At 73.9% G+C, this 54,447-nt stretch carries 60 protein-coding genes and 1 tRNA gene (2 of these 61 running past the window's edge); 36 read left to right on the top strand and 25 right to left on the bottom strand.

The annotated features are described in order from the left end of the window. On the top strand, positions 1-231 hold the 3' portion of the coding sequence (locus tag NL142_RS12150; RefSeq protein ID WP_435079830.1) for a DUF3592 domain-containing protein. Its footprint begins 333 nt before the window's first position; the window shows 231 of its 564 coding nt (coding positions 334-564); the start codon falls outside the window, past its left edge; its stop codon occupies positions 229-231. 12 nt (positions 232-243) lie between these two features. Here the strand turns inward: NL142_RS12150 and NL142_RS12145 are convergent, their stop codons facing one another. Next, positions 244-1,695, bottom strand: coding sequence for a glycosyltransferase family 87 protein (locus tag NL142_RS12145; RefSeq protein WP_435079828.1), 1,452 nt, complete (start codon positions 1,693-1,695; stop codon positions 244-246). A gap of 78 nt (positions 1,696-1,773) precedes the next feature. On the opposite strand from NL142_RS12145, the gene NL142_RS12140 reads away from it, so the two are divergent. Further along, a complete protein-coding gene (locus NL142_RS12140) occupies positions 1,774-3,015 on the top strand; it encodes a molybdopterin-dependent oxidoreductase (protein WP_435079826.1) in 1,242 nt (413 codons plus the stop codon). Beyond that, positions 3,015-3,494, top strand: a complete 480-nt coding sequence (locus tag NL142_RS12135; RefSeq protein ID WP_435079824.1) for a hypothetical protein — start codon at positions 3,015-3,017, stop codon at positions 3,492-3,494. The genes NL142_RS12140 and NL142_RS12135 overlap by 1 nt, the downstream gene beginning before the upstream one ends. Here NL142_RS12135 and NL142_RS12130 read toward each other — a convergent pair. From NL142_RS12130 to NL142_RS12120, 3 genes are read right to left on the bottom strand one after another with little or no spacing between them, the layout of a single operon-like run. Further along, on the bottom strand, positions 3,443-4,144 hold the full coding sequence (locus tag NL142_RS12130; protein ID WP_079534717.1) for a class I SAM-dependent methyltransferase: 702 nt from the start codon (positions 4,142-4,144) through the stop codon (positions 3,443-3,445). The genes NL142_RS12135 and NL142_RS12130 overlap by 52 nt on opposite strands. Further along, complete coding sequence (locus NL142_RS12125; RefSeq protein ID WP_435079821.1) at positions 4,141-4,824, bottom strand: TIGR04282 family arsenosugar biosynthesis glycosyltransferase; 684 nt, start codon at positions 4,822-4,824, stop codon at positions 4,141-4,143. Before NL142_RS12125 ends, NL142_RS12130 begins: the two co-directional genes overlap by 4 nt. Beyond that, a complete protein-coding gene (locus tag NL142_RS12120; RefSeq protein ID WP_435079819.1) occupies positions 4,821-5,528 on the bottom strand; it encodes a glycosyltransferase family 2 protein in 708 nt (235 codons plus the stop codon). The genes NL142_RS12125 and NL142_RS12120 overlap by 4 nt, the downstream gene beginning before the upstream one ends. A gap of 156 nt (positions 5,529-5,684) precedes the next feature. Here NL142_RS12120 and NL142_RS12115 point away from each other — a divergent pair, with 156 nt between their 5' ends. The 4 genes from NL142_RS12115 (at position 5,685) to NL142_RS12100 (ending at position 9,791) form a co-directional block, all read left to right on the top strand. Continuing rightward, a complete protein-coding gene (locus NL142_RS12115; RefSeq protein WP_435079817.1) occupies positions 5,685-6,539 on the top strand; it encodes a response regulator transcription factor in 855 nt (284 codons plus the stop codon). Beyond that, positions 6,536-7,798 carry a sensor histidine kinase gene (locus tag NL142_RS12110; protein WP_435079815.1) on the top strand — a complete coding sequence of 421 codons (1,263 nt, stop codon included), beginning with the start codon at positions 6,536-6,538 and terminating at the stop codon, positions 7,796-7,798. Before NL142_RS12115 ends, NL142_RS12110 begins: the two co-directional genes overlap by 4 nt. Then, a complete protein-coding gene (locus NL142_RS12105) occupies positions 7,795-9,414 on the top strand; it encodes a molybdopterin-dependent oxidoreductase (RefSeq protein WP_435079813.1) in 1,620 nt (539 codons plus the stop codon). The genes NL142_RS12110 and NL142_RS12105 overlap by 4 nt, the downstream gene beginning before the upstream one ends. Positions 9,415-9,530: 116 nt before the next feature. Further along, positions 9,531-9,791: a hypothetical protein gene (locus tag NL142_RS12100; protein WP_194684844.1), complete on the top strand. Its 261-nt coding sequence runs from the start codon at positions 9,531-9,533 to the stop codon at positions 9,789-9,791. A gap of 76 nt (positions 9,792-9,867) precedes the next feature. Here NL142_RS12100 and NL142_RS12095 read toward each other — a convergent pair whose 3' ends face one another. After that, entirely contained in the window at positions 9,868-10,551 is a 684-nt protein-coding gene (locus NL142_RS12095) for a PadR family transcriptional regulator (protein WP_435079811.1), read from the bottom strand. A 265-nt stretch (positions 10,552-10,816) separates the two neighbouring features. Here NL142_RS12095 and NL142_RS12090 point away from each other — a divergent pair, with 265 nt between their 5' ends. Then, positions 10,817-11,509, top strand: a complete 693-nt coding sequence (locus tag NL142_RS12090) for a hypothetical protein (RefSeq protein WP_435079809.1) — start codon at positions 10,817-10,819, stop codon at positions 11,507-11,509. 128 nt (positions 11,510-11,637) lie between these two features. On the opposite strand, the gene NL142_RS12085 is transcribed toward NL142_RS12090, so the two are convergent. From NL142_RS12085 to NL142_RS12065, 5 genes are all read right to left on the bottom strand, one after another. Beyond that, positions 11,638-13,029 (bottom strand): hypothetical protein, encoded by a 1,392-nt coding sequence (locus NL142_RS12085; RefSeq protein ID WP_435079807.1) that lies wholly within the window; start codon positions 13,027-13,029, stop codon positions 11,638-11,640. 7 nt (positions 13,030-13,036) lie between these two features. Next, on the bottom strand, positions 13,037-13,945 hold the full coding sequence (locus NL142_RS12080; RefSeq protein WP_435079805.1) for a TIGR03943 family putative permease subunit: 909 nt from the start codon (positions 13,943-13,945) through the stop codon (positions 13,037-13,039). Beyond that, on the bottom strand, positions 13,932-14,990 hold the full coding sequence (locus NL142_RS12075) for a permease (protein WP_435081597.1): 1,059 nt from the start codon (positions 14,988-14,990) through the stop codon (positions 13,932-13,934). The genes NL142_RS12080 and NL142_RS12075 overlap by 14 nt, the downstream gene beginning before the upstream one ends. Positions 14,991-15,275: 285 nt before the next feature. Then, a complete protein-coding gene (locus NL142_RS12070; protein ID WP_435079803.1) occupies positions 15,276-16,337 on the bottom strand; it encodes a serine/threonine-protein kinase in 1,062 nt (353 codons plus the stop codon). After that, complete coding sequence (locus NL142_RS12065; RefSeq protein ID WP_435079801.1) at positions 16,334-17,410, bottom strand: hypothetical protein; 1,077 nt, start codon at positions 17,408-17,410, stop codon at positions 16,334-16,336. The genes NL142_RS12070 and NL142_RS12065 overlap by 4 nt, the downstream gene beginning before the upstream one ends. Positions 17,411-17,538: 128 nt before the next feature. Here NL142_RS12065 and NL142_RS12060 point away from each other — a divergent pair, with 128 nt between their 5' ends. From NL142_RS12060 to NL142_RS12045, 4 genes are all read left to right on the top strand, one after another. Then, complete coding sequence (locus tag NL142_RS12060) at positions 17,539-17,721, top strand: hypothetical protein (protein ID WP_435079799.1); 183 nt, start codon at positions 17,539-17,541, stop codon at positions 17,719-17,721. A 74-nt stretch (positions 17,722-17,795) separates the two neighbouring features. Next, the gene (locus NL142_RS12055) at positions 17,796-18,260 is read left to right on the top strand and encodes a Dabb family protein (protein ID WP_435079797.1); all 465 of its coding nucleotides are present in this window, start codon (positions 17,796-17,798) and stop codon (positions 18,258-18,260) included. Positions 18,261-18,360: 100 nt separating this feature from the next. After that, positions 18,361-19,374, top strand: a complete 1,014-nt coding sequence (locus NL142_RS12050; RefSeq protein ID WP_435079795.1) for a CPBP family glutamic-type intramembrane protease — start codon at positions 18,361-18,363, stop codon at positions 19,372-19,374. A 77-nt stretch (positions 19,375-19,451) separates the two neighbouring features. Continuing rightward, the gene (locus NL142_RS12045) at positions 19,452-20,240 is read left to right on the top strand and encodes a glucose 1-dehydrogenase (RefSeq protein WP_194684836.1); all 789 of its coding nucleotides are present in this window, start codon (positions 19,452-19,454) and stop codon (positions 20,238-20,240) included. Between the two features lie 72 nt (positions 20,241-20,312). Here the strand turns inward: NL142_RS12045 and NL142_RS12040 are convergent, their stop codons facing one another. From NL142_RS12040 to NL142_RS12020, 5 genes are all read right to left on the bottom strand, one after another. After that, positions 20,313-20,762: a hypothetical protein gene (locus NL142_RS12040; RefSeq protein WP_435079792.1), complete on the bottom strand. Its 450-nt coding sequence runs from the start codon at positions 20,760-20,762 to the stop codon at positions 20,313-20,315. Between the two features lie 121 nt (positions 20,763-20,883). Then, a complete protein-coding gene (locus NL142_RS12035) occupies positions 20,884-21,948 on the bottom strand; it encodes an NAD-dependent epimerase/dehydratase family protein (RefSeq protein WP_435079790.1) in 1,065 nt (354 codons plus the stop codon). Beyond that, positions 21,945-22,883: an MTAP family purine nucleoside phosphorylase gene (locus NL142_RS12030; RefSeq protein ID WP_435079788.1), complete on the bottom strand. Its 939-nt coding sequence runs from the start codon at positions 22,881-22,883 to the stop codon at positions 21,945-21,947. Before NL142_RS12030 ends, NL142_RS12035 begins: the two co-directional genes overlap by 4 nt. A 109-nt stretch (positions 22,884-22,992) precedes the next feature. Next, positions 22,993-23,766 carry an isocitrate lyase/PEP mutase family protein gene (locus NL142_RS12025; protein ID WP_435079786.1) on the bottom strand — a complete coding sequence of 258 codons (774 nt, stop codon included), beginning with the start codon at positions 23,764-23,766 and terminating at the stop codon, positions 22,993-22,995. 97 nt (positions 23,767-23,863) lie between these two features. After that, a complete protein-coding gene (locus tag NL142_RS12020; RefSeq protein WP_435079784.1) occupies positions 23,864-24,088 on the bottom strand; it encodes a hypothetical protein in 225 nt (74 codons plus the stop codon). 132 nt (positions 24,089-24,220) lie between these two features. On the opposite strand from NL142_RS12020, the gene NL142_RS12015 reads away from it, so the two are divergent. The 9 genes from NL142_RS12015 (at position 24,221) to NL142_RS11975 (ending at position 29,642) form a co-directional block, all read left to right on the top strand. Next, positions 24,221-25,516 (top strand): molybdopterin molybdotransferase MoeA, encoded by a 1,296-nt coding sequence (locus NL142_RS12015; protein WP_435079782.1) that lies wholly within the window; start codon positions 24,221-24,223, stop codon positions 25,514-25,516. Continuing rightward, positions 25,509-26,006: a cyclic pyranopterin monophosphate synthase MoaC gene (gene moaC, locus NL142_RS12010; protein WP_435079780.1), complete on the top strand. Its 498-nt coding sequence runs from the start codon at positions 25,509-25,511 to the stop codon at positions 26,004-26,006. The genes NL142_RS12015 and moaC overlap by 8 nt, the downstream gene beginning before the upstream one ends. After that, positions 26,003-26,557 carry a MogA/MoaB family molybdenum cofactor biosynthesis protein gene (locus NL142_RS12005; protein WP_435079778.1) on the top strand — a complete coding sequence of 185 codons (555 nt, stop codon included), beginning with the start codon at positions 26,003-26,005 and terminating at the stop codon, positions 26,555-26,557. The genes moaC and NL142_RS12005 overlap by 4 nt, the downstream gene beginning before the upstream one ends. Further along, positions 26,554-26,985, top strand: a complete 432-nt coding sequence (locus NL142_RS12000; RefSeq protein ID WP_012039001.1) for a molybdenum cofactor biosynthesis protein MoaE — start codon at positions 26,554-26,556, stop codon at positions 26,983-26,985. Before NL142_RS12005 ends, NL142_RS12000 begins: the two co-directional genes overlap by 4 nt. A gap of 236 nt (positions 26,986-27,221) precedes the next feature. Beyond that, complete coding sequence (locus tag NL142_RS11995; RefSeq protein ID WP_435079775.1) at positions 27,222-27,803, top strand: hypothetical protein; 582 nt, start codon at positions 27,222-27,224, stop codon at positions 27,801-27,803. A gap of 67 nt (positions 27,804-27,870) precedes the next feature. Further along, positions 27,871-28,059, top strand: a complete 189-nt coding sequence (locus NL142_RS11990; RefSeq protein ID WP_435079773.1) for a hypothetical protein — start codon at positions 27,871-27,873, stop codon at positions 28,057-28,059. A 122-nt stretch (positions 28,060-28,181) separates the two neighbouring features. Continuing rightward, a complete protein-coding gene (locus tag NL142_RS11985) occupies positions 28,182-28,370 on the top strand; it encodes a molybdenum cofactor biosynthesis protein MoaE (RefSeq protein ID WP_370532065.1) in 189 nt (62 codons plus the stop codon). A 49-nt stretch (positions 28,371-28,419) separates the two neighbouring features. Next, positions 28,420-29,154 carry a glycosyltransferase family 2 protein gene (locus NL142_RS11980; protein ID WP_194684824.1) on the top strand — a complete coding sequence of 245 codons (735 nt, stop codon included), beginning with the start codon at positions 28,420-28,422 and terminating at the stop codon, positions 29,152-29,154. Continuing rightward, complete coding sequence (locus NL142_RS11975) at positions 29,151-29,642, top strand: DUF2304 domain-containing protein (RefSeq protein WP_435079770.1); 492 nt, start codon at positions 29,151-29,153, stop codon at positions 29,640-29,642. Before NL142_RS11980 ends, NL142_RS11975 begins: the two co-directional genes overlap by 4 nt. On the opposite strand, the gene NL142_RS11970 is transcribed toward NL142_RS11975, so the two are convergent. From NL142_RS11970 to NL142_RS11955, 4 genes are all read right to left on the bottom strand, one after another. Next, positions 29,549-30,028, bottom strand: coding sequence for a GtrA family protein (locus NL142_RS11970; RefSeq protein WP_435079768.1), 480 nt, complete (start codon positions 30,026-30,028; stop codon positions 29,549-29,551). The genes NL142_RS11975 and NL142_RS11970 overlap by 94 nt on opposite strands. Beyond that, entirely contained in the window at positions 30,025-31,743 is a 1,719-nt protein-coding gene (locus NL142_RS11965) for a DUF2142 domain-containing protein (protein WP_435079766.1), read from the bottom strand. The genes NL142_RS11970 and NL142_RS11965 overlap by 4 nt, the downstream gene beginning before the upstream one ends. A 146-nt stretch (positions 31,744-31,889) precedes the next feature. Beyond that, on the bottom strand, positions 31,890-32,060 hold the full coding sequence (locus NL142_RS11960) for a hypothetical protein (RefSeq protein ID WP_167435227.1): 171 nt from the start codon (positions 32,058-32,060) through the stop codon (positions 31,890-31,892). A gap of 143 nt (positions 32,061-32,203) precedes the next feature. Next, positions 32,204-33,496 carry an MFS transporter gene (locus tag NL142_RS11955; protein ID WP_435079764.1) on the bottom strand — a complete coding sequence of 431 codons (1,293 nt, stop codon included), beginning with the start codon at positions 33,494-33,496 and terminating at the stop codon, positions 32,204-32,206. 150 nt (positions 33,497-33,646) lie between these two features. On the opposite strand from NL142_RS11955, the gene NL142_RS11950 reads away from it, so the two are divergent. Continuing rightward, the gene (locus NL142_RS11950; RefSeq protein WP_086506198.1) at positions 33,647-35,464 is read left to right on the top strand and encodes an ABC-F family ATP-binding cassette domain-containing protein; all 1,818 of its coding nucleotides are present in this window, start codon (positions 33,647-33,649) and stop codon (positions 35,462-35,464) included. A gap of 12 nt (positions 35,465-35,476) precedes the next feature. Here NL142_RS11950 and NL142_RS11945 read toward each other — a convergent pair whose 3' ends face one another. Together NL142_RS11945 and NL142_RS11940 are read right to left on the bottom strand one after the other, a co-directional pair. Continuing rightward, positions 35,477-36,313, bottom strand: coding sequence for a flagellar basal body-associated FliL family protein (locus tag NL142_RS11945; protein ID WP_435079761.1), 837 nt, complete (start codon positions 36,311-36,313; stop codon positions 35,477-35,479). A gap of 61 nt (positions 36,314-36,374) precedes the next feature. Further along, positions 36,375-37,265 (bottom strand): hypothetical protein, encoded by an 891-nt coding sequence (locus tag NL142_RS11940; protein WP_435079759.1) that lies wholly within the window; start codon positions 37,263-37,265, stop codon positions 36,375-36,377. 342 nt (positions 37,266-37,607) lie between these two features. On the opposite strand from NL142_RS11940, the gene NL142_RS11935 reads away from it, so the two are divergent. From NL142_RS11935 to NL142_RS11925, 3 genes are read left to right on the top strand one after another with little or no spacing between them, the layout of a single operon-like run. Continuing rightward, on the top strand, positions 37,608-38,540 hold the full coding sequence (locus NL142_RS11935; RefSeq protein ID WP_435079757.1) for a MetQ/NlpA family ABC transporter substrate-binding protein: 933 nt from the start codon (positions 37,608-37,610) through the stop codon (positions 38,538-38,540). Then, positions 38,537-39,574 (top strand): methionine ABC transporter ATP-binding protein, encoded by a 1,038-nt coding sequence (locus NL142_RS11930; RefSeq protein ID WP_435079755.1) that lies wholly within the window; start codon positions 38,537-38,539, stop codon positions 39,572-39,574. Before NL142_RS11935 ends, NL142_RS11930 begins: the two co-directional genes overlap by 4 nt. Position 39,575: 1 nt before the next feature. Beyond that, complete coding sequence (locus NL142_RS11925; protein WP_194684816.1) at positions 39,576-40,235, top strand: methionine ABC transporter permease; 660 nt, start codon at positions 39,576-39,578, stop codon at positions 40,233-40,235. 37 nt (positions 40,236-40,272) lie between these two features. Here NL142_RS11925 and NL142_RS11920 read toward each other — a convergent pair whose 3' ends face one another. After that, on the bottom strand, positions 40,273-41,175 hold the full coding sequence (locus tag NL142_RS11920) for a LysR family transcriptional regulator ArgP (protein WP_435079752.1): 903 nt from the start codon (positions 41,173-41,175) through the stop codon (positions 40,273-40,275). Positions 41,176-41,244: 69 nt separating this feature from the next. Between NL142_RS11920 and NL142_RS11915 the strand changes: the two genes are divergently transcribed. Genes NL142_RS11915 through NL142_RS11905 form a run of 3 tightly spaced genes read left to right on the top strand, consistent with a single transcriptional unit; the run spans position 41,245 to position 43,434 of the window. Then, positions 41,245-42,054 carry a LysE/ArgO family amino acid transporter gene (locus NL142_RS11915; RefSeq protein ID WP_435079750.1) on the top strand — a complete coding sequence of 270 codons (810 nt, stop codon included), beginning with the start codon at positions 41,245-41,247 and terminating at the stop codon, positions 42,052-42,054. A 2-nt stretch (positions 42,055-42,056) separates the two neighbouring features. Then, positions 42,057-43,070 (top strand): LLM class flavin-dependent oxidoreductase, encoded by a 1,014-nt coding sequence (locus NL142_RS11910; RefSeq protein WP_435079748.1) that lies wholly within the window; start codon positions 42,057-42,059, stop codon positions 43,068-43,070. Positions 43,071-43,077: 7 nt separating this feature from the next. Then, a complete protein-coding gene (locus NL142_RS11905; protein ID WP_435079746.1) occupies positions 43,078-43,434 on the top strand; it encodes a TraR/DksA family transcriptional regulator in 357 nt (118 codons plus the stop codon). Between the two features lie 46 nt (positions 43,435-43,480). On the opposite strand, the gene NL142_RS11900 is transcribed toward NL142_RS11905, so the two are convergent. Then, positions 43,481-43,984 carry a MarR family winged helix-turn-helix transcriptional regulator gene (locus NL142_RS11900; RefSeq protein WP_012038966.1) on the bottom strand — a complete coding sequence of 168 codons (504 nt, stop codon included), beginning with the start codon at positions 43,982-43,984 and terminating at the stop codon, positions 43,481-43,483. Positions 43,985-44,035: 51 nt separating this feature from the next. Between NL142_RS11900 and NL142_RS11895 the strand changes: the two genes are divergently transcribed. The 4 genes from NL142_RS11895 (at position 44,036) to NL142_RS11880 (ending at position 47,164) form a co-directional block, all read left to right on the top strand. Further along, positions 44,036-44,428: a hypothetical protein gene (locus NL142_RS11895; protein WP_435079744.1), complete on the top strand. Its 393-nt coding sequence runs from the start codon at positions 44,036-44,038 to the stop codon at positions 44,426-44,428. Between the two features lie 76 nt (positions 44,429-44,504). Next, a tRNA-Gln gene (locus NL142_RS11890) sits at positions 44,505-44,579 on the top strand. A gap of 48 nt (positions 44,580-44,627) precedes the next feature. After that, complete coding sequence (gene glmU / locus NL142_RS11885) at positions 44,628-46,172, top strand: bifunctional UDP-N-acetylglucosamine diphosphorylase/glucosamine-1-phosphate N-acetyltransferase GlmU (RefSeq protein ID WP_435079742.1); 1,545 nt, start codon at positions 44,628-44,630, stop codon at positions 46,170-46,172. 14 nt (positions 46,173-46,186) lie between these two features. Next, positions 46,187-47,164: a ribose-phosphate diphosphokinase gene (locus NL142_RS11880; protein WP_012038964.1), complete on the top strand. Its 978-nt coding sequence runs from the start codon at positions 46,187-46,189 to the stop codon at positions 47,162-47,164. A 45-nt stretch (positions 47,165-47,209) separates the two neighbouring features. Here the strand turns inward: NL142_RS11880 and NL142_RS11875 are convergent, their stop codons facing one another. Together NL142_RS11875 and gndA are read right to left on the bottom strand one after the other, a co-directional pair. Continuing rightward, positions 47,210-47,584, bottom strand: coding sequence for a hypothetical protein (locus NL142_RS11875; protein WP_194684808.1), 375 nt, complete (start codon positions 47,582-47,584; stop codon positions 47,210-47,212). A 69-nt stretch (positions 47,585-47,653) separates the two neighbouring features. Then, a complete protein-coding gene (gndA, locus tag NL142_RS11870; protein ID WP_435079739.1) occupies positions 47,654-49,108 on the bottom strand; it encodes an NADP-dependent phosphogluconate dehydrogenase in 1,455 nt (484 codons plus the stop codon). A gap of 83 nt (positions 49,109-49,191) precedes the next feature. On the opposite strand from gndA, the gene NL142_RS11865 reads away from it, so the two are divergent. The 4 genes from NL142_RS11865 to mfd all read left to right on the top strand — a co-directional run. Further along, on the top strand, positions 49,192-51,183 hold the full coding sequence (locus NL142_RS11865; RefSeq protein WP_435079737.1) for a gluconokinase, GntK/IdnK-type: 1,992 nt from the start codon (positions 49,192-49,194) through the stop codon (positions 51,181-51,183). 169 nt (positions 51,184-51,352) lie between these two features. Continuing rightward, positions 51,353-51,997: a 50S ribosomal protein L25/general stress protein Ctc gene (locus NL142_RS11860; RefSeq protein WP_194684806.1), complete on the top strand. Its 645-nt coding sequence runs from the start codon at positions 51,353-51,355 to the stop codon at positions 51,995-51,997. A gap of 152 nt (positions 51,998-52,149) precedes the next feature. Then, positions 52,150-52,737 (top strand): aminoacyl-tRNA hydrolase, encoded by a 588-nt coding sequence (gene pth / locus NL142_RS11855; protein ID WP_043588674.1) that lies wholly within the window; start codon positions 52,150-52,152, stop codon positions 52,735-52,737. 88 nt (positions 52,738-52,825) lie between these two features. Continuing rightward, a protein-coding gene (gene mfd, locus NL142_RS11850; protein WP_194684805.1) for a transcription-repair coupling factor crosses the window boundary here: on the top strand, positions 52,826-54,447 show its 5' end (the start). It continues 2,011 nt past the right edge of the window; 1,622 of the gene's 3,633 nt are visible here — the first part of the coding sequence; the start codon lies at positions 52,826-52,828; the stop codon falls past the right edge of the window.

Here is a 54,447-nt window from a genome sequence, read left to right as displayed (position 1 = left end):
CAGCTGGCGGGCCGGACGGCGCGCATCCTCGTCGACGACGCGGATCCGGACACGGCGTTCATCGAGGGGCGCCCGGCCCGCGTCGGTCGCTCCTCGCTCGCGATCTTCGCGTGGTCCACCCTCGCGCTGGGCATCGGCCTCGTGCCCGTGTCGGTCGCCGTCGGCGTGCGGGCCCGTCGTCTCGCCCGGGACCGCGCGTCGCGTCGGCCGCGACACGCGCCCTCGAGCTGATCAGACGGCGCCCTAGGGGCTGGGCGGACCGCCGGCCCGGTCGCCGGCCCCCTGTCCCAGCCGCCGCCGCACCGCCACCGGCAGGAGCCGCGCGCGCCCCTCCGGCCCGAGCCGCACGAGCGAGCCGGCCACGACGATCACGAGCGCCGTCGCGAGCGCGATCTGCCAGGCCCACTCGTCCGGCGCGAACAGTCGCAGCGCGAGCGCGGCCACCACCGCGAACCACTCGCCGCGGCCGGTCATGGCGATGAACGGGATGAGCAGCAGCGCGTACCAGGGGTAGCGCGGGCTGACGGCGAGGAGCGTGACGCCGATCATCACGAGCTGGCCGAGCCACGGATCCGCCGGGTCGGTCTTCCACCAGACGAGGCCGGCGGTCACCGCGAGGATCAGCGCGACCGCGACGAGCCCGTACTGCCCGGGCACGACGAGCTCGATGAGGGGGAACCGCCCGCCGTCGTCGTAGCCCTCCTCCTGCAGGTAGCCGGGCAGGTAGCCGAGCACGGCGATCCCGGTGCTGAGCACGTACGGCACGTAGAGCAGGGCGAACGTGACGACGGCGGCGGTGATCACCTTCCACGGCTGCTTGCGGAGCAGCGCCGGCGCCGCGATCACCGGGATGAGCTTGGTCGCGATGGCCGCGCCGAGCGCGATGCCGCCGCGCCACCGCATCCCCCCGGCGACGAGCAGCGACGCCGCGAGCGCGAGCAGCGCCCCGAGCGCGTCGACGTGCGAGTTCGTGACCACCTCGCTCGCCACGAGCGGGCACCACGCCCAGAGCGCGGCCCACCACACGGGCCTGCCGCGCTTCCGCAGGGCGCGGATGAGGAGCAGCGTCACGGCCGTCATCATCAGGAGCCCGGCGGCCTGGAACGCCCAGTACTCCGCCGTCACCGGGACGACCGCGCGCACACCCGCGAAGAACAGCTCGGCCATCGGCGGGTAGATGGTGGGCACCTTCGGGCGGTTGAGGGCCGTGCACATCGGCTCGTGCGTCTGCTCCTCGCGGACGCCCATGATCCGCTTCCCCTCGCAGGTGGCGGCGCCGTCGGACCCGACGACGGTCTTCGGATAGAGCCAGTCGGGCCGGAGGTCCCGCAGCTCCGGGTCGGCCGGCGTGTACCGGTAGGGCGACTCGCCCGCGTTCTGCACGATCCCGTCCCACGCGTATCGCGCGGAGTCGGTGCTGGTGTTCGGCGGTCCGGCCATCGCGACCGCGCCGAGGCCCACCGAACCGAGGATGATGAGCGCAGCGGCGGATCGGGCCGGCAGCTTCCGCACCAGGAGGACCGCCGCTCCGAAGACCACCCAGATGACGACCACGAGCCAGAACAACGGCGCGGCACCCTCGCGACGGAAGAACGCCTCGTCGTCGGCATCGCCGAACAGATCGAACGCGACCACCGACCACCCGGTGAGCGCGGCCATGACGGCGAGGACGAGGGCGGTGAGGGCGGTGCGCACACTCCATCATGGCGGCGCGCGGCCGGGCGATCGCCGACCGGCCCCGACCCGCCGCTCCCCGGACGAAGGACGACCCCCATGCGGACGCTGATGCACGAGGCCAGGCGCCGCCTGGCCTCGCCCGCGCGCACGACCCGGCTGGCGGTCGTGGTCGGCCGCCTCCTCGGCATCGCCTTCCTCGTGTGCTTCACGACGGGCCTCTACAGCCACTTCCTCCAGGACCCGCTGCCGTGGATGCGCTTCCCGACCGCGCCCGTGTCGCTGTACCGGCTGACGCAGGGGATCCACATCACCGCCGGCATCGCGTGCGTGCCGCTGCTGCTCGCCAAGCTCTGGATCGTCTTCCCCGAGCTGCTCACGTACCCGCCCGTCACCGGGGTCGTGTCGTTCCTGGAGCGCGCGTCCATCGCCGTGTTCGTGGGGGCGTCGCTGCTCGAGGTGACGATGGGCCTCCTCAACACGTTCCAGTGGGTGCCGTTCCCCTTCTACTTCCGGCAGACGCACTTCGCGCTGGCGTTCGTCGTGATCGGGTCGCTCGCGATCCACATCGGCGTCAAGCTGCCCGCGATCGCCGGGCACTGGCGGCGCGGGCAGGCGGACGAGTCGCCCATCGTGGAGGCGGAGGACGCGCCCGCCGACGCGCCCGACGGCACTCCGGCCCGCGCGCCCCGCGGCATCACCGGCCGCGTGCTCGCCTGGATCGACGACACCCCCGTCACGCCCACCCCGGTCGCCCGCCGCGGCTTCCTCGTGGCGGTCGGCGCATCCGTCGCCGCGGTCGTGGGCCTCACCGCCGGGCAGTCGTTCCGGATCCTCGCCCCGTTCAACGCCTTCGGCCCGCGCGTCATGGGCACCGGCCCGCAGGCGCTCCCCGTCAACCGCACGGCCGAGGCCGCAGGGGTCACCGAGACCGCCATGGACGCCGGGTGGACGCTCACCGTCTCGAACGGCTCCTCCTCCCGCGCCTTCACAATGGACGACCTCCGCGGCATGGGGCTCGTCACCGCGACGCTCCCCATCTCCTGCGTCGAGGGCTGGAGCCAGTCGGCGACCTGGCGCGGCGTCCGCCTCATGGACCTCATGGACCAGGTCGGCGCCGACCCCGGCGCCCGGCTCCGCGTCACGAGCCTCGAGAAGAGCGGCGGCTTCCGGCGCACCGAGATGGGCCCGGAGTACGTGCGCGACCCGCTCACCCTCGTGGCGCTCGAGCTCGACGGCGCGCCCCTCGACATCCAGCACGGCTACCCGGCGCGCATGATCGCGCCCGGGCGTCCCGGCGTGCTGCAGACCAAGTGGCTCTCGACCCTGGAGGTCATGTGATGACCGGCACCCGCATCCCCGCGACGCGCGGCGTGCTCGCCGCCCGCATCGCGCTCATCGCCGTGGGGGTCGTCGGCCTCGCCGTCGGCGCGCTCGTGCTGCTCGACTCGCAGCGCACCGACCAGGTCGTGGGCGTCGCCGTGTTCCTGCTGATCGCGATCCTCGTCCACGACGCGATCCTGTCGCCCGTCGTCTTCGTCGCGGGCCTGCTGATCCGGAAGGCCGGGCGACGCCTCCCACCGGGATCGCTCGTGATCGTGCAGGCCGGCGTGATCGTGATGGCGGTGATGACCCTGGTGGTCGTCCCCGAGATCCGGGCACGCGCCATCGGCAACGACAACCCGACGATCCTCATCGCGGACTACGCGCCGCGCCTCGCGCTCATGTGGGTCGCCACCGCGGTGGCGACGGCCGTCGTCGCGACGCTCTACGCGCGCACGAGGCGGCAGAAGGACCGGCCCTCGGTCTCCCAGCACTGAACGAGGTCGAGGCCCGCGTCGCCCGCCATGCGCGCGACGGCGTCGCGGCCGACCTGCGCCCACGGGAACGGGTCGCTCGCGCGGCCCTGGCCGTCCTCGACCGTGCACTCGAAGGTGCGGTCGCGGGCGGGATCCGGGTGGGTCTCCACCACGAGCGCGCCCTGGTCGTCGAGGAGGTCGCCGCAGCGCGCGAGGAGCGCGGCCGCGTCGCCGCCGATGCCGATGTTGCCGTCGAGGAGGAGGAGCGTGCCCCAGCCGCCCTCGCGGGGCAGGCGCTCGAAGACCGAGCGGTGGAGGACGGGGAGGCCGAGGCCCGCGGCCATCTCGACCACGGTGGGGGAGACGTCGATGCCGAGCGCGCCGAGCCCGGCGTCCATGGCCGCGCGGACCATGCGGCCCGGCCCGCAGCCGATGTCGAGCACGGGGCCGGCGGCGTCGGCGAGGAGGCTCGCGTCCACGGCGTCGGCGTCGGCGCTCCAGCGGCCCAGGTCCATGACCTCTGCGCTGTCGTCGTCGGAGGACGCGAGGGACAGGAAGAGGACCTCGCCGGAATCGCGGAGGGCCCGGGCGTAGGGCTCGCCGCCACCGGATCCGAAGGTGCGGACGCGCGCGGAGGCGCGGTCCTCGGGGTGGTCGACGGCCAGGCTCATGCGGGGTCCCTCTGCGATGTCGCGGGTGCGGTGGTGGCGGCGCGGGTGCTCGCGCCGGTCTCCAGGGTTCGGAGCACGTGGGCGAAGCGATGGGCGGGCGCGGCCTCGGCCGCCTCCCGCGCGTCGTCCACCGTGTCCACGTCGGTGAGCTCGGGCAGCATCGCCACGTCGAGCCCGGCGTCGATCAGGCGCGACAGCTGCACGGCGCCCGTGTCGTCGCGGGACATGGGCACGCCGCGCACGAGCGCGCCGTCCGGATCCCGGAGGCCGAGCGCCCAGAAGCCGCCGTCGTTGGCGGGGCCGAACCAGGCGTCGGGGCCGCGCGCGCCGTCGGCCCAGGAGTCGAGCACGGGTCGGAGGAGGGACGCGGTGAGCTGCGGGGTGTCCATGCCCACGAGGAGGACGGGGCCGTCGAGCGCGTCGAACATCGCGGCGAGGCGCTCGTCGAGATCGCCGGTCACCTGCGGGATCACGTCGTAGCCCGCGGCCTCCGCGGGCGGGTTCTCGCCGTCGAAGAGGAGCACGCGGCGCGCGGGCGCGGCGTCGTCGACCGCGGCGAGCGTGTCGGCGAGGGCGGCGGACGCGAGCTCGGCCGCCTCCTCGAGCGTGAACGGCGGGTGCAGGCGCGTCTTCACGCGGCCGGGGATGCACTCCTTGGCGATGACGACGACGGCGGTCACGCGGCTCCTCCCAGGGTGCGGTTGGCGCCCGCTGCCGCCGCTCGCGCCTCGGCCAGCACCCGCGACATGTCGCGCACGGCCGTGACGGTCCCGCGCACGGTGCCGGTCACCTTGGACCGCCCCACGCGCGGCGCGTACGGCATGTCCACCTCAAGGATGCGCCACTCCGCCGCGGATGCCCGCAGCAGCATCTCCAGCGGATAGCCGCTGCGCCGGTCGAGGATGCCCAGGCCGAGCAGCTCGGTGCGCCGCCCGCAGCGCATGGGGCCGAGGTCGTGCAGCGGCACGCCCGTGATCCGCCGCAGCCGCCTGGCCAGCTCGAGGTTCGCGATCCGCGCGTGCAGCGGCCACGCGCCGCGCGCCGACGGGACCCGGCGGCCGAGCACCAGGTCGCGCTCGCCGTCGCGGACCGGGTCGACCACGCGGGGGAGGAGCGCGGGATCCATCGACGCGTCGGCGTCGCAGAACGCCACGAGCGGCGCGGTCGCGGCCTCGAGCCCCGCGTGCGCGGCAGCGCCGAACCCGCGGCGCGACTCCGCCACCACGAGGGCGCCGTGCGCGCGCGCCACCTCGGCGGAGCCGTCGGTGGATCCGTTGTCGACGACGATCGCGCGGTACCCCTCGGGCAGGCGGGAGAGGACCCAGGGCAGGGCCTCCTCCTCGTCGAGGCAGGGGAGGACCACGTCCACGAGCGCTGGCGTCATCCGTCGAGCCTAGGAGGCCGCGCCTGCGCCCGCCCGCCACGCGCCCGATCGCCGCGCCGCCGCGCCGCCGCGCCGCCGCGACCCGAGGGGTGACGGCTCGCTCGCAAGCCGGACACCCGCGGGGTCGGGCCCAGGGACCGCGCATAGTCTGACCGGGTGAGCCCCACCTACGATCCCGCGCGCGCCGACGCCGGGCGCCCCGACCCCGCGCGGCCCGATCCCTCGCGGCCGGACCCGCTGCGCGGCCGCCGCATCCTCGTGGTCGAGGACGACCCCACGGTCAACGAGGTCGTCTGCCGCTACCTCAAGGCCTCGGGCTTCCAGGTGGAGACCGTCGCCGACGGCCTCGAGGCCGTGCGCGTCGCCACCGAGCGCATGCCCGACCTCGTCGTGCTCGACCGCATGCTCCCCGGCCTCGACGGCCTCGAGGTGTGCCGCCGGATCCGCGCCCACCACCCCGAGTCGCCCGTCCCCGTCGTGATGCTCACCGCGCTCGGCCAGGGCGAGGACCGCGTGAACGGCCTCGACGCCGGCGCCGACGACTACCTCGCCAAGCCGTTCTCCCCGCGCGAGCTCGTGCTGCGCGTCCGCGCCGTGCTCCGCCGCACGGTGCCCGAGGCCGTGCCCGAGCCGCCGTTCGTCGCGGGGCCGTTCGTGCTCGACCTCGGCGCGCGCGAGATCCACCAGGCCGGCGTCATGCTGTCGCTCACCTCCCGCGAGTTCGACCTGCTCGCCTTCCTGCTCCGGAACCCGCGACGCGTGTTCGGGCGCGACGACCTGCTGCGCCAGGTGTGGGGATGGGAGATCGGCGACCTCTCGACCGTCACCGTGCACGTGCGGCGCCTGCGGGAGAAGATCGAGGCGGATCCCGCCCACCCCGTGCTCCTCGGCACCGTCTGGGGCGTGGGCTACCGCTTCGACCCGGACGCCGCGACGCCCGCTGCACCCGCGACGCCCGCCGCGCCTGCCGCGCCTGCCGCGCCCGCGACGCCCGCCGAGGCCGACGCGTGACCGCCGACTCCTTCCTCGTCGTCGTCCTGACCGCGCTCGTCTGCGCCGCGGTCGTCGGCCTCGGCGCCAGCGTCCTGCTGCGCGCCCTCCGCCGCCGCTCCCTCGTGCTCCAGATCTGCGTGGTCGCGCTCGCCGCGGTGCTCTCGGTCGTCGGCGGCATGGTCGCCGTCACCGCGAGCATGCTCGTCGACGACGCCGGCCTCACCGCGTTCCTCTCCGTCGCCGCCGTCTCCGCGCTCGTCTCGCTCGTCATGGCCGCGATGCTCGGCATGACCCTCGTGCGCGGCAGCCGCGAGCTCGGCCGCTACGCCGCGTCCATGGGCGAGGAGGCCGCCGTCGAGCCCGGCCGCCCCACCAGCACCGAGTTCGCGCAGCTCGCCCGCGAGCTCAGCGCAGCCAACCGCCGCCTCGCCGACGCGCGCGACAAGATGGAGGCCCAGGAGCGCAGCCGTCGCGAGCTCATCGCGTGGATGTCGCACGACCTGCGCACGCCGCTCGCCGGGATCCGCGCCATGGCCGAGTCCCTCGAGGACGGCATGGTCGACGACGAGCACCGCTACTTCCGCCAGATCCGCGTGCAGGCGAACCGCCTCAACGGCATGGTCGACGACCTGTTCGAGCTGTCCCGCATCAACTCGGGCAGCCTCGAGCTCGCCGTCGAGCGCGTCTCCCTCTACGACGTCGTCAGCGACACCGTCGCCGAGCTCGGTCCGGTCGCCCAGGCCCGCCAGGTCGATCTCCGCGGCGTGACCGCGCACGACGACCTCGTGGTGCAGGGCGACCCGCGCGAGCTCTCGCGCGTGGTCGGCAACCTCGTGATGAACGCCATCCAGCAGTCGCTCCCCGGCGGCCGGATCGTCATCTCCGCGCACCGCGACTCCGGCAACCTCGCCGTCCTGTCCGTCGAGGACACCGCGGGCGGCATCCCCGAGGCCGACCTCCCGCGCGTGTTCGACGCGGGCTGGCGGTCGACCGGATCCCGCACGCCGCGCGCCTACGGGAAGAGCGCCGCCGAGAAGACCGCGCTCGGTCCCGACTTCCCGGCTGCGCCCGTCGAGGCCACGCCGCCGGATCCCGCGGTGCAGGCCGAGGGCACGCACGACGGCGGCTACGCGTCGGGCGGCGGCGGCGCGGGCCTCGGCCTCGCGATCGTCCGCGGCATCGTGCGCGCGCACGACGGCGACGTCACCGTCCAGAACATCGAGGGCGGCTGCCGCTTCGACGTGATCCTCCCCTACAGCAAGCCGGTCGCCTCGTGACCCGCGCGGCCCTCCGCTGGTGGTCCGCGTTCCTCGGGGTGGTGGCGGCGCTCGCCGTGCTGGCCGTCGCCGAGATCGCCGCGGCCTTCGTCGCCCCGGCGGCGAGCCCGGTGCTCGCGGTCGGCGCGCTCGTCATCGACCTCGTGCCCGCGGGCGTCAAGGACACCGTGATCGCCTTGTTCGGCACGGGCGACAAGGTCGCGCTCATCGTCGTGCTCGGCCTGGTGGTGCTCGCCGCGGCCGCGCTGGCCGGGATCCTCCAGGTGCGCCGCCCGCCGCTCGGCGTGGTGGTGCTCGCGCTCTTCGCCGGCGTCGCCGTGCTCGCGGCGACCACGCGCGCCGGGGCGACGGGCGCCGCGGCGATCCCCACGATCGTCGGCATGATCGCAGGCGTCTTCATCCTCCACCGCGGCGCCGACCGCCTCCGCGACTGGCGGGACGCGGCGGACCGCGCGGCGTCCGCATCCGCGGCGGTGGCCGAGCCCGTGCGCGGCATCGCCCGCCCGGCCGCGCGCGCCCCGCTCACCCCCGGTGCCGGTGCGCGCGTCGAGCGCCGCACGTTCCTCCTCATGACGGCGGTCGCAGGTCTCACCTCCGTCGTCGCCGGATCCGTGGCCCGCGGACTCAACGCCGCCGCCGCCCGCGTGGACGACTTCCGCCGCACGCTCGTCCTCCCGAGCGCCGCGACGCCCGCCGCCACGATCCCCGCGACAGCCGAGCTCGGCGTCCCCGGCCTCGCGCCGTTCCTCACGCCGGCGAGCGACTTCTACCGCATCGACACCGCGCTGCAGGTGCCGTCGGTCGACGCGGCGTCGTGGAAGCTCCGCATCACCGGCATGGTCGAGCAGGAGGTCGAGATCACGTTCGCCGAGCTGCTCGCCCTCCCGCTCGAGGAGCACGTGACCACCCTCACGTGCGTGTCCAACGAGGTCGGCGGGAACCTGATCGGCAACGCGCTCTGGCTCGGCTACCCGATCCGCCTCCTGCTCGAGCGCGCGAAGCCGACCGCGGGCGCCGACATGGTGCTCTCGACGAGCCAGGACGGCTGGACCGCGAGCACGCCGCTCGAGGCGCTCACGGATCCGGATCGCGCGTCGATCCTCGCGGTCGGCATGAACGGCGAGCCCCTGCCGCAGCAGCACGGCTTCCCGGTGCGGATGGTCGTGCCCGGCCTCTACGGCTACGTCTCGGCGACCAAGTGGGTCACCGAGCTCAAGGTCACGACCTTCGCCGAGGACGTCGCCTACTGGTCGACCCGCGGCTGGACCGAGCGCGGCCCCATCAAGACGGGCTCCCGCATCGACACCCCGCGCTCCGGCGCGCGCGTGGACGCGGGACGCACCGCGATCGCCGGCATGGCCTGGGCCCAGCACACCGGCATCGAGAAGGTGGAGGTGCGCGTCGACGAGGGCGACTGGGTCGAGGCGACGCTGGGCGACGGCGTCGGCGCGGACACGTGGCGGCAGTGGTCGTACGCGTGGGACGCGGCGAGCGGATCCCACAGCGTCGAGGTGCGCGCCACCGACACCTCGGGCGCGACGCAGACCTCCGACGAGGCGCCGCCCGCCCCCGACGGCGCGACGGGCTGGCACCGGATCACCGTCGGCGTCTCCTGAGCGGAGCCGCCCTCCCGTCGTTCGCCGGACGCGTCGGGCCAGCGGGCGCGGAGCCGGGGCGCGTACCGTCGATGCACGGCGCGTCCGCGCCGCATCGACGAGCGAAGGAGAGCACCGTGAGCGACATCGAGAACCCGCGCGACCCCGCCGACCGCGACCTGGACGACACCGGCGTCGACGAGGAGGAGCTCGTCGGGGTCGACGCCCGCGAGGCGCAGGAGGCCGTCGACGCCGAGCGCATCGTGCCGCTCGGCGACGACGACGACGGGGTCGCGGACGACGACGCGGACGGCGGCCTCGGCATCGACATCACCGAGTCCGACGGCCCGGATCTCGAGGCCGGCGACGACCTCGACACGGGAGCGGCGATCCGCTGATCCGCCCCGCACGCACGACGACGGCCCCCGCACCAGCGGGGGCCGTCGTCGTGCCGGGCCGTGTGGCCCAGGTGGATCAGTCGGCGAGGATCGCGTACAGCGCGCGCCGCGTCTCGTCGAGCTTCGCCGCCGCGGCCTGGCGCTGGGCGTCGGTCGCGTCGTGCATCAGGGGCTTCACCACGCCCATGAGCTTCATGAGGCTGGTCTGGAACGCGTCCTCGCCCTCCGACTTGTCGGTGGTCGCGGCCCAGGCGGCGTCGATCTCCTCCTTGTGCTCCTCGACGTGGGCGCGGCCCTGGTCGGTGAGGGAGTAGACGCTCTTGGCGCCGGACTCGTCGGCGACGATGAGGTCCTCGTCGACGAGCTGCTGGAGCGTGGGGTAGACGGATCCGGGGCTCGGCCGCCAGGCGCCCTCGGTCTTCGTGGCGATGCCCGTGATCAGGCCGTAGCCGTTCGAGGGCGCGTCGGCGAGCAGGGAGAGGATCGCGAGGCGGACGTCGCCGCGGCGGGCGCGACCCCGCCCGCCGCGTCCCCGGCCCGGGCCGAAGCCGGGTCCGCCGAATCCGCCCATCCCGGGGAAGCCCGGGAACCCGGGGAAGCCGGGACCGTCGCCCGGGCGGAAGCCGCGGGCGAGGGGGTGACCCGGCATGATGCGCGGTCGCCCGCCGCGGTGGTGCTGCATGCGGGGCTCGTGGCGGTCGGCGGGGACCTCGGCGGATGAGGGGGACGAGAGGTGGTCGTCGTGGTCGTGGGTGCGCATGAGCGCTCCTTCCGGTCAGGTGATGTCGTGGATCGCGGCGTGCTGTCGCGATGTAGCGACGATATATCGGCGACAGTCGGAAGTCAAGCGTCGAGCTGGAGAGGCCCCGCCGCCGATCCCCGTGATCCCGGGGGAGCGGCGCGTGAACCTGGCCTTCACCTGGGAATGGCGGACCGACCCCAACCCGTTCTCCGGCCGCGCCGAAGTCCCTGTGTCGCCCGGGGGTACCGGGCGGATCCCCGTCCCACACAGCGAAGGAAATCCCATGCGCAACCTCACCAAGTCCGTCTTCGGCCTCGCCACCGCGGGCTTCCTCGTCGTCGGCCTCGCGGCCTGCTCGACCCCCGCCGAGACCCCGTCGTCCTCCAGCGCCTCCAAGCCCGCCGCGACCGCGACGACCGAGGCCAACCCCACGCCGCTCGCGACGATCCCGACCCTGACCGGCGTCGACACCAAGGTCACCCTCGACTCCGGCTTCACCGGCGCCCTCACGACCCTGGGCCTGACCCCCGGCGTCATCGGCACCGCGACCCTCGACGGATCCACCGGCACCCTCGCGTTCCCCATCACCGGCGGCAACGTGAAGTACTTCGACCCCGAGCAGTCCTACCGCCCCTACGTCCAGGGCGAGATCGACCACTCCGGCTCCGGCATCAGCCTCACCGCCGGCTCCACCGTCGTGAAGCTCACCGACTTCGTCATCGACCCCGGCACCAGCCGCCTCACGGGCTCGGTCCAGGTCGGCGACGGCGAGGTCATGAAGGACGTCTACATCTTCAACCTCGACGGCACGACCCTGAAGCCCCTCCAGATGGAGGGCGACAACGCCGTCCTCGAGGGCACCACGGTCAAGGTCAGCCCCGACGCCGCGTCGCTCCTGAACAGCACGTTCGGCACGACCGCGGTCACCGACCAGCTCGTCGTCGGCATCGCCAAGATCACCGTCAACACCAAGTAGCACCCACCCGGGCTCGACCCCGGGACGGCACCACCTGCGATCACAGCAGAACGCATCGACGGCCTCGTCTCCCTCCGGGGAGCCGGGGCCGTCGGCGCGTGCGGGGTCGTGCTGCGACGCCCGTCGGGTCAGCCGATCGTGACCTCGAAGCCCGCGACGCTGCGGGTCACGGTGCCGGTCGCGAGCTCGACGAGGAGCGTGGTCACGGACGTGTCGCGCGGGTTCCGCGGGTAGTCGTCGCTGGCGCCGCGCGCGGGATCCGGGACGGTCTCGAGCAGGGCGAAGCGGCCGTTCGGGGTGACGGAGAGGCCCGTGATGCGGGTGGCCGGGTCCGCGGGCACGTAGACGTCGCTCGCCGTCCCGTCGCGGACGACGACGAGGCGCTGCGTGGCGGTGCCCGTCGCGGGATCGAGCGTCGTGCGCACGCGCAGCACCGCGCCGTCGTCGCCGGGCACGAACGAGATCGCGCCGTCGTACTGGAGGTCGGCGCCGCCGGTCTCGGTGGGAAGTGTCGTCTGCTGGGCGGTGCGCAGGTCGATCTCGGTCGTCGAGCCGGGATCCGTGACCGCGAGCCGCGTGCCGTCCGCGGAGAACGGCCCGAGCGTGCCGTGGCGGCCGAGCGGGACGATGGGCGACGACCCGTCGACCGTGACCAGGTAGAGGTCGCCGTCCTGCCCGTGCGCGACGAGCTGCGGGCGCCCGGGCACGAAGCCCCACGCCTGCGCGCTGATCGCCTGGCCGTCGAGCCCGAGCACGGGCGTCGGCGTCGCCCCGGCGCCGACGTCGTCGACCATGAGGGTGTCGTCGTACGGCCCGCCGTCCGTGCTCGTGAAGCGGAAGCCGATCGTGGTCCCGGTGTCCTCGGCATGGAGGTCCTGGAGCGTGCCGCGGCCGGGCAGCGGCAGGTCGACCTGGCCGGATCCGTCCAGCCCCGCGATCACGAGGCCGTTCGTGCCGTCGTCCTGGAGCGTCGCGACCACGAGCGACTGCCCGACGACCGCATACTCCTGGATCTTCGTGGCCTCGAACACCTCGTCGCTCGCGCCCTGGCCGCCGCCGGCGACGCTCTGCCGGAGGATCCGGTCGGCCTGCTGCTCGCCGCCGCGGACGAGGACGTACATGCCGGGATCGCCCGTGCGGAACGACGTCGCGAGGTCGGACGCGGGGCCGCCGCCGACGCCCTGCACGCCGTCGATCGACACCGTGTACGCGGCGTCGTAGGCGAGCGGCCGGGTGAAGTCGATGATGATGCGGTCGGCCTGCGTGTCGACGGTGAAGTCGGCGCCGGGCTCCATCCTGATGCGCGAGACGTCGACCGGCTGGATCGGCCGGTTCGCCGCGAGCACGAGCCGCTGCCGGGACTGCTGCACGACGGCGAGCGGATCCACGTCGGTGCGCACGAGCCGCGGCCCCTGGCTGCCGGCGACCGCGAGCAGGCCGCCGCAGGCGAGGACCAGCACGAGGATCACGGCGGTGAACGCCCGGCGGAAGGCGCGCGGGGAGGCGGGGGCGTCGGTCACGGGCGGCTCAGTAGACGTAGGGGTCGGCGGGCTGGTCGACCTGCTGGACGCCCTGCGGCATGACCGCGAGCGGCTGCCGGCTCTTCGCGCTCGGGTTCGACGCGAACGGGCCGGTGACGCGCACCCACTCGTCGGTCTGCAGCGTCGACTTCCACCCCGGCTGGTAGACGGGGACGCCCACGGGCTGCGCGTCGACCGCGCAGCAGGTGACGACGAAGCGCGTGACGTAGAACACGTCGTCCGGGTCGTCGGGGTCGGCGCTCACGAAGCCCGTGATGTCGACGGACTTCGAGGTGAAGAAGGCGGGATCCGTGGTCTGCGCGAGGAGCTGCGACCAGTCCTTGACGCCCAGGGTGGAGAAGTCGTTCGTGCCGAGGAGCTCCTGGTCGGGCGCGGCGTCGGAGGCGACCGTGCTCGAGTTGAGCGCGCGCTGCGTGACGGTGCTCTGGGTGAGCGTCCGCGGCGGGAGCACGAGGACGGCGACGACCGTGACCGTCACGACGGCGGCGACGGCGACGCGGGAGGCGCGGGCGCGGAGGGAGGCGCGGGCGGCAGGGGACTCGGCGCGTCCGGTGGGTCCGGCGGCGAGGTCGTCGAGCGCGGCGGATCCGTGGTCGTGGTCGTGCTCCTCCGCGGCGTCGGCCGGGCGGAGCGCGAACCCCGCGACCGTCGCGACCAGGCCGATGACCGCCATGATCCCGGTGAACACGAAGTAGCGCGGGTGGATGTAGAGGCCGAGCTGGCCGGTGATCGTCAGCCACAGCGTCGAGACGATGCACGCGGCGAGGAGCACGAGGCCCACCGTGGAGGAGGCGCGACCGCCGGCGGCGCGGCGGCGTCGGGCGCGGCGGAGGACGGTCACGGTCCGGTCGGCGGGCTCCCGGTCGGCGGGTTCCCGGTCGTCAGGCGATGGCATTGACACCCCATCCCAGCGCGAGGCTGATCAGCGCGACGACCGAGGTGATCATCACGAGCGTGCGGGTCGAGTAGGTGGTGCGCATGAGCGCGAGCATCTTGACGTCGATGACCGGCCCGAACACCAGGAAGGCGACGATGCCGCCGGGCAGGAACACGGATCCGAACGAGAGCACGAAGAACGCGTCCACGTTGGAGCAGACCGAGACGACGAAGGCCAGGAGCATCAGCGCGAGCACCGAGAGGATCGGGCTGCCGCCGAGCGTGACGAGCACCTCGCGCGGCACCGCGACCTGGATGAGGCCGGCCAGCAGGGATCCGATGACGAGCGCCGGCATGATCGTCGTCGCCTCGCGGCCGAACAGCGAGATGGACTTCCGGACGCGCGCGCCGCCGTGGGCGTGCGGATCGGGCAGGGCGCACTCGGCGCGGAACTCGTCGGTGAGGAGGCGGTCGGGCTCGGGGTGGAGGCTGAACAGCCAGCCGACCACGTTCGCGATGAGGAAGCCGCCTACCAGGCGGGCCACGAGGATCCAGCCGTCCCAGCCGAAGGCCGCGTGCGTCGTGATGATGGTGATCGGGTTGAGGATCGGCGCGGCCAGCAGGAACGTGATCGACTCCGGCACCGTGAAGCCGCGCACCACGAGGCCGCGCGCGAGCGGCACGTTGCCGCACTCGCAGACGGGCAGGGCCATGCCGAGGAACGAGATGCAGGCGCGGCGGGCGAACGGGTTGCGGGGGAGGCGGCGCTCGATGACGCCGGGCGGCACCCACACCTGCACGACGATCGACAGCACGATGCCGAGGATCACGAACGGCAGCGACTCCACGATGACGCTGACGCTCAGGGTGACGAGGTCCTGGAGCCGGTCGGGCAGGACGCTGTCGCCGAGCGCGGGGGAGGCGGCGCGGAGGGCGAGGAGCAGGAGGACGAGGGCGAGGCCCGTCGCGAGGCCGGTGCGGATCCCGGCGGGGGCGGCGCGGGCGGGGCGCGGTGCGTCGTGGTCGTGGTCGTGCGGGTGGTCGTGGTCCGCGGGAGTGCGGATCGCGGTCGCCGTCGCCGTCGCCGTCGCGGTGGCGGTGGCGGTGGCGGATGCGGCGGGGGATCCCTCCGCGGCCCGGTCCTCACGGGTCCGTCGTGCGCGGGGTGCCCGTTCGCGGCGCGGGCGCGCGGGCCGGTCGAAGGGGGACGCGTCGTCGTCGTCCGGCGCCCACGGGGTGTGCCGATCCGTCATCGCGGACCGGTGGCGCGGGGCCGGGGTCCGATGGGGGCGCGCACGGATTCAACCCTAACCGCGCTGAGAAGCGTCCTCAGCAGGCGCGGCGGCGGGTCAGCGGAGGCCCGCGGGCGCCTGCGGGCAGCGTGAGTCGAGCATGCCGTCGCGCGTCTCGACGTACGGCTGCCAGGGATCCCCGGCGCGGGACGACGCGATGAACGCCTCCCGATCCGGCACGTCGCCCTCGAACGGCTCGCCCTCGGACGCGTAGCAGGGGAGGAGGAAGTCGACGTAGTAGTCGTGCAGCCAGCCGAGCGCGGCGTCCGTCAACGGGCCGTCGGGCGTGGTCGGGAAGCGCACCGAGCAGGCGTACTCCACGGCGACATCCGCGGAGTGGGCGCCCAGCCGGGTGTCCTCGCCCGTCCCGATGACCTGGACGCGCACCCCCGACTCGCCCAGGCACGCGGCCTGCTGCCTGACCCACTCCTCGCCGTCGAGGACGCGCTCGACGGGCAGGTCGGGGCGCACGGCGTCGGGACGCTCGAGGAGCACCCGGTCCCAGAGGGAGTCGGCGCTCTCCCGGAGCGCCTGCGCGGTCTCGACGTCGGTGAGGTCCTCGCGCAGCTTCGCCGGCGGCTCCTCCGTGAACGCGGGCACGGGTGTGCCGATGCGGGGATCCGGCGTGCTCGGCGGGCCGGGCGTCGAGGTGGGCTCCTGCGATCGCCAGCTGTCGTCGTCGGAGAGGAGGCCGGCCGCGGATGCGGTGCCGAGCCCGACGACGAGGAGCCCGCCCGCGAGCACCGCGGCGACCGGGCCGGGGCGGAGGAGGCGGCGGCGCGGCGCGAGCGGGTGCGCGCGGGGATCCGCGGTCTCCCCGGCCGCGGTCGGGACGTCGTCCGACGCGCGCGGGGTCGCCCGCGCATCGGCGGCGAGCAGCTCCCGGCCCTCGCCGACGAGGCGGTGCTCCTCGACCAGGAGCGCGACGAGCGGTGCCGAGAGCGCGTCGACCTCGATCCCGGCGGCCAGCCGGATCCCCTCGGGCACCCCCACGTGCGGAGCGTCTCCGTCCTCGCGACCGTAGGCGGCGCGGCGGAGGGTGTCGAGTGCGCGAGCGGCGTCCGGGTCGTCGCGCAGGCGTCGACGGAGGGCGTCGGCGGGCGAGCCCGGGGTGGTCACCGGTACGCCGCGGGGAGGGCCGGGCACGCCGCGGCCAGCCCCTCGTCCATCGCGTCGGGGAACGGGGTCCAGGGGCGCTCGGCGCGCATGGCGGCGATGAAGTCGTCGACGGCGGGGACGTCACCCTCGTACGGGCTCCCCTCCGCGGCGTAGCAGGGGATCAGGTAGGAGACGTAGTAGTCGTGGATGTAGGCGAGCTCGGCGTCGGTGCGCGGGCCGGCCTCGCGCTGGGGGAAGCGGACCTGGCAGGTGTACACGGTGACCGGATCCGCGTCGGTGAGGCTGTAGCTGTCCTGGCCGATCACGGACGCCGTGATCCCCGCGTCCCGCAGGCAGGCCACCTGCTGATCGACGTAGTCCTCCTCGTCGACCACCCGCTCCGTCCCCACGTCCGGCCGCACCGCGTCGGGCTGCTGCTCGAGCACCATGTCCCAGGCCCGGTCGGCGCGGACCCGCAGGTCCTCGGCCAGCTCGGCGTCGGTCATCGGGACGCTGACGGGCGGATCCGCCGTGAAGTCCGGGACGACGGATCCGCGTCGCCCGTCGGGCGTGCCCATCGCCTGGCCGCGCGGGGTGGCGGTCGAGGTGACGGCGGAGCCGACGCCCTCGGCGGTCGGGGGCGTCGAGGCGGTGGATCCGGCGTCGAGGGAACCCATGGCCGCCGCGGTGCCGAGGCCGGCGAGCGCGACGAGGCCCGCGACGACCATCACGAGGACCCCGCGGACGCGTGGCCGACGTGGCGCGGCCGCCTCGGCGGCGTCTCCGGCTTCCGCTCCCGCATGCTGCCCGGCCCGCGCGGCATCGGCCGCCGGACGCTCGGACGCCAACAACGCCGCGCCCTCGTCGACGAGCCGCGCCTCCTCGGCGAGCAGGGCGACGAGCGGCGCCGGCAGCTCGTCCGCGTCGTAGCCGGTGCGCGCTCGGAGGTCGGCGGGGACCTCGACGAGCGGCGCCGTGGATCCGTCTCGCCCGTAGGCGCGGCGTCGCAGCTCCTCGAGACGGCGCGCGGCCTCGGGATCGTCGCGGAGGCGCCGGGCGAGGGCGTCGTCGGGAGCGTCGAGCGGGTCCGTCATGAGGCCTCCTCGTCGAGGACCGGGAGTCGCGGCCGGGGCGGTGGTCGCGTACCGCCAGGCTACGGCGGCGGATCCGGGACGGCGAGGCCCCGTCCGGGTCACGACGGGGCGGCCCGTACCCTGGGCGGGTGGCCACCACCGTCATCGCCTGGATCCTGACCGTCGCCGGCGCCCTCGTCACCCTCGACGCGCTGGCCGCGATCGTCGTCGCGCGCCGGGCCGGCCGCAGGATCGCCCGCCGCACGTGGCCGCAGCTCGTGGTCGGCACCGCCGGGCTCGCGCTCGGCGTCCCGCTCCTCGTCACCTCCTGAGCGCACCGTCGTCTCCTGAGGCGCCGTCATCTCGTGGCCGCGCCGTCGCGGCCGGATCGGGCCAGGATCCGGACATGACCATCGACGACCGCCCCGCCCCCACCGACGCCCAGCTGACCGCCCGCGACCACGTCCCCGGGCTCGTGCACCACGTCGTGCTCTTCCGGCTCCGGGACGACGCGTCGCCCGCCGACCGCGACGAGGTCGAGCGCCGCTTCCGGGCGCTCGCCGACTCCCCGCACCCGGACGGCTCGGGCCCGTACATCCGCTCGCTGCACGCCGGCCGGCAGTCGAGCCCCGAGGGCGTCGGCCGCGGATTCGAGCTCGGCTTCGTGCTGACCTTCTCCTCGGAGGGCGACCGCAACCTCTACCTCGGGGAGCCGCTCATCGCGGATCCGGCGCGCATCGACGCGCAGCACGCCGCGTTCAAGGAGTTCGTCGGGCCGCTGCTTGCGCCGGATCCGCACGGGGTGCTGGTGTTCGACTTCACCGAACCGTCGACGTCGGCGGATGGATCAGCGGGGGCGCCAGCGGCCTGATCCCGCGCCCCAGATGCGGGCCGCGCCGTCGTCGGGGTCGCGCGGCACCGGCCCGACGGCCAGCCTGGATCGACCGCCCGACGCCTACGAGACGAGTCCCGTGCCCGCATCCGCCCGCCCTGCCGCCGCAGCCGCGCCCTCCACCGCGCGCGCCGAGTCCGCCGATCCGCGCCTCGACGCGCAGACGCGTCGCCCGCAGCCATGGATCCGCGCCGTCGCGGTCGCGCTCCTCGCCTGGGTCGTGCTCGGGGTGGGTCTCGGCCTCGCCATCGGCATCACGGACGCGGTGGAGCAGGCGACCGGCGCCGGCCTGCTCGCCAGGATCGTCCTGCAGGCCGTGCTGATGTCCGCGCTCGTCGTGCCCGCCGTCGTCCTCCTGCGGCGGCGGCTCGACCGCAGGAGCCTCGCGAGCCTCGGCCTGTCTCGGCGGATCCGGCGGCCGATCGCGCTGGGCGTCGGCGTCGGAGCGGTGGCAGGTGCGGTCGTCTGGGTCCCGGCCGGCCTCCTCGGCTGGATCCGCGTGGACGGCGTCGACCTCGCCGCGTTCGCCGGGTTCCTCCTCCTCAACGGCGTCGTCCTCGCGCTCTACGAGGCGATCCCCGAGGAGCTCGCCCTCCGCGGGTACATGTGGACGAACCTCCGCGACGGCACCGGGCTCGTCATCGCGACGGTCGTGACCACCGCCCTCTTCCCGGCCACCGGCGTGGTCATCGAGTCCGGCCGCTGGATCCTTCTGACGATCGCGGGATCCGACACCGGCGCCTTCACGCCGATTCCCGCCGGGAACGACGCGGTCGTGTACGTGCTCCAACTCGGGCTGTTCGGCCTCGCGCTCATCGCCGCACGGCGGATCCCGATGGAGGGTGCGCTCCTCATCGCGATGGCGTTCCACTGGACGCAGCTGACGGTGACCCGCGTGCTGCTGGGCGGCATGGCCTGGGCGTCGTCGGGCTGGGAGATCGCGTTCGTCGAGCCCGATGCGATCGCGCTGGTGCTCGTGCACATCGTCCTGGCCGGCCTCGTCTTCGTCGCGGTGCGGAGGCGGATGGAGCGGCGGCGGCCCGAGCTGCGGGCGGCGCGCGGAGGCCGCGTCCAGGAAACCGACCTACGGTAGGGATGTCCATGCGATCGCATGGACCAGTGGCTCCGCCCACGAGACGCGGGCCACCGCCCCACTCGTCAGGAGACCCCATGACCACCACCCGCTTCACCGACAAGGTCGTCCTCATCACCGGCGGAGGATCCGGCCTCGGCCGCGCCGCCGCCGTCCGCCTCGCCGCCGAGGGCGCGCGCCTCGCCCTCGTCGACATCTCCGAGGGCGGCCTGGTCGACACCGTCGCCGCCGTCACGGCCGCGACGCCCGACGCCGAGATCCTCACCGTCCTCGCCGACGTGTCGAAGGAGTCCGACGTCGACTCCTACGTGCGCCAGACCGTCGAGCGCTTCGGCCGCATCGACGGCTTCTTCAACAACGCGGGCATCGAGGGCCGCCAGAACCTCACCGAGGACTTCACGGCCGCGGAGTTCGACAGGGTCGTCGCGATCAACCTCCGCGGCGTGTTCCTCGGCCTCGAGAAGGTCCTCGCCGTGATGCGCGAGCAGGGCTCCGGCATGGTCGTGAACACCGCCAGCGTCGGCGGTATCCGCGGCGTCGGCAACCAGTCCGGCTACGCGGCCGCGAAGCACGGCGTCGTCGGCCTCACCCGCAACTCGGCCGTCGAGTACGGGCAGTTCGGCATCCGGATCAACGCCATCGCGCCCGGCGCCATCTGGACGCCGATGGTCGAGGCGTCGATGAAGCAGAGCGACGCGAACGACCCGCGCGGCTTCGCCGAGCAGTTCATCCAGGGCAACCCGACCAAGCGCTACGGCGAGGCCGAGGAGATCGCGTCGGTCGTCGCGTTCCTGCTCTCGGACGACGCGGCGTACGTCAATGCGGCCGTGCTGCCGATCGACGGCGGGCAGTCCGCCAAGTACTGACGGGATCCGGCCGGATCGGCCGCGAGGTCGGCCGGCGCGGCCGGTCGGCTCGCGGCCGCGCGGCGGGTGCGCTCAGCCGAACGGCGCCGTCGGGACCTGGCACGTCACGGGCTGCCCCGGTGCCGCGGTCGAGGTCGCGATCTCCTTCACGCCGTCCACGAGGATCCGGCATGTCAGCGCCTCGCCGTCCACCGGGGTGGCCTGCACGAACGCCCAGTCCTCGGCGGTCACGACGGACTCCACCGACCAGACCGAGCTCGCCGAGTCGTCGCCGGGCGCGAGGGACGCCTGGCCGACCTCCTTCACGATCGACGGGCGTCCGCGGTGGGAGGCCTCGGCGTACGAGACGTCCGTCAGGCCGCTGTCGGCCGGGCCGGTGGTCGTCACCTCGTAGGTGATCGAGTAGATGTCGGCGATGTCGTCGGTGATGCTCGAGCAGCCGACGAGGGCGAGCGATGCGGCGCCGACGGCCAGGGCGATGCCGGAGCGCGCGGCCATGCGGCGAGGCGATGCGGAGGTCATGCCCCCAGTGTGGCGAGCCGACGGCACCGAACTCGTCCGTCGGAGGTGCCGGGCTCGGCGGACGAGCGGCACCCGGGTACGACCCGCCATGGATCCGCCGCGGCTGCCGGGCGCCCTCGGCTCAGACGACCGCGCTCCGCAGCGGCGCCGTCGCGAACTCGCGCATGCCCTCCTCGAAGGTCATCCGCGGCTGCCAGCCGAGCTCCGTGCGCAGCCGATCCGACGACGCCGTGATGTGCCGCACGTCGCCGAGCCGGTACTCGCCCGTGGTGACGGGCGCGGATCCGCCGGCCTCCCGCGCGAGCGCCTCCGCCATCTCGCCGATGGTGTGCACGGTGCCGCTGCCGACGTTGAAGGCCCGGAAGGATCCCGCCTCGCGGTCTGCGGTCCAGGCGAGCGCGGCCAGGTTCGCGCCGGCGACGTCGCGCACGTGCACGAAGTCGCGGCGCTGGCGGCCGTCCTCGAAGACGCGCGGCGCCTCGCCGCGCGCGAGCGCCGAGCGGAACAGCGAGGCGACGCCCGCGTATGGCGTGTTCTGCGGCATGCCGGGCCCATAGACGTTGTGGTACCGGAGCGCGGCCGCACGACCACCGGTGGCGCGGGTCCACGAGCTCGCGAGGTTCTCCTGCGCGAGCTTGGTGGTGGCGTACACGTTGCGCGGATCCAGCGGCACGTCCTCGCCGATCAGCTGCGGGACGAGCGGCTCGCCCGTCGCGGGATCGAGGGGATCGAACATCCCGGCGTCGAGGTCGGCGACGCGGCGGGCGGGCGGGCGCACCGGGCCGTCGACGCCCGCGTACGCGCCCTCGCCGTACACGACCATCGAGCTCGCGAGCACGAGCCGGTCGATGCCCGCGCGGGTCATGGCGGCGAGGAGCACGGCCGTGCCGCCGTCGTTGGTCGTCACGTAGTCGGGCGCGTCGAGGAAGTCGACGCCGAGGCCGACCTTCGCGGCCTGGTGGCACACGACGTCCACGCCGTCGAGCGCGCCTGCGACGGCGTCCGGGTCCGTGACGTCGCCTCGCACGAGCTCGACGCGCGGGTCGATCTCCGGGTCGCCGCCGTGCACGTCGGCGCGCAGCGAGTCGAGCACGCGCACGCGCCGCCCCTCCTCGAGCGCGGCCTGCACGATCGCGCCGCCGATGAAGCCGGCGCCTCCCGTGACGAGGAGGATCCCGTCGGTCACGAGCGCGCGTCCGTCGTGTCAGCGGTGCCGGTCGTCGGGCCGGTGCCGGAGACATGCCGCGCGAGCACGGACGCCACGGCATCGGGGTCGATCAGCGGCCGTCCGCGGTAGTCGGCGGGGATGGCGCGGACGACCGCCTCGATCGCCCGGACGATGCGCGGCTGCGCCTCCCGGAGCCGGGCGAACACCAGGTCCGCCGTGACGGCATCGCCCTGCTCGCCGGGCAGAGGTGCGAGGCCCGCGTCCGCGTCGGTGACGAACGACAGGTTCACCGTGCCGATGTTGAGCTCGGAGGCGAGCACGACCTCGGGGTACTGCGTCATGTTGACGATGTGCGCGCCCGCCTGCCGGAACCAGAGCGACTCGGCGCGCGTGGAGAAGCGCGGGCCCTGGATCACGACGACGGTGCCCGAGGTGCGCAGCGGCCCGGCGGGATCGGCGTTCTCGCCGCCCTCGAGCTCCACCAGCGCGGCGGCCGCGAGCGCGTGCAGCTCGGGGTCGAAGGGATCCGCGGCGGAGAGGTGCTGCACGACGCCGGCGTCGAAGAAGGTGTCGGGGCGGCCCCACGTGCGGTCGAGGAGCTGGTCGGTGAGGACGAGCGATCCCGGCGGGTAGTCCGGCGAGACGCCGCCGACCGCCGAGGACGACACGATGGCGGAGGCGCCGAGCGACGCCAGGGCCCAGATGTTCGCCCGGTAGTCGATGAGGTGAGGCGCGACGGAGTGGTCCGCGCCGTGCCGGGTGAGGAACGCGACGCGGCGCCCGGCCAGCTCGCCGACCGTCACCTCGCTCGACGTGGGGCCGAACGGCGTCTCGATGCGGTGCGACGTGCTCGTCGCGGGGTCGAGAAGGGAGTACAGGCCGGATCCGCCGATGACGCCGATGTCGGCGCGGGGGACGGATGCGGCGTTCGCCGGGGCGGGGGTGTCGGTCACGTCGTGCTCCTTCGGGTGGGTGCCCAGTCAACCAGGGCGCGGTGGACGCGGGCTCGACCGCGCCTGCCGTGCCCCGGTCGACGTCGACCGAGGCGACGCCGGGACCGCGTCAGTTGAGAGGCCGCGTCCCCTCGGGCAGCGCGCCGCCCGCGTAGAGGTCCTTCGCCATGTCCTGCAGGGCGGTGAGCGCGACGCGCTGGGTCCACGGGCCGTAGGAGATGCGGCCGACGCCGAGCTCCTCGAAGCGCGCGGGGGAGAGGGATCCGGGGACGCCGATGACGGTGAGGCGCTGCGGGCCCACGGCCTCGACGAGGGTGCGCACCTCGTCCTCCGTGAGCGGGCCGGGCACGAAGACGCTCGTGGCGCCGGCGGCCATGTAGGCGCGCGTGCGCTCGACGGCGTCGGCGAGGACGTCGGACCGGTCGCGGTCGCCGCCCAGCACGTAGGCGTCGGTGCGGGCGTTGAGCGCGAACGGCACGCCCTCGGCCTGCGCTGCTGCGACGGCCGCCTCGACGGCACGGATCGAGTCGTCGAGGGGGCGCATGCCGTCCTCCAGGTTCGCCCCGACGACGCCCACGCCGATGGCGCGGCGCACGGTCTCGCCCGCGTCCCCGTAGCCCGACTCGAGGTCGGCGGAGACGGGCTGCTCGACGGCGGCGACGATGCGGCCGATCATGTCGAGGTGGAGGTCGAGCGGGATCCTCTCGCCGTCCTCGTAGCCGAAGGTGGCGGCGATGGAGTGGCTCGCGGTGGCGAGCGCCTTCGTCTCGGGGAGGGATCCGATGGCGGCGGCCGTGATGGCGTCCCACACGTTCACCACCCTCAGGAGCTCGGGTGCGGTGTGGAGGTCGACGAGGGTCTGCCCGCGGGCGGCGATGGTCATGCTCCGACCCTAGGACGGCCGGGCGGCGCGCGGCAGGGGCGGGTTCGGGAGGCGGACACGGATCCGTCGACTCGTCCTGGGGAGGAGCGGATCCGCGTCAGCGCGGGCGGTCCGCGGAGGATCGCACGGCCGCGACGACGAGGCCCGCGCCCGCCGTGAGGAGCATGAGCGCCGCCACGAGCAGCAACAGCCCGAGGTCTGATCCGCCCGTGTAGACGACGACCCCGGCGACGCCCAGCGCGATCGCGGCGGCGAGCAGCACGGCGCCGATCGCGGTGGCCGTGCGGCGGTGGAGGGCGACGCGGCGCTCGTGGGGATCCATGCGCACAGGGTCCCGCGCCCGGACCGCGACGGCAAGGCCCGTGTCCGGGGCGCGGATGACGGGGAGGACGACCGCGCATCGGGATCCGACGGCGACCGGGGAGGACGCACCCGCGTCGGGGATGATGGTCCCATGACCCCCGACCGCCCCGCGGACCGACGACGACGCACGGTCGACGAGCACCGCGCGGCCGTGTCCGCGCTGCTCGCCCCGCTCGCCGACCTGCCCGCCGAGGAGCTGCCCGTCGCCGCGGACGCCGTGAGCGCGGATCCGCACCGGTACGCCGACCGTGTGCTCGCCCGCGACGTCACGAGCCCCCTCGACCTGCCGCCGTTCCGCAACTCGCAGATGGACGGCTACGCGGTGCGCGCGGCGGACCTCGCGGGCGCGGGTGGCGCGGTACCGGCCGTCCTGCGCATCGCCGCGCGGATCCCCGCGGGCGTCGCCCCCGAGCCCCTCGCGCCCGGGACGGCCGCCCCCTGCATGACCGGCGCGCCCGTCCCGCCCGGCGCCGACGCCATCGTGCCCATCGAGGCCGCGATCCCCGACCGCTTCGTCGACGAGGAGGCGACCGACGCGACCGTCTCCTTCGCCGCGCCCGTGGATCCGGGCGCCTTCGTCCGCGCGCAGGGCAGCGACCTCGCCGCGGGTGCCGTGCTGGTCGCGGCCGACACGCGCCTCCTCCCGTCGCACTGGGGCGTGCTCGCGTCGGCCGGCGTCGCGACCGTCGCCGTGCGCCGCCGACCCGTCGTCCTCCTCCTCTCCACCGGCCTCGAGCTGCGCGGGCCCGGCGAGGAGCTCGCGCCCGGGCAGATCCACGACGCCAACTCGGTCGCGCTCGCCGCCGCGCTCGCGGCCGCCGGGGCGGAGGTCCGCACGCTGCGGGTCGCGTCCGACGACGCCGACCGGGTGCGCGACGCCATCCGCGACGCCGCCGTCGGCATCGACCTCCTGATCACGACGGGCGGCGTCAGCGCCGGTGCCTACGAGGTCGTGCGCGACGTGCTCGCGGGCGACGGCGTCGAGTTCGTCTCGGTCGCGGTGCAGCCGGGCGGGCCGCAGGGGCTCGGGTCGGCGGAGGTCGCCGGCGCGCGGATCCCCGTGGTCGCCTTCCCCGGCAACCCCGTGAGCGCGCTGGTGTCCTTCGAGCTGTTCCTCCGGCCGGTGCTGCGCGCCACCGCCGGGCACCCGCATCCCGCGCGGCCGTCCCGCGAGCTGCCGCTCGCCGCGCCCCTCGACTCGCCCGCCGCGAAGCACCAGGTGCGGCGCGGCCGGATCGACGCCGACGGCCGGGTCGTCGCGGTCGGCGGACCCGGATCCCACCTCCTGCACGCCTACGCGACCGCCACCCACCTCGTCCACATCCCCGCGGGTGTCGACCGGCTCGAGGCCGGCGACCCCGTCACCGTCTGGAGCATCGATGACTGATCCCGCCCCGAGCGCCGCCGCGCCGTCCCTCACCCACCTGCGGCAGGACGGATCCGCGCACATGGTCGACGTCACCGACAAGGCCGTCACGAAGCGCCGCGCCGTCGCGCAGGCCGTGCTCGTGACCCGGCCCGACGTGGTCGCGTCCGTCATCTCGGGCGACCTGCCCAAGGGCGAGGCCGTCGGCACGGCGCGCATCGCGGGGATCATGGCGGCGAAGCAGACCTCCAGCCTCATCCCGCTGTGCCACCCGCTGCCCATCGGCCGCATCGAGATCGACATCACCGGTGCCGACGACCGGCTCACGGTGGTCGCGTCCGTCAGCACCACGGGCGTCACGGGCGTCGAGATGGAGGCGCTCACCGCGGCCTCGGTCGCGGCGCTCACGCTCTACGACATGGTCAAGGCCGTCGACGCGCGAGCCGTCATCACCGACGTGCTCGTGCGCGAGAAGCAGGGCGGCAAGTCCGGCGACTGGGCCCGGCCGTGAGCGCGGCGGATCCTCGCGGACGCGCCGTCGTGATCGTCGCCTCCACGCGCGCCGCCGCGGGGGAGTACGAGGACCGCACGGGTCCCGTCATCGTCGCCTGGCTCGCCGAGCGCGGGTTCGAGGTGGGCGCGCCGGTCGTCCGCGCGGACGGACCCGGGGTCGCCACGGCGCTCGCCGAGGCCGTCGCAGGCGACGCGCGCGTGATCCTCACCACGGGCGGCACGGGCATCACCCCCACCGACCGCACGCCCGAGGCGACCCTGCCGCTGCTCGACCTCGAGATCCCCGGGATCATGGAGGAAGCCCGCCGCATCGGCACGGCCCACACGCCCACCGCGGTGCTCACGCGCGGGCACGCGGGGATCGCGGGCGGCGCGTTCGTCATGAACCTGCCGGGCTCGCCGGGCGGCGTGCGCGACGGCCTCGGCCTCCTCGACCGGATCCTCGACCACGCGCTCGAGCAGGCCCGCGGCGCAGTGCATCCCGCCGCCGACCCGGCCGCCGACACCGCCGACACGGCTCCCGCGGCCGACGCAGGAGCCAGCTCGTGACCGCCGACCGCGTGCTCTTCGCGCGCATCGCGGGCGGCGCGATCCGCGTGGAGGACTGCGCCGACGCCGTGCGCGCCGACGACGCGGGCGCGGTCGTCACCTTCGAGGGAGTGGTGCGCGACCACGACGACGGCCGCGGCGTCCTCTGGCTCGACTACTCCGCGCATCCGGCCGCCCGCCAGGCGATCCGGCAGGTCGCGCTCGACGTCTCCGCGCGCTACCCCGAGGTGCGGATCGCCGTCGAGCACCGCATCGGTCGCCTCGGCATCGGCGACGTCGCGCTCACCTGCGCCGTCTCCTCCGCGCACCGCGCGGACGCGTTCGCCGCGTGCGGTCTCCTGGTGGACGAGGTGAAGCAGCGCGTCCCGATCTGGAAGCAGCAGGCCTTCGACGACGGCACGAGCGAGTGGGTCGCCTCGCTCGGCTGACTTGCTCGGGTCGAGCGCTTCATATTCTCCGCCCTGTGGACTGTGTCGACGGGCTTCGATCACGAGTTCTAAGTTCAGCCTCGAGGGCTCAGTCGATCCTGGAATTCCGACCGGAGCCCACGTCACGCGAGGCATATCTGAATGCCGAGCCCTGCCTTGCTCCCTCGGTACACTGGGTGTAGGTCGAGCGACATCGGTGCGCGGATTGTCTCACTCCTCTATAGAAGGAAAGACAAATGAACAGCAGATCGAAGGCTCCAATCTATGTTGCTGTGGCGGCAGTCGTCGCCCTCGGATTCACGTGCATCTCCTCCGGGGCAGCAGATGCGGCTGAGATGGCTCAGCCCCCGGGGTCGTCCGCGATCTCGGGACAGGCGACCAGTCGCTTGCACGCCGAACTGGACGCGTCGGACGTCCCACGAGAGATCTCGCTTGTCGATGGGCGGTCCGTCACGACCTACCACATGGGCAGCGGGATCGAAATCGTATATCCTGAAGGGGCGGCAGCCACCCCGCCCCAGGGGGAGTTCGAATCGAAGATTTCCGGCGGACTCGACGACGGTACCGGGCATCCATACATCCTCTTGAATTCATTCGATCAAGATGCAATCATCAACGGCAGCGGCTTCCTTATAGGAATCGCCGCGTGCGGCGCATTCCCCGAGACCTGTGTCATCACTACCGGTGTCCTCGCGGCCGCGCAGCAGTACCTCAGCTATAATGGGAAGTGTTCTGACGATCGTCAACTGCTCCTCCCCTTTTTCGGTCATGAAGCGGCGTGGTCTGGCGTAGACGATTCATGGATTCGGTGCGTCTGACGCTCACACTACCTAAGAGGTGGGTGCTGCGAGAGCCGCGGTGCCCACCTCCGGAAAAGAGGCCAAATTGAGGTACAAGATCGCGGGAATCGTCGTCCTCGGGCTCGGGGTCGTCCTGCTCATTCAATATTTCACCTTCGAGCGAACCGGAGTGATTCGAGTCGTAGGGTCGATTGCCTTCGGCATCACCATCGTGATCTCTGGCCTCGCGATCAATGCAGTCGTACGCCACGATGGCCAAAAGAGCTCTGAGTGAGGAGACGTCCATCGACCAAATCGACGGTACGGTGTCCGGGCCGTCAAGTGGAGGGCAGGGGCCGGCCGTTGATCCGAGCGTCGTCAGCCGTCTCTCGGCGGCACGGCTTTATCTGAAAGCACATCGAGCACCGCATCGGCCGGCTCGGCATCGGCGACGTCGCGCTCACCTGCGCCGTCTCCTCCGCGCACCGCGCGGACGCGTTCGCCGCGTGCGGTCTCCTGGTGGACGAGGTGAAGCAGCGCGTCCCGATCTGGAAGCAGCAGGCCTTCGACGACGGCACGAGCGAGTGGGTCGCCTCGTTGGGCTGACCCGGCGATCCCGCGCGGGCGCCCGGCGCCGCCTTGCTACCCTCTCAGCATGCCCGCCAGCCTGAGCACGACCCTCATCGTCATGCCCGCGTACAACGAGGAGGAGGCGGTGGGCCAGGTGGTGCGGGAGGTCCTCGATACGCTCCCCGGCATCGCCTGCCTGGTCGTCAGCGACGGATCCAAGGACCGCACGGTCGAGGTAGCGCAGTCCGCGGGGGCCCGGGTCCTCGAGCTGCCGTTCAACCTCGGCGTCGGCGGCGCGATGCGCGCGGGGTTCCGCTACGCGCAGCGCCACGGCTTCGACAACGTCATCCAGATCGACTCGGACGGCCAGCACAACCCCGAGAGCGTCCCGCAGCTGCTCGCCGCCCTCGAGCGCAAGGACGTCGTCATCGGCGCGCGCTTCGCCGGCGAGGGCGACTACGAGGTCTCCGGTCCGCGCAAGTGGGCGATGAGGTTCCTGAGCTTCACGCTGAGCCGCATCGCGCGCACGCCGCTCACCGACACGACCTCGGGGTACCGCGGATCCGGCCCCCGGGCCGTCGCGCTCTTCGCCGAGAACTACCCGGCCGAGTACCTCGGCGACACGGTCGAGTCGCTCGTGATCGCGGCGCGCCACGGCCTCACCATCGAGCAGGTGCCCGTGTCCATGCGGCCCCGCGCCGGCGGCGTCGCCTCGCACAACCCGGCCAAGGCCGCCATCTACCTGGCGCGCGCCGGCATGGCGCTCGTGATCGCCCTCATCCGTCCCATCAGCCGACCCGTCAAGGCGGTCACCGCGTGAACCCCACCAGCTACGTCTTCACCCTCGTCGCGGCGCTCCTCGCCGTGGGCGTCGTGATCGAGCGCCTCCGTCGGCGCCGCCTCCGGGAGCGCCACGCCGTGTGGTGGCTGGTCGCGGGCCTCGTCGCGCTCGTGATCAGCGTCTTCCCGCCGCTGCTCTCGGGGGCGGCCCGCTTCCTCGGGGTGCAGGAGCCGCTCAACCTCGCGTTCTTCGCGAGCATCGTCGTGATCTTCCTGGTGTGCGTCCAGTTCAGCGCCGAGCTCACCGACCTCGAGGACAAGGTGCGTCGGCTCGCCGAGGAGAGCGCCATGACGGACCTGCGTCTGCGCGACCTCGAGCAGGAGGCGCGCGCCGGCCGCGCGGACGCGGCGTCCGCGTCGCCCGCCGACCGGGATCAGCCGGCGTCGGGATCCGAGGGGCGCGGGTCGTCCGCGTCATCGTCCCCGACGGGGACCGCGGACCGGTCCGCGAACACCCAGAACCTGTAGGCGGCGTAGTTCCAGAGCGTCGTCATGGCCGTCGACACGAACTTGCCGACGATGTATCCGAGGCCGATGCGGTCGAACAGCTCGATGATCAGCACGGTGGCGAGCGAGTTGACGGCCACGAGCACGCCGTACTTCCAGAGGCTGTGCCAGTCCGACCGCTGGTCCCGGAACGTCAGGAAGCGCTGCATCACGTAGCTGACGACGAGGCCCGCCCAGAACGAGGTCGCGCTCGCGGCGGCCAGCGGCCAGCCGAGGAGGTCGCGGCCGACGATGAGCAGGCCGAGGTCGACGACGAAGGCCACGCCGCCCACCGCGAGGTAGACGAACGGCCCGTAGAGGCGGCCGGCGCGGAAGCGCGCGAGGCGGCCGGGGATGCCGGTGCTCATGCGTCGCGCGATCCGTCGGCCGTCGCGTGCACGGCTGTCGTCGGCGCGGCGTCGGCCGTGTCGTCGGTGTGGTGCGCCTCGGCCGACGCGGCCACGGTCCCGCGGCCGGTGCCGACGGAGTCCGGCATCCCGACGCCGGGAAGCCCGCGCGGCCCGGCGTCGAGCGCCGTCTCGGCGGGGGCGTCGCGCCGGGCGGCCAGCACCGCGAGGAGCAGCGCGGCGCCGGCGAGGACCGACCCGACCGCGATCGCGAGGATCCACGGCTCGACGCCCACGACGGGCGGCGACCAGCGGGGCCGCAGCAGGAGGTCGGACCACGAGGCGCTGAGGCCCACGGAGTTGCGGCGCAGGAAGGTCATGAGGCCCACGAACCCGGCCGCGGCGTGCACGACCGCGACGAGCACCAGGATCCGGCGGCGCACGAGGGCGGGAACCCGGTCGAACGCGGGCGCGGCGACGACGGCCGCGACGATGATCAGCAACAGGTACGCCGGCAGGTTGTAGCGGCCCTGCCACACGAATCCGGACTTCGTCACCGACGATGCCTGCACGAGCGCGGGCAGGAGCACGAAGCCGACGAGGGCGACGACGACCGCGCGTCGCCCGCCCTTCGCGGACGGGATCATGAGGGCCGCGGCGACGATGACGCCCCAGCCCACGAAGTAGGGGAACACCGCGTACGACGGGATGGCCGTGTCGAGCCAGCCGAAGTTGCCCACCATGTCGCGCGCGTAGTCGAAGGTGCGCTCGAGCATGATCACGAGGCCCTCGCCGAAGCTGGTGCCCGCGCGCTCGTAGACGCCGACGGCCGCGAGCGAACCCGTGCGCAGGATCCAGACGATGGCGAGCGCGGTCGACACGGCCACGATGCCCACCGCGGTGAGCACCTGCGGGCGGCGGAGGTACGTCCAGAAGCGGGACCACCCGACGAAGGACGCGCCCGCCACCACGACGACGCCGAGCCACATGGGCGAGAGGCCGCGCGCGTGCACGAGCAGCCCGCCGGTGACCGCGAGGAACGCCGCGGTGCGCCAGCTCACGGGCCCGCCGCGCACGAGGCCCGTGATGTAGGCGGCCGCGAACGCCGCGGTCGCCGCGATCTCGAAGGCGTTCGGGTTCACGGATCCGAACAGCGAGTGCGTCATGGGCGTGAGCGCCGCGAAGGTGGCGAGCACCGGGAGGACCGGGCGGGGGAGGCGGGCGAGGTAGGCGAGCGCGCCCGCGGCGAGCAGCGTGCAGAGGAGCGCGCTCACGAGGCGCATGCCGAAGACGGCCGTGGTGCTGCCGCCCCAGATGAGCGTCGGCCAGCCGACGAGCAGGTAGTAGACGGGGTCGTAGAGGCCGGCGCTCGTCTCGGTGGAGACGATGCGGTCGGCCGCGTCGCCGGCGGGGAAGCCGGGCGCGCAGTCGGCCGTCCGGTCGCCGTCGTGCCGGGCGCACGCCGAGGGATCCGAGTACGCGACGCCGGCGGGCACCTGGACCGTGCGCACCTGCGGGTCGTCCGTCACGTCGCCGAGGAACTGGCCGCGCACGACGGAGGCCGCCTTGTTCATGTGCGCAGGCTCGTCGGGGCTCGCGCCGAGCGGCGTCGTGACCGCCCACAGCGCGCTCAGCACGCCGATCCCGATGAGCGCAGCCAGGAACACGAGGAGCGACGCCCTGCCCGGCCGGCCGTCGGTGCGCGGGGCGCGGGCGTGCGGGGGCGTTCGCATCATGGTCTCTCCGGGACGTGCAGCGCGTGCGGACAGGAGCGGCCGGCGGGCCCCCTGCGGACGGCGACCTGCACGTGGCGGTCCCGCGGTCCGAGACGAGGATAGCCCGGCGTCCCCGCGGCCCCCGCGGCCGCGGGCCCCTCCGGCGGCTACGCCTTGGGGGTCTTGGCGGCGTTGTAGCGGCGGCGGAGGCTGCCGAGCACGATCGTGCCGAGGATCAGGATGATGCCGATGATCCCGAGCCAGATGAGGCCCTTGATGGCGAAGCCGACGACCGTGAGGATCAGCCAGAGCACGAGCAGGACGACGATGAACGCCATGGGGGACGACCTTCCGTTGGTGTCGGAACCGGGCGGGTGCCGGTCCGGAGGCCTGCGGGCGGGACCGCCCGGCCGCTCGGCGAGCACGATGCTACCTCGGAGCCCGCGCAGCGGCGGTCGCCGTCCTGACCCTCGGGCGGCGTCTACCTGGCGGCGGCGTCCAGCGCGTCGGCGATCCGCTCGGCGCGGCGCGTGCGGCGTCCCGTGAGCTGCAGCACGAGCGCGACCAGGGCGCTCGCCGCGACGAAGGCGCCGTAGACGGTGAGCACGATCGGCAGCCCGTCCGCCTCGACGAACACGCCCGCGACGATGCTCGGCACGCCGAACGCGAGGTAGCTCGCGACGTAGACGGAGGAGAGGAGGCTCGCGCGCTGGTCGACGGGCGCCTCCGCGAGCACGAGCCGCAGCCCCGCCTGGAAGCCCGCGCCGAAGCCGACGCCGCCGATCACCGCGGCGATCGCGAAGAGGGGGAGCGACGCGGTCCAGATCGCGGCGACGAGGCCGATCGGGCCGAGCACCAGCGCGACCACGCCGACGATGAGGCTGCGGCGGGCGTCGCGGGTGCGGATCACGATGCCGGTGATCGCGCCCGTGCCGGTGAACAGCGCGATCGCGGTCCCCGTGAGCGCGGCGCTGTGCAGGCCGAACGTGGTGCCGAGCACGGATCCGATGAAGGCCAGGAACATGCCGCCGAGCGCCCAGCTCGCGATCATGCCGCCGACGACGGCGGTGAAGACGGAGCGGGCGGCGCGCGGCACGGCGACCGACGGGACGAGCGAGCGCAGCGCGCCCGCACGGCGCGGCTGGCGCTCGGGCACGAACGCGACGGCGACACCCGCCGCCACCATGAGCGCGGCGAGCACGAGGAACACGGTCTCCTCGGGCGCGGGTCCGTAGGCGACGAGGAAGCCGCTGCCGAGCGCGCCGACCGTGAGCGCCACGGGCGGCACGACGCCGTTGAGGAAGGCGGCGAGGCCGGATCGGCGCGACGGCTGGTGGTCGATCATCCCGGCGCCGAGGGCGCCGGTCGCGAGGCCGATCGCGAGGCCCTGCAGGATGCGCGCGACCACGAGCGCGAGCCCGTCGTGCGCGAAGGCGAAGACGAGCATGGCGGCGACGGACACGACGAGGGCGCCGAGGATCACGGGTCGGCGGCCGATGTGGTCGGAGAGCCGGCCGGCCGTGAGCAGGGTCGCGAGGAGGCCGGCGACGTAGACGGCGAACACGAGCGTGAGCACCACGGGCGGCAGCGTCCACTCCTCCTGGTACACGGGGTAGAGCGGCGAGGGAGCGGCGCCGGATGCGACGAGGACGAGCAGCGTGAGCGCGTAGACGAGGAGGCCGGCGGCGGACTCGCGGCGGGCGGGGGACGCGGCGGATGCGGCGGTCGAGCCGTTGACGGGGATCGATGCGGTCTCGGTGCGGCTGGTCGTCATGTGCGCTCCTCGCGGTGGGCGGATCCCGGCGCACGGGCGGCGGGGCGGGCTGCTCCCCGTCGAGCGCGCGGCCCTGCGCGGGCCACGATGAGGGGCAACGGCGGGCGGCTCGCGGGAATTCCCCGGCCGGGGGTCACCTAGGCTCGTGCGGTGGCCCATCTGCTGGGAGCCGAAGCGCTCCACCTCGAGTTCCCGACGCGCGTGATCTTCGACGACGTGACCATCGGGGTGAACGAGGGCGACCGCATCGGCATCGTCGGACGCAACGGCGACGGCAAGTCGACCCTCCTCTCCCTCCTCGCCGGACGCCTCGAGCCCGACCGCGGCCGCGTCACGCGCCGTCGCGGGATCACCATCGGCGTGCTGGACCAGAGCGACACCCTGCCGGACGGCCAGACCGTCGGCGAGGCGATCGTCGGCGGCATCGACGAGCACGAGTGGGCGGGCAACCCGCTCGTCCGCGACGTGATCGACGGCCTCGCCTCGGACGTGCCGTGGGACGCCGACGTCGCGAACCTCTCGGGCGGCCAGCGCCGCCGGGTCGCGCTCGCGAAGCTCCTCATCGGCGACCACGACATCCTCTTCCTCGACGAGCCCACCAACCACCTCGACGTCGAGGGCATCGCCTGGCTCGCCGGCCACCTCCGCCGCCGCTGGGCGCCCAACTCCGGCGGCCTCATCGTCGTGACCCACGACAGGTGGTTCCTCGACGAGGTCGCGAACGCCACGTGGGAGGTCCACGACCGCCTCATCGAGCCGTTCGAGGGCGGGTACGCCGCGTACATCCTGCAGCGCGTCGAGCGCGACCGCAGCGCCGCCGTCTCCGAGGCGAAGCGCCAGAACCTCATGAAGAAGGAGCTCGCGTGGCTGCGCCGCGGGGCGCCCGCGCGCACGGCGAAGCCCAAGTTCCGGATCGAGGCGGCGAACGCCCTCATCGCCGACGAGCCGCCCGCGCGCGACACCGTCTCGCTCGCGTCGATGGCCATGCAGCGGCTCGGCAAGGACGTCGTCGACCTGCTCGACGTGTCGGTCAGCTACGGCGAGAAGCAGATCCTGAAGGACGTCGAGTGGCGCATCGCCCCCGGCGAGCGCACCGGCATCCTCGGCGTCAACGGCGCGGGCAAGTCCACGCTGCTGTCGCTCGTCGCGGGATCCCTGCAGCCCACCACCGGCAGGGTGAAGCGCGGCAAGACCATCAAGGTCGCGGTGCTCACGCAGCAGCTCGACGAGCTGAAGGACGTGCTCGAGGACCGCGTCTCGACGGTCATCGGCCGCCAGCGCACCACGTACGTCGCCGGCGGCAAGGAGATGACGCCCGGTCAGCTGCTCGAGCGCCTCGGCTTCACGAGCGCGCAGCTGTCGACCCCGGTGAAGGACCTCTCGGGCGGCCAGAAGCGCCGCCTCCAGCTCCTCCTCATCGTGCTCGACGAGCCGAACGTGCTGATCCTCGACGAGCCCACCAACGACCTCGACACCGACATGCTCGCCGCCATGGAGGACCTGCTCGACTCGTTCCCCGGCACGCTGCTCGTGGTGAGCCACGACCGGTACCTCATCGAGCGCGTCACCGACCAGCAGTACGCGGTGATGAACGGCAACCTGCGCCACCTCCCGGGCGGCGTGGAGCAGTACCTGAAGCTCCGGTCGCAGCCCGGCAACGCCGAGAAGGCGACCGTCGCCCGTCCCGACGAGGTGGGCGGCCAGGCCACGGCGACGCTCGGCGGATCCGGCGGCTCGCAGCTGCAGGGCGCCGAGCTGCGGAACGCGCAGAAGGAGCTCGCCAGCATCACGCGGAAGCTCGAGAAGGCGGACACGCGCCGCCGCCAGGCGCTCGACGCCATGGCCGAGCACGACCCGAACGACTACGACGGCCTCGGGAAGCTCAACGAGGGCGTGCGCGCGATCGAGGCCGAGGTCGAAGCCTTCGAGTCGCGCTGGATGGAGCTCAGCGAGCTGCTCGAGGGCTGATCCGCCGAGCGGTCAGTAGGCGAGCAGGACGTCCGGCGAGCTCAGCGTCAGCTTGCCGTCGGGGGACCAGACGACGCTGAGGCCGCCTCCGGCCATCCGCACGCTGCCGTCGAACGCCCGCGCCGGGACGTCCGCGATCCACGTGATCTCGAGGCCCGAGACGGCGAGCTGCGCGGGCGGGGCGCACGACGCGACACCGGACCCGGGGCTGTTCCCCGCAGCCGGGGCGGATCCCGTCCACGGGTAGACGAGCAGGCACGCGTCGCCGGAGATCGTGCGCGCGACGTAGAGGCCCACGCTCGTCTGCACGCCGCGGATGGAGGTGAGGTCGATGTCGCCGCCGGGCGAGCGCGGCGGCGTGTCGGCCTCCGTCTGCGGAGCAGCGAGGATCCCGTCGACCGCGACGGGGTCCGAGGTGCGGCTGATGTCGGTGCCGAGCAGCGACCGCACTCCCGCGGGATCCGGCGGCGCCGCGGCGGAGTCGGTCGCCGCGGCGGAGGGGGTCGCCGTCGCGTCGGCGGACGGCGCCGCGGATCCGCCGAGGCCGGTGGCGATTCCCGCGCCCGCGAGCAGCCCGACGACGAGGGCGCCGCCGGCCCACGCGAGCGTCCGGCGGGAGCGCGCGGGAGGATCCGCCGCGTCGGCCTCGTCGCTCTCCGCGCCCGGTGCGTCCGCATCCGCCGGACGGGCGGAGGGGGACGACGCGCGCTCGCGGCGGGTCAGCTCGGCGGCCGCGCGGATCCACCGCTCGTCGGCCTCGTCGGCGCCCTCCGCGTAGACGAGCTGGCGGAGCGCGTCGAGCGGGAGCGTGGTGAGGTCCTCGTCCGACCCCGATGCGCGTGCGTCCATGGTGGTGTCCCCTTCCCGCGACGACCCTCCCACACGTCCGACGCGGTCCCGGAGACGCCGCTCAGTACGCGAGGATGCGGTCCGGCGTGGTGAGCGTGATGAGGTCGTCGCCCGACCAGGTCGCCGTCACGTCGCCCGTGATCATGCCGGTCGAGCCGTCGCGGTTGCGCGACGGGAACTCGGTCGTCCACGCGATGCGGAGGCCGTCGGACGCGACGCGGTCGGGGGACGCGCACGTGACGACGCCCGCGCCGCCGCTCGGGAAGACGAGGAGGCACAGGTCGCCGGAGACGGAGAGCCCGGCGTACAGGCCGACGCTCGTCTGCACGGCGCGGATCGTGGTGGCGTCGACGTCGGCGCGGACGGCCTTGGGCGGGCGGTCGCCGTCCTCCTGCGGGCCGTCGAAGATCGCGCCGACCGGACGGCTGCGCTGGTCGGAGGTGGAGTCGGGGCCGAGGAGCGCGGGGCCGTCGGGGCTCGCGGCGGCGGCCGGGGTGGATCCCGCGGCGGCCGGCGGTGCGTCCGCGCCGGGGCTCGGGGTGCCGTCGGCGGAGGTCGCGGAGGGGGATCCGTCGCCGAGCGCGGCGCCGACCGCCCCGCCCGCGGCGAGGCCCACGGCCAGCGCGGCGGCGGCGATCCCGACGAGGACGCGTCGGGATCCGCGAGGAGGGGCGGCGGAGGTGGCGGCGTCGGCGTCGTCGGGGGACCCGTCGTCCGCCGTCGCGTCGGCGGACGCGGGGGCCGCCGCATCCGCCAGGCCCTCGGCGCCGGCACCCGCTCCCGCCGCGAGGACGGCGTCGCCCGCGGCGGGCAGGGACGCGCGCTCGCGGCGGGTGAGCTCGGCGGCCGCGCGGATCCACCGCTCGTCGGCCTCGTCGGCCCCCTGCGCGTAGACGCGGCGTCGCAGCTCCTCGACGGGGAGCGCGCAGACGGCGTCGTCGTCCTCGTGCATGGGCACCTCCGTGGCCGACCCTGCCACATCCCGCGGGCGATGCGGGGTGTCCCCGTGTTACGGCCCGGTTCGACACGCCCCCGTCCGTCCGCCTACCGTCGAGGTGCTGCAGGGACGCGGCCACCGGCCGTCGTCGGCGTCCCGCACCGCAGGCGGGTGCGCCGTCCCGACTCCTCCCGCGAGGCATCCCGTCCGGACGCCCTGGCGCGTCCGCTCGACCGCGTCGGCGCGCGCACCCGCGCGCCATCCGGCCGCCACCGCATCCCCGCACGACCGCACCCGCTCGACCGCACCCGCACCACCACCGGACAGCACCGGCCCCGCACCACCGAGAGGACCACCATGACCACCCAGGCACCCCTGATCGACGCCCCGAAGCGGAGGAACCGCCTCGGCCTCATCATCGGCGCGGTCGTCGTCGTCCTCGCGATCGTCGCGGCCGTCCTCTTCGCCACCGGCGCGTTCTCGGGCGGCGGCAAGGCCGTGAGGATCGGCGTCGTCGGCGCGAGCGACCCGCAGTGGCCCCTGTTCGTCGAGGCGGCGAAGGAGGAGGGCATCGACGTGCAGATCGTGGACTTCACCGAGTACCCGCAGGTGAACCCGGCGCTCAGCGAGGGCGAGATCGACCTCGACCAGTTCCAGCACCTCGTCTACCTCGCGCAGTACAACGAGGGCGCGGGCGAGGACCTCACGCCCATCGGCGCCACGGCGATCTACCCGCTCGGGCTGTACTCGTCGAAGCACACGTCGGTCGCCGACATCCCGCAGGGCGGCACCGTGATCCTGCCCAACGACGAGTCGAACCTGGCGCGCGGCCTCCTCCTGCTCCAGCGCGAGGGCCTCCTCACGCTGAAGGGCGGCGGATCCAGCGTCTCCACGCTCGACGACGTCGACCAGGCCGCGTCGAAGGTCACCGTCACCACGGTCGACGCCGCGCTCACCGCCACGTCGCTGCCGGACGCGGACGCCGTCATCATCAACAACGACTTCGTCACCGACGCGGGCCTCACCGCCGACGCCGCGATCGCGCAGGACGACCCCAGCGACCCGAAGGCGCTCGCCTACGTCAACGTCTTCGCGGCCCGCGCCGACGACGCGCAGAATGAGACCTACCTGAAGCTCGCGCAGATCTTCCGGGACACCCCCGCGGTCGTGGACGCGGTCGTCGAGAACTCGGGCGGCACCGCCATCCCGCTGCAGACGCCGCCCGACGAGCTGCAGAGCCTCCTCACCACCACCGAGAAGGCCGTCGCCGAGAAGAAGGCGGCTCGATGACGGACGCCCCGCACGTCTCCCTGCGCGGCGTCGGCAAGCAGTACCCGCCCCGCGCGAAGGGGGAGGCGGGGCTCCACGCGCTGGCCGACGTCGACCTCGACATCCGCCGCGGCGAGGTGTTCGGCATCATCGGCTACTCCGGTGCGGGCAAGAGCACGCTCGTGCGGCTGGTGAACGCGCTCGAGCGGCCGACCGCCGGCACCGTCGCGGTCGACGGCCGGGAGATCCAGGCCCTCCCCGAGCGCGAGCTGCGGAAGCTCCGGCTCGGCATCGGCATGGTGTTCCAGCAGTTCAACCTCTTCACGTCGAAGACGGTGTGGGGCAACGTCGCGTACCCGCTCACGGTCGCCGGCATGCCGAAGGACCAGCAGCAGCGGCGGATCAGCGACCTGCTGCACTTCGTCGGCCTCGCCGACAAGGCGCACGCCCGGCCCGACGAGCTGTCCGGCGGCCAGAAGCAGCGCGTCGGCATCGCCCGGGCTCTCGCCACGAGCCCCGCGATCCTCCTGGCCGACGAGGCCACGAGCGCGCTGGATCCCGAGACCACGAGCGAGGTCCTCGCGCTCCTGCGCCGGGTCAACGAGGAGCTCGGCGTCACCATCGTCGTCATCACCCACGAGATGGAGGTCATCAAGTCCATCGCCCACCGCGTGGCCGTCATGGACTCGGGCCGCGTCATCGAGCAGGGCGAGGTGTTCGACGTGTTCTCCCGGCCCACGAGCGACGTCGCGCGCCGCTTCGTCTCCACCGTCGTCGCGGGGATCCCCGAGGCGGAGGAGGTCCAGCGCCTCCGCCGTCGCCACCCGGGACGCCTCGTCACGCTGTCCTTCGCGGACGGCGGCGCCACGCAGACCGAGGTGTTCCGGGCGCTCGCGGATGCGGGCATCGCGTTCGAGGTCGTGCACGGCGGCATCACCGACATCCAGGGCCGCACGTTCGGCAACCTGACCCTGGCGCTCGGGGGCGACCCCGCGCGCATCGACGAGGTGCTCGCGGCCGACCGCGCCGGCGTCACCGTGACGGAGGTGGTCTGAGATGGACGCGCTGACCCCGCTCCTGCCGCTCCTCGGCCGGTCGACGGTCGAGACGCTCGTGATGGTGCTGCTCACGCTCCTGTTCGGCGGGCTCGGCGGCCTGATCATGGGCCTCGGGCTCTACCTCACGCGCGCCAGCAGCCTGCTGCCGAACCGCGCCGTGTTCGCCGTCCTCAACCTGGTCGTCAACACCTTCCGGCCGATCCCGTTCGTGATCTTCCTGGTCGCGGCCCAGCCCCTCGCCCGCCTGGTCACGGGCAACGGCATCGGGCAGCCGGCGATCATCTTCACGCTGTCGCTGGGGGCGTCCTTCGCGATCAGCCGCATCGTGGAGCAGAACCTGCTCACCGTGCAGCCGGGCGTGATCGAGGCGGCGAGGTCCGTGGGCGCGAGCCCCGTGCGGATCATCTTCACGCTGCTGATCCCGGAGGCGCTCGGCCCGCTGATCCTCGGCTACACGTTCATCTTCGTCGGCATCGTCGACATGACGGCCGTCGCAGGGGCCATCGGCGCGGGCGGCCTCGGCAACTTCGCGATCGTCTACGGCTACCGGCAGTTCGAGCCGGTCGTGACGTGGTCGGCCGTGCTCATCATCATCGTGCTCGTGCAGGTGGTGCAGTTCGCCGGCAACCGGATGGCGCGGGCGGCGCTCCGACGCTGATCCGTCCGCGCGCCCGTCGCCCGCCGCGGCCGCCCCGCTATCGCAGGGAGGCGGCCGCGGCGCGCACGTGCCGGGTGAGGTCGGCGAGCACGGGGGAGTCGACGCTCCAGCGCTGCCAGTGCAGGGCCACGTCCACGTGGGATCCGGCGTCGAGCGGCACGAGCGCGCCCGACGCGACGAGCTCCTCGCTCTGCAGGTCGGGCAGCATGCCCCAGCCCATGCCGAGCGTGACCGCCGTGACGAACTCCGCGGACGACGGCACGTAGTGCCGCGGCTGTCCCGCGGACGCCCGACGGCCGCGCAGCCAGCGGTCCTGCATGGCGTCCTTGCGGTCGAACATCACGAGCGGCGCGACCGCGAGCGCGCTCGGAGTGGGACCGTCGGGCAGGTGCGCGGCGACGTAGGCGGGCGTCGCGAGCGCGCGGTACCGCATCCGGCCGAGGCGCTCCGAGGTGCAGCCCTGCACGGGGTCCTTCACGCTCGTGACGGCGGCCATCGCGGATCCGTCGCGCAGCAGGTCGAGGGAGTGGTGCTCGTCCTCGCGCAGCACCTCCACGGCCTGGCCGGTCTCGGCGGCCAGCGCCGCGAACGCGGGCAGCAGCCACGACGCGAGCGAGTCGCCGTTCACGACCACGGGCACGGCCGCCGTCCCCGCGCGGGGCGCGTCGCCGTCCCCGTCGCCCACGCCGAGCAGCCCGTCGAGGTCGCGCTCGAGCAGCAGCACCTGGCGCGCGTGGCGCAGCACGGCGTCGCCCGCCTCGGTGGTGGTCGCGGGTCGCGTGCGGCGGAGGAGGACGCGTCCTGCGCTGCGCTCGAGCGCCGTGATCCGCTGGCTCACGGCGGAGGGCGTGAGCCGGAGCGCCCGGGCGGCCGCGTCGAGCGTGCCCGTGTCGATGACGGCGGCCAAGGTGCGCAGGTGCTCGGTGCGGATGTCCATCATCAGCGATGCTAATGGTGCAGCAGGAACATGAGCTGGTCTGATGCGCGCTCGATGCCTAGCGTGGAGGCCATGCACCCGCTCGCGCACGCGCTCTCCGGCTTCGGACTCGGCTTCTCGCTCATCGCCGCGATCGGCGCGCAGAACGCCTTCATCCTCCGGCAAGGCACGCGGCGCGAGCACGTGCTCGTCGTCGTCCTCATCTGCGCGGTCTCCGACGTGATCCTGATCGGCCTCGGCGTCGCCGGCATCGGCGCGGTCATCGAGGCGGCGCCCGTCGCGATCGTCGTCATCAGGATCCTCGGCGCCTGCTTCCTCGCCGGCTACGCGGCGCTCTCGCTGCTGCGGGCCGTCGCACCGCAGGGCCTGGCCGTCGCCGTGTCCGCGCCCCGCGCGCTCGGCACCGTGGTGGCCGCGTGCCTCGCGCTCACCTGGCTGAACCCGCACGTGTACCTCGACACCGTGCTCCTCGTCGGATCCGTCGCGGCGGGCCACGGCGACGGCCGCTGGGCGTTCGGCCTCGGCGCGATGGTCGCCAGCTGCGTCTGGTTCACGCTCCTCGCGACGGCCGCCCGCGTCTTCGCGCCCGTGCTCGCCCGGCCGGCCGCCTGGCGCGTGCTCGACACCGTGATCGCCGGCGTGATGCTCGTGCTCGCCGTGCAGATCCTGCTGCCGCTCGTGCCGGCCGGGCTGGGGGAGGGGGCGCGGATCCTCGTCGCCACCGCGATCTGCGCCGCGCTCGCCGGCGCCGTGGCCGCGTGGTCGGTCGTGCGCCGTCGTCGCGCGGACGCCGCGCGTCGCGACGAGACGACGGCCGACGCGCCCGCCGCCCCCACCCCGGACGGGCTCGGAACACCGGAGGCGTCCGCGCTGTTGGGATGAGCATGACCGTCCCGCTCTCCATCCTCGACCTCGCCCCCATCGCCCCCGGGGAGACCGCCCGCGAAAGCTTCCAGGCCTCCGTCGCCCTCGCCCAGCAGGCCGAGCGGAGCGGCTACCGTCGCGTCTGGTACGCCGAGCACCACAACATGGCGTCGATCGCGTCCAGCGCGACGAGCGTGCTCATCGCCCACGTCGCCAGCCAGACGTCGACGATCCGGCTCGGGTCCGGTGGCGTCATGCTCCCGAACCACTCGCCGCTCACCATCGCGGAGCAGTTCGGCACGCTCGAGACGCTGCACCCGGGACGCATCGACCTCGGCCTCGGCCGCGCCCCCGGCAGCGACCAGGCCACCTTCCGCGCGCTCCGCCGCGACCCCGGGTCCTCGGACCGCTTCCCGGAGGACGTCGTCGAGCTGCAGGCCTTCCTCGCCGGCGAGAGCCAGGTGCCCGGCGTGTCCGCTACGCCCGGCGCCGGCACGCGCGTCCCCCTCTACATCCTCGGATCCTCGACGTTCGGCGCCCAGCTGGCCGCGGCCCTCGGCCTGCCCTTCGCCTTCGCCTCGCACTTCGCGCCCGACATGCTGCTCGACGCCATCGCGATCTACCGCCGCGACTTCCGCCCGTCGGAGCAGCTCGACGCGCCGTACGCGATCGCCGGCATCAACGCGATCGCGGCCGACGACCGCGCCGACGCCGAGCGCCAGTTCGCCGGCGTCCGCCGGGCGCGCCTGATGATGCTGCTCCGCCAGAGCGGCCAGATCCCGGCCACTCAGACGTTCACCGACGACGAGCTCGACCGGCTCCTCGAGGCCCCGGTCGGCGCGCACGTCGCCAGCATGATGACCTACACGGCGGTCGGCACCGGCGCCGAGGTCTCCGACTACGCGAACCGGTTCGCGGAGCAGGCGGGCGTCGACGAGGTCATCGTCGGGCACGCGTCGCAGCGGACGCCCGACCGCCTCCGCTCGGTCGAGCTCATGGCGGACGCGCACGCGCTCGTCCCCGTCGCCGCGTAGCCGGCCGGTGGCCGACGACGCCGCGGCCGCTCCGGCGGACCCGCGCGCGGCCCTGGAGGCGGTGCGCGCCGACACGCTCGCGCTCATCCGCGGCCTCGACCGCGACGTGGCGGCGATCGTCGAGGCCCGCCAGGACGCGAACTCCGACGACGAGCACGACCCCGAGGGCGCGACCCTCGCCTTCGAGCGCTCGCAGTCCGACGCGATGATCCGCGAGGCGCGCGTGCGCCTCGCCGACGTCGACGCCGCGGTCGCGCGACTCGACGCGGGCACCTACGGCCGGTGCGAGGTCTGCGGCGAGGCGATCCCCGCGGGCCGGCTCGAGATCCGCCCGGCCGCGCGCCGCTGCGTCGCGCACGCCTGAGCCGTCCGTCCGTCCGTCCGGCCGGCCGGCCGGCGCGCGTCGGGGGTCAGGCCCCGTCGTCGTCGAGGTCGAGGATCAGCTGCCGCAGCAGCCCCGCGAGCACGTCGCGGTCGGCCGCGGGCAGGGTCTCGAGCAGCTCCGCCTCCTCGGCGACGAGCCGGGTGATCGCGGTGTCGACGCGCGTGCGGCCCGCGTCCGACATGACCACGAGGATCCCGCGCCCGTCGTGCGGATCCGTCCGCCGCTCCACGAGCCCGCGCGCCACGAGCCGGTCGATGCGGTTGGTCATGGTCCCGGAGGAGACGAGCGTCTGCTGCAGGAGGGCCTTGGGGCTCAGCTGGTAGGGATCGCCCGCCCGTCGCAGCGCCGACAGCACGTCGAACTCCCACGACTCGAGCTCCGACTCCTGGAACGCCGAGCGCCGGGCGCGCTCCAGCAGACGCGACAGGCGGCCGACGCGCGACAGAACCTCGAGCGGGGAGAAGTCGAGGTCGGGCCGCTCGCGCCGCCACGCGTCGACGATGCGGTCGACCTCGTCGCGGCTGGGCATCCCCCCATCATGCCGGTCCGGGGCTCCCGCCCGGTCGCTAGCGTGGGGGACGTGGCCGGCCTCCCCTCCATCCGCTCCGTCATGCCGTGGTGGTTCGTGGCCGGGGCCGCGCTGGCCCTCCTCGTCGCCCTCGTCCTCGTCCCGGTCGCGAACCTCGGTCTGGTGCTGCCGATGTGGGGCGCCCTCGTCGGCACGACGATCCGCGACCGCCGACGCGGCGCCGAGCCCATGACCCCGTCGCAGGAGGCCCTCGTCGCGGCGGTGCTGACGCCGCTCCTGCTCGGGATCGCCGCCCTCGCCAGCCAGCTGTGGCCCTTCCAGCAGGGCGCGTCCGACGCGCGCGTGCTCGTCGGCGGGGCCGTCGGGCTCGCGGTCGGCGGCGCGCTCCTCCTGGTGCTGCGGATCCGCGGTATCCTCCGCCGGCGCCGCGCGCGCGGCGCCTGAGCGCCCGCCGCGTCCCGGTCTCCGCGTCCGGGCACCTCTGGCAGACTCGTCCTGCGCACGGCCGGACCGTGAGCGGTCCGCCTTGGTGTAACGGCAGCACTTCAGCCTTTGGAGCTGTGAGGTCCAGGTTCGAATCCTGGGGGCGGAGCCACGCCCGCCGGCCGCGCCGGACAGACGCACGAGGATCAGGGAGATCGCCATGACCGACTCAGACATCACGCCGACGACCCGCGAGATCCCCATCGTGACGGGCGAGCTCGACGTCGACGGCGAGCCGCGCAGCCCCTCCATCGCCGTCGTGATCCTCGCCGCCGGCCAGGGCACCCGCATGCGCTCGCGCCTCCCCAAGGTCCTGCACCCGCTCGCCGGCCTGCCTCTCGTCGGCCACGTGCTCGCGACCGCGGAGGAGCTCGGCGCGCGCCACATCGTCACGGTCGTGCGCCACGACCGCGACCAGGTCGTCGAGGTCGTGCGCGCGCTGTCGCCGCAGGCCCTCGTGGTCGACCAGGACGAGATCCCCGGCACCGGCCGCGCGGTCGAGGTGGGCATCACGGCCCTGCCCGACGGCTTCACCGGCCAGGTCGTCGTGCTCTCGGGCGACGTGCCGCTGCTCGACGCCGCCACGCTCCGCTCGCTCGTCTCCGCCCACCGCCAGGCGCGCAACGACCTCACGCTCCTCACCGCCCGACTCGACGACCCGACCGGCAACGGCCGCATCATCCGCGGCCAGGACGGCGCGTTCGAGGCCATCGTCGAGCAGAAGGACGCGACCGGCGAGCAGCTCCGCATCGACGAGGTCAACGCGGGCGTCTACGTCTTCGACGCCGAGGCGCTCCGGCAGACGCTCGGCGCCATCGGCACCGACAACGCGCAGCGCGAGAAGTACCTCACCGACGCGGCCGACGTGATCCGCCGCGCGGGCGGCGCCATCGAGGGCCTCCCTGTCCGCGACAGCTGGCTCGTCGCCGGCATCAACGACCGCGTCCAGCTCACGGCCGCGGCCACCGAGCTGAACGCGCGCATCATCCGCCGCTGGCAGCTCGCGGGCGTGACGATCCAGGATCCGCGCACCACCTGGATCGACGTCAAGGCCACGCTCGCCGCCGACGTCACGGTCCTCCCGGGCACCCAGATCCTCGGCGCATCCACGGTCGCCGCGGGCGCGACCGTCGGCCCCGACACCACCCTCCGCGACACCGAGGTCGGCGAGGACGCGACCGTCCGCCGCACCGACGCGGAGCTGGCCGTCATCGGCGCCCGCGCGACGGTCGGCCCGTTCTCCTTCCTGCGACCCGGCACGCGCCTCGGCGACGACGGCAAGATCGGCGCCTACGTCGAGACGAAGAACGTCGAGATCGGCGCGGGCAGCAAGGTCCCGCACCTCAGCTACGTGGGCGACGCGACCATCGGCGCGCACACCAACATCGGCGCTGGCGCGGTCTTCGCCAACTACGACGGCGTCTCCAAGCACCGCACGGAGGTCGGCGACCACGTGCACCTCGGCTCGCGGAACGTCCTCGTCGCACCGGTTAGGATCGGTACCGGCTCCTACACGGGTGCCGGTGCCGTCATCCGCAAGGACGTCCCGCCCGGCGCACTCGGCATCTCGGTGGCGCCGCAACGCAACATGGTCGGCTGGACCGAGGCGAAGCGACCGGGCACCCCCGAGGCCCGGGCCGCCGTCGAGGCGGCCGAGGGGCACCAGGACGATCCGTCCGGGACCGAGCACACCGAGCAGCACTGACGAGACGGAGTCCCGTGTCCGCAATCAAGACCGCCGGAGAGAAGCGGCTCGTGATCGTCACCGGTCGCGCGCACCCCGAGCTCGCCGAGCAGATCGCCGAGGAGCTCGAGACGACCCTCGTGCACACCGACGCGCGGACCTTCGCCAACGGCGAGCTCTACATCCGGTACGACGAGAGCGTCCGCGGCAGCGACGCGTTCGTCATCCAGTCGCACACCGCGCCCATCAACGAGTGGCTCATGGAGCAGCTCATCATGGTCGACGCGATGAAGCGGGCCTCCGCCAAGCGGATCACCGTGGTCGCCCCGTTCTACCCCTACGCCCGGCAGGACAAGAAGGGCCGCGGCCGCGAGCCGATCTCCGCCCGCCTCGTCGCCGACCTGTTCAAGGCCGCAGGCGCCGACCGCATCATGTCGGTGGACCTGCACGCCGCGCAGATCCAGGGCTTCTTCGACGGCCCCGTCGACCACCTCTTCGCGATGCCCGTGCTCCTCGAGCACATGCGCTCCGTGCTCGACTCCAAGACCCTCACGGTCGTCTCGCCCGACATGGGTCGCGTGCGCGTCGCCGACATCTGGAGCGACAAGCTCGGCGCGCCGCTCGCCATCATCCACAAGCGCCGCGACCCGAAGGTGCACAACCAGGTCACCGTCCACGAGATCGTCGGCGACGTCGCCGGCCGCGTGTGCCTCCTGGTGGACGACCTGATCGACACCGGCCGCACCATCGTCTCGGCGGCCGAGGCCCTGAAGAAGAACGGCGCCACGGGTGTCGTCGTCGCGGCCACGCACGCGGTCTTCTCCGACCCCGCCACGCAGATCCTCGACAGCCCGCACATCGACTCGGTCGTGGTCACCGACACGCTGCCGATCCCCGAGGACAAGCGCTGGGACAAGCTCACGGTGCTGCCCATCGCGCCGCTGCTGGCCCGTGCGATCCACGAGGTGTTCGACGACGGATCCGTCACGAGCATGTTCGACGGCGCGGCGTAGTCCCCAGCACCGCGGTCCGGGCCGGCGGCTCGGGCGCCCGGGGGATCAGTCCCGGGAGTTCCGCTCGACGACCTCGCGCGCGACGCGGCCGGAGGGGATGAGCCCGAGCGACACGATGTGCTCGTCGCCGCCGAAGGCGTACCTCGTGTAGCACTCGTAGCCCACGCCGCCTGGGCCGAAGAGCTGGAACCGCACCTCGTATGAGGGGGAGTCGGGCCGCTCGTACGCGACGAAGTCGGCGCAGGCCATGTCGGCCGTGCTGGCGCCCACGCGCACCATGGTGACGACGCCGGGGAGCAGCAGGCTCACGATCCCGACCACGACGACCACCCGCATCACGACGAGCGTGCGCTTGCTGCGCAGGCTCCGCGGGCGGTGCGGCTCGTAGCCCGCGAGCTCGGGGTGCTCGTCCTCGTCCATCCGCCCCAGTGTGACAGACGCCCCGCCGCCCACGAGGGGCGGCGGGGCGTCGGCGACGGTCGGTGGACGCTAGTGCGTGTCCTCCGCCTCGACCTCGGAGCGGTCGCCGGACCACAGCGTGTGGAAGGTGCCCTCCTTGTCGGTGCGGTGGTACGTGTGCGCGCCGAAGAAGTCGCGCTGGCCCTGCACCAGGGCGGCGGGCAGGCGCTCGGAGGCGAGCGAGTCGTAGTAGCTCAGCGCCGACGCGAAGCCGGGCACCGGGATCCCCGACAGCGCGGCGACCGAGACGACACGGCGCCAGGCCTGCTCGCCGTCGGCGACGGCCTTGGCGAAGTACGGGTCCTCGAGCAGCGTCGCGAGACCGGAGTCCTTCTCGTACGCCTCGACGATCCGGTTGAGGAACTGGGCGCGGATGATGCAGCCGCCGCGCCAGATCTCCGCGACCTTGCCCTTGTCGATGTCCCAGCCGTACTCCTTCGCGCCCGCGATGATCGCGTCGAAGCCCTGCGCGTACGCGACGACCTTGCTCGCGTAGAGCGCGGCGCGCACGTCGTCCTCGAAGGTGTCGCCGCCCGACTGGATCTCCGGACGGCTCGTGATCGTGGCCTGCACGGCCTTCCGCTGCTCGGGCTTCGACGACACGGCGCGCGCGAACACGGCCTCCGCGATCCCGCCCACCGGCACGCCGAGGCCCACCGCGTTCTGCACGGTCCAGACGCCCGTGCCCTTGGATCCGGCCTGGTCGACGATGACGTCGACGAGCGGCTTGCCCGTGGCGGCGTCCTTCTGGCGGAGCACCTCGGCGGTGATCTCGATGAGGTACGACTCGAGGTCGCCCCCGTTCCACTCCTCGAACACGTCCGCGATGGCGTCCGGCTCGTGGCCGCCGACCCGGCGCAGCAGGTCGAAGGACTCCGCGATGAGCTGCATGTCCGCGTACTCGATGCCGTTGTGGATCATCTTCACGAAGTGGCCGGCGCCGTCGGTGCCGATGTGGGTCACGCAGGGCTTGCCCTCCGCGACCGCGGCGATCGACTCGAGGATCGGGCCGAGCGTCTCGTACGCCTCGGCCGTGCCGCCCGGCATGATGCTCGGGCCCTTGAGCGCGCCCTCCTCGCCGCCGGAGATGCCGGCGCCGACGAAGTGGAGGCCCTTCGCGCGGACCTCCTTCTCGCGGCGGATCGTGTCGGTGAACAGCGCGTTGCCGCCGTCGACGATGATGTCGCCCTCCTCGAACGCCTCGGTCAGCTGCTCGATGACGGCGTCGGTGCCGCGCCCGGCCTTGACCATGATGATCGCGGTGCGGGGGCGCTGCAGCGACGCGGCGAACTCCTCGATCGAGGTCGCGGCGACGAAGCCCGCCTCGGGGTGCTCCTCGACGAGGTCGGTGGTCTTCTGGGTCGTGCGGTTGTACACCGCGACCGTGTTGCCCTCGCGGCTGGCGAGGTTCCGGGCGAGGTTCGACCCCATCACCGCGAGCCCCACCACCCCGATGTTCGCCGTGGCCTGCTGGTCATCTGACATCTGATGCCTCCTTGTCGACAGTCGTCATCAGGCTACGCCCGGGCCCCCGACCGTCAGCGGGGCGTCGGGGAGCGTCTCGTAGGATGGACGAGCGCACCCACACGGTCGCGCCGCACGAGTTCCTCACCGAACCGCAGGGAGTGATCCGCATCGACGCCGTCCGCCCGTTCCCGCCCGTGATCGTGATGGGGGTCTCCGGATCCGGGAAGTCGACGGTGGGCGAGCTGCTCGCGCAGGATGCCGGCGTCCCCTTCATCGACGGCGACGACCTCCACCCGGAGGCCAACCGCCGCAAGATGGCCGAGGGCCACTTGCTCGACGACGACGACCGCCGGCCCTGGCTGGAGGAGGTCGGCCGCGTGCTCGCCGGGCGCCCCGATGGCGGACCCGTCGTCGCGTGCAGCGCGCTGAAGCGCTCCTACCGCGACATCCTCCGCGCCGCCGCGCCCGACGCCGTCTTCGTGCACCTGGCCGGCGACCACGATCTCCTGGCGGAGCGCCTCGGCGGCCGCGAGGGCCACTTCATGCCGTCGAGCCTCCTCGCGTCGCAGCTGCGCACGCTCGAGCCGCTCGGCGACGACGAGCAGGGCATCACGCTCGACATCACCGACGATCCCGTCGCGCTCGCCGACGCGGCCGTCCGCGAGCTGCTGCCGGGAGGACGCACGGCGTCGCCCGGCCGGGTCGACGACGCGCCGGCCACCGCGACCGAGCCCGCCGCCGCGGTGCCCGAGGCGGACGTCCCCGCGGTCGTCCGGGAGGCGCGGTCGGAGGCCGACGTGCCGCGCGCCGCCGTGCACCGCGCCGACGCGGCACCGTCCGCGGGCCAGGAGGGCGCCCCCGCGGCGGCCGTCCACGAGCCCATCCGGGTCGCGATCGTCGGCTGCGGCGTCATCGGCACGCACCACGCGCGCGTGCTCGCCGAGCACCCCGAGTTCCGCGTCGCCGCGCTCGTGGACGTCACGGCCGCCACCGCCGACGAGCTAGCCGACGTGGTGGTCGACGAGCTGCACGCCGACCGCCCGCGCGTCTTCGCGCACCTCGGCGACATGATCCGCGAGGACGCCGCAGAGCTCGTCGTGATCTGCACGCCGAGCGGCCTGCACATCGGCCTCGCCGAGGAGGCGCTCGCCGCCGGCCTCCACGTCGTCATCGAGAAGCCGCTCGACGTGGACCTGGCGCGCGGCCGCCGCATCGCCGAGCTCGCGCGCGAGGCCGCCGGGCGGGGGATCCTCTCGACCGTCATCAGCCAGCACCGCTTCAACCCGTCGAGCGTGATCGTCGACCGCGCCGTGCGCTCCGGCCGCCTCGGCCGCCTCACCACCGCGGTCGCCAGCGCGCCGTGGTGGCGCAGCCAGGGCTTCTACGACTCCGGCCACTGGCGCGGCACGTGGGACCTCGACGGCGGCGGCGCGCTGATGAACCAGGGCGTGCACACGCTCGACCTCCTCGTCTCCTACCTCGGCCGCCCGGTCGAGGTGTACGCGCAGACCGCGCTGCTCGCGCACGACGGCATCGAGGTCGAGGACGTCGCGGTCGCCGTGATCCGCTTCGCCTCCGGCGCGCTCGCGACCCTGCAGGCGACCACCGCCGGCTACCCGGGCCTCGACACCCGCGTGCAGGTGCAGGGCACGCGCGGATCCGCCGTGATCGAGGCCGGCTCCCTCACCTACTTCCACGCGGCGCCCGAGTCGGGCGTGCCCGCTCAGGCCGACGTGCGCAACGACGCCGAGCTCGAGATCCACGCCGCGGACCTCCCGCGCTCGCCGCGCCTCGACAACACGTACCTCGAGGGCCACTACCGCCAGTACGACGACATCGCCGACGCCCTGCGCTCGGGCCGACCGGCCGGGGTCACGGTCGACGACGCCTTCCTGTCGCTCGCGACCGTGGTGAGCGTCTACGTCTCGGCCACGCTCGGCGCGCCGGTCGCGTTCGAGGACGTCGTCGACGGCGTGCACGACGGCCTGCGCCTCCGGGTCGGCCAGTCCACGCCGCCCGCGCCGGGGTCCCCGTCTCCGGCGGCCGCACCGGACGCGCCCGACGCGTCGACCGTGGACCCGTCCGTCCGGTAGCATCGGGGGTTGAACTTCGGCGAGGGATCGCAGGAGCCGCGCGCGAGCGCGGCGGCGGTCCGTTATCGACGCGGTGGACGGGGCTCGCACCTCATTCCTCACGCGCAAGCGTTCGAGCAGACACAGACACACGACGCGAGCCCTCACGGGCCGCAATTGGAGCGACATCATGGTTGACAACAACCTCTCCGCGGAGCTGCGCACGCAGTTCGGCAAGGGCGCGGCCCGCAAGATCCGCGCGATCGGCAAGATCCCCGCCGTCATCTACGGCCACGGCACCGACCCGCAGCACGTCACGCTGCCGGGCCACGAGCTCATGCTCATCATCCGCAAGGCCAACCAGATCATCACGCTCGACATCGCGGGCACGCCCCAGCTGGTGCTCGTGAAGGACGTCCAGAAGGACCCCGTGCGCCAGATCATCGAGCACGTCGACCTCATCGTCGTCCGCCAGGGCGAGCGCGTCGAGGTCGAGGTCCCGATCCACGTCGAGGGCGAGTCCTACCCGGGCACGATCCACAACCTCGAGTACACGTCCATCACGGTCGACGTAGAGGCCACCCACATCCCGGAGCGCTTCGTCGTCTCCATCGAGGGCTTCGAGGAGGGCACGCAGATCACGGCCGGCCAGGTCGACCTGCCCGCCGGCGCGACGCTCGTCACCGACCCCGAGACCCTCGTGCTCGCGATCTCCGTGCCGCAGCTCGACCTCACGACCGACGCGGTCGACGAGGACGTCGTGGCCGAGGGCGACGCCGAGGTCGGCGTCACCGACGACGGCGCCACGGGCGACCAGTCCGGCGACGACAAGTAGCACCTGCCGCGGCCCTGGCCGCACATGCACCACCAGAACGACCAGCACGACCAGCACCACGGAGCCCGTCGGCCGCCGTCCGGGACACCGGCAGCGGCCGGCGGGCTCCGCGCATCCGCCCCGGATGCGATCGACGGACGAGGAGAGCGCACGTGGACGACCGGACCCTGCTCGTGGTCGGCCTCGGCAACCCCGGCCCGCAGTACGCGGGCACGCGGCACAACGTCGGCCAGATGGCGCTCGACGTCCTCGCCGACCGGATGCGCGCCACGTTCCGCTCGCACCGCGCCAACGCGCAGGTCGCGGAGGGGCGGGCGGTGCCCGGCGGTCCGAAGCTCATCCTCGCGAAGCCGAGCTCGTTCATGAACCTGTCCGGCGGGCCGGTCGCGAACCTCCTCAAGTACTTCTCGCTCGAGCCCGCGCAGCTCGTGGTCGCGCACGACGAGCTCGACATCCCGTTCGACTCGATGAAGCTCAAGCAGGGCGGCGGGCACGGGGGCCACAACGGGATCCGCGACATCATCTCCTCCGCGGGCACGGGCGACTTCACGCGCGTCCGCATCGGCATCGGGCGCCCGCCCGGTCGCCAGGACGCCGCCGACTTCGTGCTGAAGCCCTTCTCCTCCACGGAGCGGCAGGTCCTGCCCAACGTGCTGGAGGACGCGGCCGACGCCATCGAGATGATCGCCTCCGACGGCCTCATCGCGGCGCAGCTGCGGTTCCACACCGCCGCGTCCTGATCCGCCCGGCCGGCTCGGTCTGCGCGTCCCGCGTCCGCCCTCGGCGGACGACGGCGAGCGCGTCGGTGGCGGCGCGTACGATCATCTGGTGATCCTCCAGGGCTTGATCCCGGCGCTCTCGCGCGCCTCCACGTTCGACGACGCCCTCGCATCGGCCTCCCGCGACGCCGACTTCTCCCTCACCGAGGGGCTCCAGGGGCCGCTGCTCGCGGGGCTCCTGCGCCAGCGCATCCAGCGCGGCATCCCGGGGTGCCTGCTCGTCGTCACCGCCACCGGTCGGGAGTCCGAGGGCATGCGTCGCAGCCTCGACGCCGTGCTGCCGGACGCCGAGATCCTCGAGTTCCCGGCATGGGAGACGCTGCCGCACGAGCGGCTCAGCCCGAGCGCGGAGATCGTGGGCAAGCGGATCCACGCGCTGCGCCGCATGGAGCAGTGGCACGCCGCGCTCGGCCAGGGTGCGCGCGAGGTGCCCGCCGACCAGGTGCGCCCGCTCGTCATCGTCGCCTCGGTGCGCGCGGCCCTCCAGCCCGTCGCCGACAACCTCACCGAGCTCGCGCCCGTGCAGCTCGCCACCGGCAGCCGCGGCCACGACCTCTCCGAGCTCGCCGTCCGGCTCGTCGACCTCGCCTACTCGCGCGTCGACATGGTCACGCGCCGCGGCGAGTTCGCGGTGCGCGGCGGCATCCTCGACGTCTTCCCGCCCGTCTCCGACCACCCCGTGCGCGTCGAGTTCTTCGGCGACGAGGTCGACCAGATGCGGCCGTTCGCCGTCGCGGACCAGCGGTCGCTCGAGGAGGAGATCACCTCGGTCGAGCTGCCGCCGAGCCGCGAGCTGCTGCTGAGCGCGCCCGTGCGCCAGCGCGCCCGCGAGATGCAGCACGAGTTCCCCAACCTGCAGCAGATGCTCGCGAAGATCGCCGAGGGCATCCCGGTGGAGGGCATGGAGTCGCTCGCCCCCGCGCTCGTCGACCGGCTGGTCCCCGTCACCCACTACCTGCCGGTGGACGCGGCCATCGCCGTCGTCTCGCCCGAGCGCGTGTCCACGCGGGCCCAGAGCCTCGCCGACACGAACCGCGAGTTCCTCGACGCCGCGTGGAACGCCGCCACCGCGGGCGCGCAGGCGCCCATCGACCTCGCGTCCGGGGACTTCCTCTCGCTCGGACGCCTGCGCGACGCGCGCGGCCCGCGCCGCTGGTGGACCCTCTCGGGCTTCCAGGCCACCGACGTGCTGCCGGAGGACCTCGGGATCGACGAGGTCATGACCGTGCGCATCCAGGCGGATCCCGTGCCGAGCTTCGCGGGCAACGCCGACGGCGCCATCGAGCACGTGCGCCAGCGCCTCGCCGACGGGTGGAGCGTGGGCGTCGTGGCCCAGGGATCCGGCCTGGTCGAGCGCGCCGACACCGTGCTCCGCGAGGCGGGCGTCCCGGCGCGCGTGGTCGAGGAGTTCCCCGCGGAGCCCGAGCCGGGCATCGCCTACCTGCTCCGCTCCGCCATCGACGCGGGCTTCGAGATGCCCGAGGTCAAGCTCGCGCTCCTCACCGAGAGCGAGTTCTACGGGCGCGCGGCCGGCTACGACAGCCGCCAGGTCAAGAAGCTCGCCACGCGCCGCAAGAACGTGGTGGATCCGCTGCAGCTCAAGCCCGGCGACCACGTCGTGCACACCACGCACGGCATCGGGAGGTTCGTCGAGCTCACGCAGCGCGAGGT

It is taken from the genome of Clavibacter quasicaliforniensis (assembly GCF_051201715.1).
Classification (GTDB): Bacteria; Actinomycetota; Actinomycetes; order Actinomycetales; family Microbacteriaceae; genus Clavibacter; species Clavibacter seminis.
Note: the sequence above shows the minus strand (reverse complement) of the source record. Positions and strands in the feature narration are given on the sequence as shown.

Excerpts from the sequence above, each read along its gene's own strand:
- NL142_RS12140 (WP_435079826.1), top strand. The coding sequence starts at position 1,774 with ATGCGGACGCTGATGCACGAGGCCAGGCGCCGCCTGGCCTCGCCCGCG.
- NL142_RS12135 (WP_435079824.1), top strand. The coding sequence starts at position 3,015 with ATGACCGGCACCCGCATCCCCGCGACGCGCGGCGTGCTCGCCGCCCGC.
- NL142_RS12130 (WP_079534717.1), bottom strand. The coding sequence starts at position 4,144 with ATGAGCCTGGCCGTCGACCACCCCGAGGACCGCGCCTCCGCGCGCGTC.
- NL142_RS12120 (WP_435079819.1), bottom strand. The coding sequence starts at position 5,528 with ATGACGCCAGCGCTCGTGGACGTGGTCCTCCCCTGCCTCGACGAGGAG.
- NL142_RS12095 (WP_435079811.1), bottom strand. The coding sequence starts at position 10,551 with ATGCGCACCCACGACCACGACGACCACCTCTCGTCCCCCTCATCCGCC.
- NL142_RS12090 (WP_435079809.1), top strand. The coding sequence starts at position 10,817 with ATGCGCAACCTCACCAAGTCCGTCTTCGGCCTCGCCACCGCGGGCTTC.
- NL142_RS12080 (WP_435079805.1), bottom strand. The coding sequence starts at position 13,945 with ATGCCATCGCCTGACGACCGGGAACCCGCCGACCGGGAGCCCGCCGAC.
- NL142_RS12065 (WP_435079801.1), bottom strand. The coding sequence starts at position 17,410 with ATGACGGACCCGCTCGACGCTCCCGACGACGCCCTCGCCCGGCGCCTC.
- NL142_RS12055 (WP_435079797.1), top strand. The coding sequence starts at position 17,796 with ATGACCATCGACGACCGCCCCGCCCCCACCGACGCCCAGCTGACCGCC.
- NL142_RS12045 (WP_194684836.1), top strand. The coding sequence starts at position 19,452 with ATGACCACCACCCGCTTCACCGACAAGGTCGTCCTCATCACCGGCGGA.
- NL142_RS12040 (WP_435079792.1), bottom strand. The coding sequence starts at position 20,762 with ATGACCTCCGCATCGCCTCGCCGCATGGCCGCGCGCTCCGGCATCGCC.
- NL142_RS12025 (WP_435079786.1), bottom strand. The coding sequence starts at position 23,766 with ATGACCATCGCCGCCCGCGGGCAGACCCTCGTCGACCTCCACACCGCA.
- NL142_RS12020 (WP_435079784.1), bottom strand. The coding sequence starts at position 24,088 with ATGGATCCCCACGAGCGCCGCGTCGCCCTCCACCGCCGCACGGCCACC.
- NL142_RS12015 (WP_435079782.1), top strand. The coding sequence starts at position 24,221 with ATGACCCCCGACCGCCCCGCGGACCGACGACGACGCACGGTCGACGAG.
- moaC (WP_435079780.1), top strand. The coding sequence starts at position 25,509 with ATGACTGATCCCGCCCCGAGCGCCGCCGCGCCGTCCCTCACCCACCTG.
- NL142_RS11995 (WP_435079775.1), top strand. The coding sequence starts at position 27,222 with ATGAACAGCAGATCGAAGGCTCCAATCTATGTTGCTGTGGCGGCAGTC.
- NL142_RS11980 (WP_194684824.1), top strand. The coding sequence starts at position 28,420 with ATGCCCGCCAGCCTGAGCACGACCCTCATCGTCATGCCCGCGTACAAC.
- NL142_RS11970 (WP_435079768.1), bottom strand. The coding sequence starts at position 30,028 with ATGAGCACCGGCATCCCCGGCCGCCTCGCGCGCTTCCGCGCCGGCCGC.
- NL142_RS11965 (WP_435079766.1), bottom strand. The coding sequence starts at position 31,743 with ATGATGCGAACGCCCCCGCACGCCCGCGCCCCGCGCACCGACGGCCGG.
- NL142_RS11960 (WP_167435227.1), bottom strand. The coding sequence starts at position 32,060 with ATGGCGTTCATCGTCGTCCTGCTCGTGCTCTGGCTGATCCTCACGGTC.
- NL142_RS11955 (WP_435079764.1), bottom strand. The coding sequence starts at position 33,496 with ATGACGACCAGCCGCACCGAGACCGCATCGATCCCCGTCAACGGCTCG.
- NL142_RS11945 (WP_435079761.1), bottom strand. The coding sequence starts at position 36,313 with ATGGACGCACGCGCATCGGGGTCGGACGAGGACCTCACCACGCTCCCG.
- NL142_RS11940 (WP_435079759.1), bottom strand. The coding sequence starts at position 37,265 with ATGCACGAGGACGACGACGCCGTCTGCGCGCTCCCCGTCGAGGAGCTG.
- NL142_RS11935 (WP_435079757.1), top strand. The coding sequence starts at position 37,608 with ATGACCACCCAGGCACCCCTGATCGACGCCCCGAAGCGGAGGAACCGC.
- NL142_RS11930 (WP_435079755.1), top strand. The coding sequence starts at position 38,537 with ATGACGGACGCCCCGCACGTCTCCCTGCGCGGCGTCGGCAAGCAGTAC.
- NL142_RS11925 (WP_194684816.1), top strand. The coding sequence starts at position 39,576 with ATGGACGCGCTGACCCCGCTCCTGCCGCTCCTCGGCCGGTCGACGGTC.
- NL142_RS11920 (WP_435079752.1), bottom strand. The coding sequence starts at position 41,175 with ATGATGGACATCCGCACCGAGCACCTGCGCACCTTGGCCGCCGTCATC.
- NL142_RS11915 (WP_435079750.1), top strand. The coding sequence starts at position 41,245 with ATGCACCCGCTCGCGCACGCGCTCTCCGGCTTCGGACTCGGCTTCTCG.
- NL142_RS11910 (WP_435079748.1), top strand. The coding sequence starts at position 42,057 with ATGACCGTCCCGCTCTCCATCCTCGACCTCGCCCCCATCGCCCCCGGG.
- NL142_RS11900 (WP_012038966.1), bottom strand. The coding sequence starts at position 43,984 with ATGCCCAGCCGCGACGAGGTCGACCGCATCGTCGACGCGTGGCGGCGC.
- glmU (WP_435079742.1), top strand. The coding sequence starts at position 44,628 with ATGACCGACTCAGACATCACGCCGACGACCCGCGAGATCCCCATCGTG.
- NL142_RS11875 (WP_194684808.1), bottom strand. The coding sequence starts at position 47,584 with ATGGACGAGGACGAGCACCCCGAGCTCGCGGGCTACGAGCCGCACCGC.
- gndA (WP_435079739.1), bottom strand. The coding sequence starts at position 49,108 with ATGTCAGATGACCAGCAGGCCACGGCGAACATCGGGGTGGTGGGGCTC.
- NL142_RS11865 (WP_435079737.1), top strand. The coding sequence starts at position 49,192 with ATGGACGAGCGCACCCACACGGTCGCGCCGCACGAGTTCCTCACCGAA.
- NL142_RS11860 (WP_194684806.1), top strand. The coding sequence starts at position 51,353 with ATGGTTGACAACAACCTCTCCGCGGAGCTGCGCACGCAGTTCGGCAAG.